The following is a 55007-nucleotide window of genomic DNA, read 5'->3' on the forward strand; positions in this document are numbered from 1 at the left end:
AATACCAGCATCCCGATCTCGCCGCCTGACACACCGCCAAGCGAGCAGCCTAGACCACCGGGATGAGGGGTCCTTTTTCGACGCCGATCACCCCGCTACCGGGGTCCCTTTTCCACGCCGATCCACATCGATATCGTCTTGAGGGCGAACGCGACGGGGCGCGTAGTCCCTCATGAGCGGGGGCTCACGCGGAGATCACCGATGCACGATCATATGAGCGCCGAGATGCAGGCTTGCATGGACGCCTGCCACCACTGCCACGTCACCTGCCTGTCGATGACCACCCAGCACTGCCTTCAGGTGGGCGGCGCACATGCCGCGCCCGACCACATCAAGATCGTGCTCGATTGCGCGCAAATTTGCGCCACCTCGCTCGAGTTCATGGCGCGCGGGTCCGACCAGCATAAGCTCGTATGCGGCAGCTGTGCCCAGATCTGCCGCGCCTGCGCAGAGAGCTGCCGCGGGCTCGACGGCATGGAAGATTGCGTTGCCGCCTGTGAGCAATGTGCCGACGCATGCGAGAAGATGGCCGCCTGATCGGTGATGGGCGGGTGGTGATCGACCGCCCGCTCCTCACATCGCCGTTGCGGGGGGCTCGAGCATCCCCAGCCAGGCAACCAGCGCCAGGATCGTGACCGCACAGCTCGTCTCGATTGCGAGACTGCGTCGCAGAGCAGCGAGCGCGGCCCGATGATCGCCCACAGCAACCGAGCGCTCGAACGCCGGCGTCAGCCGAAAACGGTTGAGGGAGGCCAACCCCAGCATCGTGCCGAACAATGCCAGCTTGGCGAGGAGGAGCTGGCCGTAGAGTGTGGTGAGAAGTCTCGGTAGATTGCCGGCACCGACCAGCAGCCAGCCATTGACCAGGCCCGTCACAACTATCGTGCCGACCGCGACCGTGCCGACCAGACCGAAGCCGTGCAGTGCGCGATGGGTTAGTCTGAGATGCGCGACATCGACGCGAACTGCTGGCCGCATCACGAGCAGCGTCAACCCGAGCAGTGCGCCGACCCAGGCTCCGGCCGCCAACAGGTGCAGAATGTCGGCGACCAGATGGACCCAGCCTGTCGCGCCTTCATCCATCGCGCCATGACCCGTCCAGGCGAGCGTTGCGAGCGCAAGGCCCGCCGCGAGCGCCACTAGGCCGAGCGGCGCAGTGCGTCCCGCCGTGATCAGCGCGGCAATCACGGCAACGATCAGCGCGACCATGCGCGCCTCCCATGCCGTGCCCGTTGCGGACCCGGTAAGCAGCATCCCGATCGCTTCCCGGTCGATCGGCCACGCCGGCGCACCGGCCATCGCCGCGGCGAGCAGGACGAGCGCGATGCTGGAAAGCAGCAGACCGAGCAGGCCACTCCCCACCAGCCAGGGGCGCAAAGCGAGCGCGTCTGCGCGCTCCTCGACCTTGAGCCCGTAGAGGCTGAACGCCGACAGGCCGAACAGTCCGCTCAACGCCATGTAGAGTGCGAAGCGGACCGCGATCAGCGGCCAGTCGGCGTCCACCTCACTTCACCGCGAAGGCGAAGTTGCCGGATACCCGATGGGTATCGGCGGAGACGATATGCCACGCGACGCTATAGCGGCCTGCGCCGAGCGGCGACTTGGGCACGATGACCAGCGTTCGGCCGTCAGGCGCGATTTCTGCGGTAGCTGCGACCTTCATCGGCGGGTGCGTCGTACCGCCATGGCCGGTCATCATCACGTCCGCGCCGGAAAATTTCGGCATGAGCTTCTCGCTGAACTGCAAGGCGATACGCGCAGGTTTGGTGACGGTCGCGTTGGGCGAGGGCGAGGCCGAGACGAGCTTTGGGTGAGCCTGCGCGGCACTGGCGAAGCTCAGGAGAGCCAGGGCAATAGGAAGGGCAACAGAACGCATGAGCTACTCCGACAAGGTTCGTGTCCCTTCTACGCGGCGCAAGGTCCGATCCCTCAGCCTGGCCGGTGAGGGATGATGGGCAGCGATGCGTATCGGATGTTAGAGGGGCGGAGTGGAAAGCATGGACGACTTGGACAGAGCACTGGCTCGACTGGCGGAAGCGCCAGCTCCGGCTGCCCTAGAAGGCATCGAGAACCGGATCCTCGCGCGGATCGGCAGCCGTCCCGCCGTCCGGGGGGCGGGGCTCGGGATTGGTGTCATCACGGCCGTGGCGCTCGGCATCGGGATCGTGGGCGCGGAATTGCCTGCGACGGCAAGCCCCGTTGTCTCGCTCGCACCGCTTGGCGCAGCCTCCCCCCTTGCGCCTTCCGCGCTGCTGATCGGTGAGCCATGACCTCGACCAAACGGGTTGTCCTGTGCGCCTTGCTCGCCTTCCTGGCAGCGATCGGTGGTGTCTTTGTCGGGCGTGCGCTGCTGCCGCAGCCCAAACAGCCCGGCGCGGCGCTCCACGAAGTGCTGCACCACAAGCTCGCGCTCGATAGCGACCAGCAGGCCCGACTGAAGGTGCTCGAAGACCGGTTCGCGGTGCAACGCCGCGCCCTCGAGCTGGAGATGCGCGCCGCCAATGCCCGACTTGCCGAAGCGATCGAGGCCGAGCACGGCAACGGCCCGCGGGTGGCCGCGGCGGTCGACCAGAGCCATGCCGCGATGGGCGAGCTGCAGAAGGCGACACTGGCGCACATCTTCGCAATGCGTCAGCTCCTCCGGCCCGATCAGACATCCCAATTCGACGATGCGGTGGTGAAGGCCCTCACCGACGGCCAGGGGTGAGCCTCGATTGGGCCGCGCTGTCGGATGGTGAACTGGCGACGCTCAGCGTCGCCGGCCGGCAAGCCGCTTTCGCCGAGATCGTGCGACGCTATCGGCAGCCGATGTTCCGGCTTTCGCGCGCCTTCCTCGGCGATGCCGACGACGCGCTGGACGTGACCCAGGAAGCGTTCGTGGCCGCGCATCAGGCCTTGTCGCGCTACGACCCCAACCGATCAATGCAGGCGTGGCTCACGACCATCGCCGTCAACAAATGCCGCGATTGGGCGCGCAAGCGTGCCGTGCGCCGGTTTTTGTCGTTCGCGCTGCCGAACGACGAACAGGTTCAGAGCATCGTCGACGAACAGGTGCCGATCGACGATGCAGCCGGCGATCGGCAGGAACTCGACCGCGTGACCCACGCCATCTCGACCTTGCCGGCAAACCTGAAGGAGCCTCTGGTGCTTCGCACCATAGAAGGTCTCAGCCAGGCTGAGACCGCCGATGTGCTGGGGATCAGCCAAAAGGCGGTCGAAACCCGCCTCTACCGCGCGCGGGCACGGCTGCTTGAAAAACTAGGGAGCCGTTGAGGGGTGGATGGGCCGCCCGCGTAGAAGAAGCGACGGCCCGTCGTGGCCACATCCTAGGAGCTTGCATGTCGCGCGTTCTCGACCGCCGCCAGGTGCTGCGCGGTGCCAGTCTGGCAGGGGGCGGCCTCGCCCTGTCGGCCTATATGCCCGCTTGGGCACAGCCCGTTTCTGCCGGCATCGCTAAGCCGTTGCCCACGGTGTCGGGCGAGGACATCACCCTCAGGGTTGCGTATCAGATGATGATGATCGACGGGCGGCAGAGCCACGCGATCGGCATCAACGGCACCGTGCCCGCTCCGCTCATCCGCTTGCGCGAGGGACAGAATGTCCGCCTCCACGTCGTCAACGAGCTCGACGAGGAAACCTCGATCCACTGGCACGGGCTGTTGCTCCCCTTCCAGATGGACGGCGTGCCCGGAATCGCCTTCCCCGGCATTCCGGCCCGCTCGACCTTTACCTACGAGTTCCCGATCATCCAGAGCGGCACCTATTGGTACCATAGCCATTCGGGGCTTCAGGAGCAGGAAGGGCATTATGGCCCGATCCTGATCGACCCCAAGAACCCCGATCCGGTGAAGTTCGATCGCGAGCATGTGATCGTGCTGTCCGACCACAGCTTCCGGCACCCGCACTATCTGTTCGATCGGCTGAAAAAGGAATCGGGTTACTTCAACCGCCAGCGCCAGACCCTGGCCGGCCTTCTCGCCGGCAAGGACCAATCGCTGAAAGAGCGGTTGATGTGGGGCAAGATGCGGATGGACCCCGCCGACGTCGCCGACGTCACAGGGTCGGTCTACACCTACCTCGTCAACGGCTACGGTCCGAAGGACAACTGGACCGCACTGTTCCGCCCCGGCGAGCGGGTGCGGCTGCGCTTCATCAACGCGTCGTCCATGACGACCTTCAATGTCCGCATTCCCGGGCTGCCGATGACGATCGTCGCGGCTGATGGCCTCAACGTGCGCCCCGTCGAGATCGATGAGTTCCAGTTCGGTCCGGCCGAGACCTATGACGCGATCGTCACCCCCCCTGACCTGCGCGCCTATACGCTGGTCGGTGAGAGCGTCGACCGCTCCGGGATGGCGCGCGCGACGCTTGCACCGCGCGAGGGCATGGCGGCCGAGGTTCCCCCACTCCGCAAGCGCCCACTCACGACCATGAAGGACATGGGCATGGGCGGGATGGATCATGGCACGATGGACCACAGCGCCATGAACCATGGCGCAGCGGGCGCCGCCGCGGGATCGATGGCCGGCATGGACCATGCTGCAATGGGGCATGGTGCAAGCGTCGGCACGATGCCGGGCATGGATCATTCCCAGATGAACCATGGCGCCTCTGGCGCTGCTGCGGGCGGCGGCATGGCGGGCATGAACCACGGCCAGCCCGAGGGCGGCGCCATGGCCGGAATGGATCACGGTTCCGGCACGATGTCGACGACGACCGGCGATCAGATGGGCGGGATGGACATGGGTGGCATGAGCCATTCCATGCGCGACTTCAGCAATGCCCCCGAGGTGAAGAAGGGACCGGGCGTGCAGACCATTTCGCCGATGCCGGTCGATCGCACCGGCGATCCCGGGCAGGGCCTGGAGAACGTCGGGCATCGCGTTCTCACCTATCGCGACCTGATGGCGCTCGACCGCAACCCGGACACACGCGCACCGGAGCGGGAGATCAAGCTTCACCTCACCGGCAACATGGAGCGCTACATGTGGGGCTTCGACGGCGAGAAGCTGTCGGAGAACCCCGACCCGATCACCCTGCTTCACGGCGAGCGGGTACGGGTGACGCTCATCAACGACACGATGATGGGGCATCCGATCCACATCCACGGCCACTTCTTCGACCTGGTGACCGGCAAGGGCGCCTACGCCCCCCGTAAGCATACGGTGCTGGTGCAGCCGGGAGGAACGGTAAGCTGGGACGTGACCGGCGAGGAAGGCGACTGGGCCTTCCACTGCCACATGCTCTACCACATGCACGCGGGGATGATGCGCGTTGTCCAGGTTCGCAAGGCCGGGGAGGCCGCGGCGTGATCCGGGCGCTCCTCCTCGCCGGTATGGCGCCGCTCGCCCTTGCGACACCCGCATTCGGGCAGACCATGGACCATTCCATGCACAACATGCCGGGCATGACGATGCCGGCAAAGCCGGCGGCCAAACCGGCCGCCAAGCCGAAAGCGAAAGCCGCGGCCAAGTCCGCGACTAAGCGTAAGGCCCCCGTCCGACGCACCGCGCCACGCCGCGCGCAACCGGCGAAGGCGCAGGCTGCCGACCCTCATGCCGGGCATGACATGAGCGGAATGCAGGGGATGGATATGGGCGGTCAGCAGCAGGCTGCGCCCACCCAGAACCCGCACGCCGGGCACGATATGTCCGCTATGCCCGGCATGGCAGCATCGACAGATGCGAGCCAGGACCCGCATGCCGGCCATGATATGAGCACAATGTCGGGCATGGCGATGCCCGGCGCTCAGCCCGCTGCCAAGGTCGGAACCGACCTTCCCCCCGGCAACAAGCCCGCTCCCGCCCCGGCCGGCGACCACCTCGCCGATCGCTTCTGGGGCGCTGACGCCATGGCCAGCTCGCGCGAGAACGATCTGCGCCGCGAGCATGGCGGGATGACCGTCTATCAGATCCTCTTCAACCTCGCCGAATATCAGGCACGCAAAGGCGGCGACGGCTATCGCTGGGACGGAGAGGCCTGGATCGGGGGCGACATCAATCGCTTCACGCTGAAATCCGAGGGCGAAGGCACCTTCGGCAAGCCGCTCGAACAGGCCGAGGTGCAGGCGCTCTACAGCCGCGCTCTCGATCCCTACTGGAACCTCCAAGCTGGCGTTCGCTACGACTTCAAGCCCAACCCCTCACGCACCTATGCAACGGTAGGGATCGAGGGGCTGGCCCCCGGTTGGTTCGAGGTGGAGGGCGCAGTGTTTCTCTCCGACAAGGGCGACGTGCTTGGCCGTGCCGAAGGCTATTACGATCAGCGCATCACCAACTGGTTCGTGCTCCAGCCCAGGGTGGAGGCCAACTTTTCCGCGCAGGACGTGCCCGAAACCGGCACCGGCTCCGGTCTCACCGACCTCGAGGCCGGGCTTCGGCTTCGCTACGAGGGCCGGCGCGAGTTCGCCCCGTACATCGGCGTGTCTTGGGAGCGGCAGTTCGGCGACACCGCGCGCTTCACCCGCGCACGCGGCGACAGTACGGGCGGCTTCAGCTTCGTCGCGGGCGTGAGGACCTGGTTCTGAGCCCGCGGCTCCGCCTCCATGTCGGGGCAAGCAAGGTTCACCGCTGGCTTGCGCTCCTGATTGGGGCGCAGGCGATCGTCTGGTTCACCAGCGGGCTCGTCATGAGCCTGCTGCCGATCGATACGGTGCATGGCGATCACCGGATCGACCGGAACGTCGAACCAGCCCTGATCGCCACCCAGGACTTCGCGCCCGTCCCTGCCCTTCTCGCATCGGCAGGAGCGCCGGTGCGTCAGCTTCAGCACCGGATGCTGCTGGGGCGATCGATCGTCGAAGCCCAGCTCGACGACGGCAAGGTGCGTTTGCTGGACGCTCGCACCGCAAAGCCGCTGCCCCCGGTCGACAGCGCAGCCGCAGCGCTGATCGCAAGACAGGCGTATCGCGGCGATCCCGGCTCGGCGCCCATCGTCGAGCGGATCGACCGCCCGAGCACCGAGTACCGCGGTGCCCTCCCCGCCTGGCGGGCCTCTTTCCCCGATGACGACGGGACCCGCATCTACGTGGCGGCTGAGACGGGGCGGCTGACATCGGTGCGAACCGGCACCTGGCGGCTCTACGACTTCTTCTGGGGCCTCCACATCATGGATTGGACCGAGCACGAACGGTTCAACACGCCATGGCTCAACGCTTTCGCAGCGGGCGGACTCGTGTTCGCTGTCGCCGGGGCGATCCTGCTCTTTATGCGCTGGCCCCGTCGACGCCGCAGGAAAGCTCAAGGGGTCCGCTAGAGAGCCGCGTATCCTTCAGTGGGTGGGGCCGCATAGGAGAGCGCATGATGAAGCACGACGACCCCAGCTCCAAACGGGGCGGTCTGGGGATGAGCTACGGGCGCTTCGCCGCAATGATCGCGACGTCGACGGTCGTGATGTTCGGGCTCATGTACCTCAACACCTACGCGCTCGCCCATGTCGAATACAGCCAGACCAGGACATGGATGGCGATCGTCATGGGCGCCGTGATGGCGATCATCATGCTCGGCTTCATGTGGGGCATGTACCCCAACCGGAAGGCCAATCTCGGCATCGTGGCGGCCTCGATCGTGGTGTTCGCCGGCGCCTTGTGGCTTGTCCGCAGCCAGGAGACGGTCGGCGACGTCGCTTACATGAAGGCCATGATCCCGCATCACTCGATCGCGATCATGACCAGCGAGCGCGCGCACATCAAAGACCCCGAGGTGCGGAAACTCGCGGACGGGATCATCGACGCCCAGGTCCGCGAGATCGCGCAGATGAAGCGCTACATCGCTCGGCTCGAGGCGCACCCGATGCCCGATAATGCGCCCGACCTCCCGTCCTATCGCGACAAGCAGGTGCCCCCGCCGCCCCCCGAAACCGACGAGAGCGTCGGCATCAACACGCTTCAGCCGATCCGCTGAGCAACATCGCTTGAGGGCTAATCGTTTGAAGCCCGTATCCCTGTTGAGCGGGGGCTTTGACGCAGGAGCGACACGATGAAGAAGATGATGATTTTGGTCGCCGCGGCCGCCCTCGGCGCGGTTCCCGCGGTCGCCCAGATGCAGGGCATGGACCATTCCGGCATGAACCACGGGCAGATGATGCGGCCGACGCCGGCGAACCCGTATCCGCAGGCCGAGATGGACATGCATCAGAAGATGATGTCGGCGATGGGTGCCGATGCCACCGAGACGTGGGTCCGCAAGATGGTCGAGCACCACCGTGGCGGCATCGCCATGTCGCGTATCGTGCTGCGCGAGACCAAGGACCCCAAGGTTCGTCAGATGGCCACCAAGACGATCGCAGAGCAGACTCGCGAGGTCGGCGAGTTGAACGCCTGGCTGCGGGCGCATGGCAAGCGCGCCCAGTAATTGACTATCGTCCTCCCCCCGTCTCCGTGCGGGGGGATGGCCACCCGGTAACTTAGATATGGATCGCTTTCGCCTCCTCGCCGCTGCGCTGGCGGTCGCAACCCCTGCGGGGGCTCTCGCCGCGAGCTCCGTCCTGATGCACCGCGATCCAGGCTGCCCTTGTTGCGAGAAATGGGCGCAGCAGGTGAAGGCGCAGTTCGGCCGCGCCGTGCGCGTCGTCGACGATGCGAACCGGCCGGCGTTTATGAAGGCACGCGGTGTGCCTCAGGACCTCGCCTCGTGTCACACTGCCATCATCGACGGTATGACCTTCGAGGGCCACGTCCCGATCGCCGACATGAAGCGCGCCCTTGCCACGCATCCGAAGGGCGTCACCGGCCTTGCCGTCGCCGGGATGCCGATGGGTTCACCCGGTATGGAGATGCCGGGCATGAAGCCGCAAGCTTATGACGTCGTGGTGTTCGGGCCCGGCGTACGCCGCGTCTTCGCGCATCACGGAGCCTGACGCGTGCATCACGATCATCGCAGCGAACACGTCCACGACCACGTCTTTCTAGGCGACGCACACGACGCCCACGAAAAGCGCACCCGCTACGTCGTCGCGCTGACGGCCGGCATGATGGTCGTCGAGATCGTTGCCGGGTGGATCACCGGATCGATGGCGCTTCTCGCCGATGGCTTCCACATGGCGACGCACGCCGGCGCACTCGGTGTGGCAGCGCTCGCCTATCGCTATGCTCGCCGACACGCTTCCGACAGGCGTTTCACCTTCGGGACGGGTAAGGTCGGCGAGCTGGCCGGCTTCGCCAGCGCGCTCGTCCTGGCGCTGATCGCGCTAGGGATTGGAGCGGAGTCGGTCGGACGGCTCTTCGCAACGCCCGTTATTGCCTATGGTGAGGCTCTCTGGATCGCCGTGCTGGGCTTGGGCGTGAACCTCGCGAGCGCATGGCTGCTCGGGGGTGATCATCACCACCATGGGCATAGCCACGGCCATCATCATGGGCACGAGCAGGGCCACAGCCATGCTCACCACGACAACAACCTGCGGTCGGCATACTTCCACGTGCTGGCCGATGCGCTTACGTCCGTTCTCACCATCCTCGCCCTTCTGGCCGGGCGCTATCTCGGATGGAGCTGGGCGGACGCCGCGATGGGCGTCGTCGGCGCGATCGTCATCGCACGCTGGTCTTGGGGCCTGCTACGCGACACCGGGCGGGTGTTGGTCGACGCCAGCGCAAACCCCGGTCTCGAGGAGGAAATCCGCGAAGGCATCGAGGACGGCGACGCAGTCATCACCGATCTCCACGTCTGGCAGGTCGGCCCTGGCAAGTTCGCGGCCATTGTGTCGCTGGTGGCCGAGCGCCCGCTCCCGCCCGCGGACTATGCCGCTCGCGTGACCATCCATGAGGAGCTGGTTCACGTCACCGTCGAGACGCACCGCTGCCCAGGTGAGCACCGCCACCTCAGGGCGGCTTGAAGGCGGGGACGCCAGAACGGCGTCCCCCACCCGACGTGTTACTTTTTCTGCATACCCGACATGTCGTGACCGGCGTGCTCGCCGTGCTTCATGTCCTTCATGTCGGCGCAGCAATCCTTCTTCGCGCCGTCCTTGTCCTTGCAGCAGTCGGCGCCGTCCTTGCAGCACTCCTTCCCCGCGCAGCAATCAGCGGCGGCAAAGGCCGTGGCGGGAACGAGCGCAAGCGCGATGGCCGCGCCGATGAACTTGATGGTCTTCATGTGTAATTTTCCTCGAATGCACTGATTGATCGGAATCCACGTCGATCAGGCGGTTCGGGGAGGTGGCGGCGCAGGACCGCCCGAGCGACCAACAAGGGCATGAGGCTCGGGTGCGGGCGGGTCCGTCCGCACAGCGAGCTGCGGCGCGGCAGACGTGTGAAGATCGAGGGCCGTTGCGATGCAGGCTCCTACGCAGTCCACCGGAGGGGCCTTCTTCACAGGAGTGGGCGGCGCGCGATCGCAATCTGCCATGCCGGCATGCGCCTGCGTAAGCGGAGCCGCCTGCGCCATGGCCTCGCACATCGGGCCCATCCGCACGAGCAGCATCGCGCCCAGTAGGACCAGCGCAAACGTGCGGACGAGGCGGCCGAAGCTCATATGGCCCTTCTAGGTTGCGCCGGGCCGCCGCGCTAGATCAGTGCGCGACGCCCAGCATCATCCAGATCGCCATCGCTACCATCATCACGTTCTCGGTCAGCGACAGGAAGCCGAGCGGCACGTTGCTGTCGCCGCCCACGCACGCACATTTCAGTTCGCGCTTGTCGACATACACGGCCTTGATGACCGAGACCGCCCCAATTGTCCCGATCACCAGCGCGATCGGCACCGACAACCAGGTCAACACGCCGGCCGCCATCAGCACGCCCGCCGCACCCTCCGCGTAGGGGTAGATATAGGAGTATGGCACCCAGCGCTTTGCGAGCAGGTCGTAGTTGAGGAACATGGTCGCGAACTTCTCGACGTTCTGGAGCTTCAATAGCGCCAGCACACACATGGAGAAGGCGATGAACCACTCACCCGCGCGTACCGTGAACGGTGTGCCGAGCACGGCATAGCTGGCCGCCAGCGCCATCAATGCCGTCATCGCGAATACAACTGCGACCGGCCGGTAGGTTACCGCATTGGGGTCGGCCACGGTCTTGCCGAAGAACCGGCGCAGATCGTCATAGCCTCCTACCCGCTCGCCGCCGATGAAGGTTTGCGGTGTCGTCTTGACCCCGTGCTCGGCTTTGAATGCGTCTGTCTCCTCGCGCGTCCTCAGCCAATGGTCCTCGACCTCGTAGCCGCGTCGTTGCAGCAGGTCCTTCGCCTTCAAGCCGTAGGGGCAGGTGTGCGTGGGCATCACCATGCGATAGATCGTTGCCTTCTTGGGCGCCGCGGTCGCCATGTTCTTCTCCACCATGTTCGCGACGCCTATATGGGGGCCGTACTATGGTACGGAGTCAAGGCATGGCCGACGTAACAATTGCAGGGCTTGCGCGCGAGGGTGGCGTCGGTGTGGAGACGGTGCGCTATTACCAACGCAGAGGCTTGCTCGAGACGCCGGAGAGGCCTGAAGGATCGGGCACGAGTGGCGGTATCCGCCGCTACACAGCAGAGGATGTTCGGCGGCTCCGGTTCATCCGATCGGCGCAGGCCGCTGGCTTTACGTTGGAGCAGATCGGGGAACTGGTGGCGCTGGACGCGACCGATGATCGCGCTCGGGCACGCCAGCTTGCCAACGAGCGGATCGCGGCGCTGGATTTGAAGATCCAGGAGTTGAAGCGCGTGCGCGCATCCCTCCATCGCCTCGCCAGCGAATGCGGGTCCGCCAATCATGGCCCTTGTCCGATCCTGCAGGCGTTCGAGGCGGCCACCTCTGCGGATCGATAGCTGCGCTCGCCGTCTAAAAATTGAGGTAAATATCAGGTAACTGACGTCCAGCGAAGGCTTTCCTTCGCACAAGAAACAGCAACAGAAAAAGAGAAGGCTGCTTATAGCGCCTATCGTGTAGGATCAGACTGATCGCTACACCTCCGCATCTCGCCGAACGGCGAATTGCCCATTCTCAGGAAGTCATGCATGGGCTCCGGTATTTTGCAATTAGCGTGCGCGGCCGTTCGCCGACGTGAACGAGCCCGCTGCTGTCGCAGCGGATCCGAGGCCGCAAGAGCCGCCACGTCACCGCCTCAGCGGGGGCATCGCTGCGCTGCTTGGGGGGCTCCACGCTGCCCCCGCTGCCACCGCGAGTGTCATTTCTATCTGGCGGAGAATATGTCTTTTCTAACTGGCGGCAACAATTGCATGTGTATCGGAAGTCTCCTCCGATGATCGGGCGGCTGGTCGACATCATGGCGCGCCTGCGTGGCGACGACGGTTGCGAGTGGGATCGCGCGCAGACCTTCTCGACGATCGCGCCCTACACGATCGAGGAAGCCTATGAGGTCGCCGACGCGATCGCGCGCGAGGACGCTGACGACCTGAAGGACGAACTCGGCGACCTGTTGCTGCAAGTGGTGTTCCACAGCCGCATCGCCGAGGAAGCCGGGATGTTCGCACTGCCCGACGTCGTCGACGCCATCAGCGACAAGATGGAGCGCCGCCACCCCCACATCTTCCGTGGCGCGGACGACGGCGGGCATCACCGTTGGGAAGACGTGAAGGCGGCCGAGCGCGCCGGCAAGGGCGCGACCAGCGCGCTCGACGGGGTAGCCATCGGCCTGCCGGCGCTGCTGCGCGCGGAAAAGCTGCAGAAGCGCGCGGCGCGAACCGGCTTCGACTGGCCCGACGCCAGCGGACCGCGCGCGAAGATCCACGAAGAGCTGGCCGAGGTGGAAGCGGCCGCGACGCCGGTCGATCGCGCCGAGGAGATCGGTGACCTGCTCTTCGCCGTCGTCAACTGGGCTCGCCACCAGGGCGTCGATGCCGAGGCCGCGCTGCGCCACGCGAACGCCAAGTTCGAGCGCCGTTTCCGCGCGATGGAGGCACTGGACGACGGCTTCGCCTCACGCTCGCTGGATGAACAGGAGGCGCTGTGGCAGCGGGTGAAGTGACCCGCCGTGCCGCCTGCTCGTGCGGCGACCTGTCGATCGCGGTTGCGGGCGAGCCGCTCGGCATCGGCATCTGCCACTGCCTCGATTGCCAGCGCCGCACCGGCAGCGTCTTCGCCGCACTGGCGACCTTCGCCGCGCCATGGACCGTCGAGGGCGCCGCGTCCGAGTATCGACGGACGGGCGATGCGGGCGCCACCTTCACCTTCCGCTTCTGCCCGCGCTGCGGCACCAACCTGTTCCACACCGAGGACGGCGTGGCCGGCACCGTGTCCGTCGCGGTCGGCGGGTTCGCCGATCCCGGCTTCGCGCCGCCCGAGATCTCCGTGTATCACAGCCGGCGGCACCATTGGGTCACCCTGCCCGACACCGTCATCCGCTGCGATCGCGACCCCGACTGATCCTCACCGCGTTGCGAACCGCTCGTAATCGCGCGGCGCCATGCGCACCTCGTAGTGGACGCGGTCGCTGTCCACGTCCTGCGACAGCACTTCGCCGTTGGCATGGAGCCACGCCGCCCCCGCCCCGTCGCCCGCATCCAGCGTGATCGCGTAGCGCTGATGCCCCGCGGTGAGCAGGTCGGCGACGTCGCGGAACAGCGTGTCGACGCCCTCCCCCGTCAGCGCGGAGATGGCGACCACGTCGTCGCGCCGCGCCGCCTCGGCCAGCAGCTCGTCGCGTGCATCGCCGTGAAGCAGGTCGAGCTTGTTCCACGCCTCCATCCGCGGCGTCGTCTCCGCCACGCCGACCTCCGCCAGCACCGCCTCCACGTCCGCCTTCTGCGCCGCGCTGTCGGGGTGCGCGACGTCGCGCACGTGGATCAGCAGGTCGGCGGAGACCACCTCCTCCAGCGTCGCCTTGAACGCGGCGACCAGCTGCGTCGGCAGCTCGCTGACGAAGCCCACCGTGTCGGAGAGAATAGCCTTGTCGATGCCGGGCAGGCTGATCTGGCGCAGCGTGGGGTCCAGCGTGGCGAACAGCAGGTCCTCCGCCATGACGTCACTTCCCGTCACGCGGTTGAAGAGCGTCGACTTTCCCGCGTTGGTATAGCCCACCAGCGCGATCACCGGCCATGGCGCGCGCTGGCGCCGCTCGCGATGCAGCCCGCGAGTCCGCGTGACCTGCTCCAGTTCGCGGCGCAGGCGCGCCATGCGGTCGCGGATCAGGCGTCGGTCGGCCTCGATCTGCGTCTCGCCGGGACCGCCGAGGAAGCCGAAGCCGCCGCGCTGCCGCTCCAGGTGGGTCCAGCTGCGCACCAGCCGGCCGGACTGATAATCGAGGTGCGCCAGCTCGACCTGCAACCGCCCCTCAGCGGTCGCGGCGCGCTCGCCGAAGATCTCGAGGATCAGGCCCGTCCGGTCGATGACCTTCGCCTCCAGCGCCGTCTCCAAGTTGCGTTGCTGGATCGGCGTCAGGTTGCCGTCGACGACGACCAGCGCGGCCTCCTCCATCCGCGTCCGCGCGGCCAAGTCTTCGATCTGGCCGGAGCCGATCAGCGTCGCCGCGCGCGGCGTGCGCACGCGGAATGAGATGCGGTCGACCACGACGACGCCGATCGCCTCGGCCAGCCCGGCGGTCTCCTCCAGCCGCGCTTCCGCATCGCGCGACGAGCCGCCCAGGTCGGGGTAGACGACGATTGCGCGGGCACCCCGCGCGACGTCGTCGCGATCGCGCTCGAAGCCGGTGCTCATGCCGGCCTCAGTCCTCCGCCTCGCCCTGCTCGCCCGCCTGCTCCTCGGCCAGGTTCAGCGGGCGCGACGGCTGGATCGTCGACACGGCATGCTTGTAGACCAGCTGCACCATGCCGTCGCGCTGGAGCAGCATGCAGAACAGGTCGAACGATGCGATCGCGCCCTGCAGCATGACGCCGTTGACGAGGAACATCGTTACCGGGTCCTCGGACTTGCGCACCGCGGACAGGAAGATGTCCTGCAGCAGCGGCTGCTTCTTCGTTTCGCCGGGCTGCCCGACGATGCCGGCGAGGTCCATCGGCCCGGCGGGCATGATGGTCGAGATCGCGTGCTTGTAGATCAGCTGCGACTGGCCGTCGCGGCGCAGCAGGACGGAGAAATTGTCGAACCAGGTGACGATGCCCTGGAGCTTCACGCCCTTGACGAGGAACATCGTCACCGGCGTCTTCGATTTGCGCAGCGCGTTGAGGAAGAGGTCCTGCAGCGAGGTCTGCTTGTCGGCCATCGTTCTTCGTCCTTATTTTTGGCGGGAGGTTCCCCGCGTGGTGCGCCGTTGCCGGCGTCGGAAGAGAGCCGCTCGAAGCGACCCGGCAAGGTTATTGTTCCGCCGCGCCCGCGTCCAGCGCGCCGTGGTCGCGCTCGATGGCGGCGATGGCGAAGGCGAGCAGCGGGCCGGCATCGACCAGCGTCGCCTGCGCCTGCCCCACCGGGCCACGCCACCCCTCGCCCGTCGCGAGATAGGCATCGACGATCCGCTGGAACAGATCCTCCGGCATGCCGTCCACGCAGGGCTCGCTGGTGTCGAACTCCTCGATCCGCCGCCAGCGCACCCCGCCCGGTTCGGCGAACGGCACCTCGTAGGAGAGGATGCGCTTGCCCGGCACGCGGGCCCGATGCTCGGCCAGATGCAGCAGGGTACAGGTGTCGTGCGGTGCGCCGACCATCAGCACGCGCCCGCCCGCCTCGACCAGCTTCGCCAGCGGCGATCCCTCGCCGCAGCCATAGTCCTGCGGATGATCGGCGGTGAGCCAGGCCGCCTTCGCCCCGATCGCGGCCATCGACATGCCCGGGTTGGCGCTGCGAACGGCGCCGGGCGTCGTCCGCACGAACTCGGCGAAGGCGCCGTTCAGCCGCGTGGCGCGACTGGCGGCGGGATCGAAGCCGGGCACGTGCTCGCGCCACGCCGGCAGCACGCAGCCGTCGCCGTCCAGCAGATCGTCGTGCAGCGTGTCCCAGCCGACATAGGCCATCAGCGTGCCGGCCTCGCCGATCACGTCGCGGATCGCGCCGATCAGTGCGTCCGGCCCGTTCAGCAGCGGGCCGACGCTCCGCATTCCGGCGTGCGCCATCACCGTGTCGCCGGGGTGGAGCCCCAGCTGCGACAGGTCGGCGGCCAGCGCGGCGCGGGTTGTCGGCGTCATTCCTCGCGCGTTTCGGTGATGCCGAGCAGCTTCAGCTTCCGGTGGAGCGCGGAGCGTTCCATGCCGATGAAGCTCGCCGTACGGCTGATGTTGCCGGAGAAGCGGCGGATCTGCACGCGCAGATACTCGCGCTCGAACGTCTCGCGCGCCTCGCGCAGGGGGGCGCCCATGATCGCGCTGGTGCCGGTGCCCGCGTCGGGCGAACCGAGGATCTCGGCCGGCAGCAGGTCGATGTCGATCCGCCCGATGCGGTCGCCCGGCGCCAGGATGATCGTGCGCTCCACCACGTTGCGCAGCTCGCGCACGTTGCCGGGCCAGTCGTAGGATTGCAGCGCCACCAGCGCGTCGGTGGCGATCTCCGGCGTGGGCACCCGGCGCTCCGCGGCGTAATGGGCGACGAAATGCTCCACCACCGCGGGAATGTCCTCGCGCCGCTCGGCCAGGGGCGGGATGGTGACGGGGACGACGTTGAGCCGGTAGAACAGGTCCTCGCGGAACCGCCCCTCGGCGATCTCCAGCGCCAGGTCGCGCGCGGTCGCGGACACGACACGGACGTCGACCTTCACCACCCGGGTGCCGCCGACGCGCGTGAAGCTCTGGTCGGTCAGCACGCGCAGGATGCGCGCCTGGGTCGCGGCGGGCATGTCGGCGATCTCGTCGAGGAACAAGGTGCCGCCGTGCGCCTGTTCCAGCAGCCCGGTGCGGACGAGGTCGCCCCCCTCCTCCACGCCGAACAGGTCCTCCTCCACTCGCTCGGGCGCCATGCCGGCGGTGGAGGCGATGACGAAATTGGCGTGCGCGCGTTGGCTCCAGCCGTGGAGCAGACGCGCCGCCACCTCCTTGCCGACGCCCGCCGGCCCCATGATGAGCACGCGGCTGCCCGTGCCCGCCACGCGCTTCAGCGTCGCGCGCACCGCGTTGATCGCGGTGGAGCTGCCGGTCAGATCGACCGCGCGACCCGCCGCCTTCTGCAGCGAGGCGACTTCGGCGCGCAGCCGCTCGGTCTCCGTCGCGCGCTCCACCATCAGCAGCAGCCGCTCGGCCTGGAACGGCTTCTCGATGAAGTCGGCCGCGCCCTTGCGGATCGCCGCCACCGCGGTGTCGAGCGTGCCGTGACCCGAGATCACCAGCACCGGAATCGACGGATCGCGGCGCTTGATCTCCTCCAGCAGGTCCAGCCCGTCGAGCCGCGACCCCTGCAGCCATACGTCGAGCAGCACCAGGCTCGGCCGGCGCGTGGCGATGGCGTCCAGCGCGGCATCGCTGTCGCCCGCCATGCGGGTCTCATACCCTTCGTCCTCCAGCACGCCGGCCACGAGTTCGCGGATGTCGAGTTCGTCGTCGACGACGAGGATGTCGATCGCCATGTCAGTTCAGATCCGGTTCCTGGTCAGCGCGGCGATCGTGCGATCGTCGCCGTCCGTTGCGGGGTCGCCGCCCTCCGCCATGCCTGCAAGCAGGCCGGCATCGAACGACAGCGTTACGATGGTTCCCCTCCCCGGGCGATCGGCGAACGCGATCGTTCCCATATGTTCTTCGACGATCTTCTTCACGATGGCGAGGCCCAGCCCCGTCCCCCTCGCCCGCGTCGTCATGTACGGCTCGACGATGCGGTCGCGCTCCACCGGCAGGCCGACGCCGGAATCGGCAACGGCGATCACCACTCGGTCATCCTGCTCGATCAGGCTCATCGTGATCGACCCCTCGGATTCGTCTGCCTCCTCCACGGCTTCCACTGCGTTCTTGACGATGTTCGTCAGCGCCTGCCCCAATTGTCGGCGGTCGCAGACCAGCGTCGGGCCGGGTTCCTCGTGCTCGATCGCGAAGCGGATGCCGGGATGGGCCACCTCGTGCAGGAACATCGTCTGCCGGGCGATGTCGACCAGCGACTCCGCACGGAACACCGGTTTGGGCATCCGCGCGAAACTGCTGAACTCGTCGACCATGCGGCGCAGGTCGCCGACCTGGCGCACGATGGTCGACGTCAGCCGCGAGAAGGTGGTGTCGCCCTCCTCGATCTTTCCGCCGTAGCGGCGCTGGAGCCGCTCCGCCGCCAGCTGGATCGGCGTCAGGGGGTTCTTGATCTCGTGGGCGATCCGGCGCGCCACGTCGGCCCACGCGGCGCGGCGCTGGTCGGTCAGCTGCTGCGTGATGTCGTCGAAGGTGAGGATCGGTCCCGCCCCGTCGCGCGTCACGCGCACGGCGAAGGTGCGCGCCTCGCCGCGGATCGTGGCCTGCACCGTGGCGTCGCGCTGCCCGCCCGCCAGGACCTGCGCCAGTTCGGGCGAGACGGCGCCGAGCGGCTGTCCGATCGGCGAGGCTTCGAGCCCCAGCAGCGTCTCCGCCGAGCTGTTGATGAGGCGGACAGAGCCGTCCTCGGCAATCGAGACGACGCCGGCGGACACGCCGGACATCACCGCCTCGATGATCTTGCGACGACTGTCCGCGGCTTCGTTGGCGGTCACCAGCGCCGCGTTCTGCGCCTGCAGCTGCGACGTCATGCTGTTGAAGGCGTTGGACAGGACGCCCAGCTCGTCGCGCTCCGGCGTCTCCTCCACCCGCGCCGACAGGTCGCCGCCCTCCACCCGGCGCGCCGCCTGCACCAGCTCGCCGACCGGTCGCACCAGCCGGTCCGCCACGGCCAGCGCGATCCACACCGCGGCGGCGACGATCAGCAGCGAGACGATCAGCAGCGCGGCGTTGAAACGGAGCTGGAGCGAGCGGGCACGGACCAGCAGCTGGCGGTAGTTGCGCAGCGCTGCCTCCGCCCGCGCGGTCTGCGTCGTCATCTCCTTGGGATCGGTCACGCGCGCGGCGTAGAGATAGACGCGCTCCGCACCGGGCAGGCGCGTGAACACCTGGATGCGATCGCCCGTGACGATCACGGTGCTGCGCTTCGTGTCGTTCAGCTGCGCCAGCGCCTGCGGCGTCACCAGCCGGCCGATGTCCGCCTCGTACGGGTTCACGATCGCGAGGGTCTGCAACCCGCCGCGCGGATTGATCGCGAGCAGCGCGCCCTCGGACAGGCTGCGGAAATAGACCTGGCGGCCAAAGAAATCGGCGAAGCCTGGGCTGTCGATCGGCTGCTCGCGCAGGAAGGCGGACAGGTCGTCCGCCATCGTCACCGTCGCCTCGTCCCAGCGTTGCAGGATCTGATCGTAGGAGGCGCGCGTCAGCGAGGTCGCGTTCTCGAACACGCCGCGCGCGCGGTCGGAATACCAGAACAAGGCGCCGTACTGGAACAGTAGCGAGGCGAAGATGGTGACGATGATCGCCGGCACCGCCGCGACCGAGGAGAACAGCAGCATCAGCCGCACGTGCAGCCGCCCCTCCCCGCCCACCGGGGACCGCGCGGCCCGCTTGTGCGCCACACGGCGACCGTACAGGATCATCAGCACGATGCCGGCGACCAGGTTCGCCACCAGCAGCAGCGCCACCGTTTGCGGCGCCAGCAGCTGCGCGCCCGCCTCGTCCTGCACGACGAAATAGGTGCCCACCACCACCGCGATGGCGATGCCGACCACCGCCAGCTCGATCCACGGCCGCACCACCGTCCGCGGCGGGCGCGGGGAAGTGGCCGGTTCTGTCGCGGTGATCGCGCTCATCCCCCTCCCGCTACAACAAGAGTGTTGCAGCGAGAACACATATTCTCGCCGGTCAGCCCTCGTTCGCGGCGGACGGACGCGCCAGCGGGTCGATCCCCAGCACGTCCAGCCGCTTGCGCAGCGTGTTGCGGTTGAGGCCGATCGCCCGCGCGGCGCGCAGCTGGTTGCCGCCATGGCGCGCCAGCATCGCCTCGATCAGCGGTCGCTCCACCTCGCCGATGACACGGTCGTAGAGCGTGCCGTCATCCAGCGCGCGCGGATCGTGCCGTGCCAGCCGGTCGATCAGCGCGCGGATGGCGGCGTCGATGCCGATGTCGGCGGGCTCCGCCGATGCGGCCCCGCTGCGGCCGATCATCGACTGCACCTCGGCCGCGCCGACGTGTTCGTCGCGACTGAGCGCGGCGAGACGGCGCATCAGGTTCTCCAGTTCACGCACGTTGCCCGGCCAGTCGTGCGCCTCCAGCACCGTCACCGCGGCGGCGTCCAGCGTCTTGCGCGGCAGCCCCGCGTCCGCCGCCTTCTCGAGGAAATGACGCGCGAGTTCCGCGACGTCGTCCCGCCGCTCGCGCAGCGCGGGCAGCACGATCGGTACGACGGCGAGCCGGTAGTAGAGGTCCTCGCGAAACTGACCGGAGGAGACCGCGCCGGCGAGGTCGCGGTTGGTCGCCGCGACGATGCGCACGTCGGCGCGGATCGTGCGCGCGCCGCCCACGGTGGTGAACTCGCCCGATTGCAGCACGCGCAGCAGCCGCGTCTGCGCCTCGATCGGCATGTCGCCGATCTCGTCGAGGAACAGCGTGCCGCCCGCCGCCTGCTCGAAGCGGCCGGCGTTGCGCTGCGCCGCGCCGGTGAAGGCACCGCGCTCGTGCCCGAACAGCTCCGCCTCGATCAGCTCGCGCGGAATGGCGGCCATGTTGATCGGCACGAACGGCGCCGCGCGCCGCCCGCCCAGGTCGTGGATCGCGCGCGCGACCAGCTCCTTGCCCGTGCCGGATTCGCCGGAGACCAGCACGGTCAGGTCGTTGGAGACGACGCGGGCGATCACGCGATACACCTCCTGCATCGCGGGCGAGCGGCCGATCAGCGGCAGGTCCTCGCCGCGCGGCTCGGCCGCCGCACCGCCGCCGCGTCGCGCCAAGGCGGCGGCGACGGTGCGGGTCAGCGTGTCGAGGTCGAAAGGCTTGGGCAGGTAATCATAGGCGCCGGCCTCATTGGCGCGCACCGCGGTGGTCAGCGTGTTGCGCGCCGACAGGACGATCACCGGCATGTCGGGCCGCGCCTGCAACACCTTGCCCACCCGCTCGATGCCATCGCCGTCGGGCAGCACCACGTCGGTGACGAGGACGTCCGGCGGGTGCGCGACCAGCTCCCGCTCCAGCTCGGCCAGGCTGGCCGCGGTGCGCACGCGGTGTCCCGACCGCCGCAGCGCCTGCGCGACGACGACGCGCACCGCATCGTCGTCGTCGACCAGCAGCACGCTGCCCGTGGCATCCGCGCCGGTCACGAACCGGCCCGCGGCAGGAGGATGCGAAAGACGGTCACGTGCGGGCTCCCCTCGCGCGAATATTGGATCATGCCGCCCATGTCGCGGATCAGCTTGTCCACCAGCGCCAGGCCCAGCCCCTTCCCCTCCGGCCGGCTCGACACGAAGGGGTCGAACAGGTGATCGGCGATGTCCGCCGGGGCACCCGGCCCGGTATCGATCACGCAGATCTCGATCGGCAGCGCGACGCGCGGCTGGCCGCTCGCGCGCGCGACGGTGATGCCGTGACGATAGGCAGTGGCGAGCGTGATGCGCCGTTCACCAATTGATCCAAGCGCATGGGCCGCGTTCTTCAGCAGGTTCAACAATACTTGCAGCAGCGCGTCGCCATTGCCGAGTGCGCGAGGCAGCGAGGGATCGTAGCGCTCCTCGATCGCGATGCCGCGCGCGAAGCCGGCCAGCGCCACGTCGCGGGCGTGGGTGAGCAGCGGGTAGATGTTCAGCGGCGCCACGTCGCGGGGACGCGTGTCGGTGAACCCCTCCATGTGGTCGATCAACGAGACGACGCGATCGACCTCGGCGATCATCAGCCGCGTCAGGTCGGCGGCGTCCGCGCCGTCGGCAATCAGCTGCGCCGCGCCGCGGATGCTCGACAGCGGGTTCTTGATCTCGTGCGCCAGCATCGCCGCCGCCCCCACCGCGCTGCGCGCCGCGGCGGCGCGATCGTGGTTCAGGCGGCGGGCGGCGGCATTGTGGAGCGTCACCGTGCGCCAGCCCGGCCGGTCGGGCACCGCCGCCTCGACGATGTCGACCCTGACCGGCCCGCGCGAGGTGGCCACGTCGGCATCGAAGGCGGTGACGGCGTGCCCGTCGTGCCGCGACTCCGGCTCGGGCAGGCGGAGGACGTCGGCGACGGCATGGCCGCGCAGCGAACGCTCGGACCGGTTCAACAGCGTCTCGCACGCCGCGTTGGCCCGGGCGATGCGCCCCTCTGGATCGATCACCAGCAGCGCGACCGGCAGCGCGGCGAGCAGCTCCGCCTCGTCCGGCCCGCCGGCGCCGAACCGCGTCGTCAGCATCACGCCGCGGCCTTCAGCCGATAGGGAGCGTAGAATTCGGCGAGCATCGCCTTCACCCGCGCCGGATCGGGTTCCTGGTTCACCTTGTTGCGGAAATCGGCCGATCCGGTCAGCCCCTTGGTGTACCAGCCGATATGCTTGCGCGCCATGTTGACCCCGGTGACGATGCCATAGTGGCTCAGCATCGCCTCGTAATGCTCGCTGATCGCGCGATATTGTTCGTCGAGCGACGGATCGGCCACGCGCTCCCCGGTGGCGAACCAGCGCATCACCTGATCGAGCAGCCACGGCCGCCCGTACGCCCCGCGCCCGATCATGATCCCGTCCGCGCCGGACTGTTCCAGCGCCGCCGCGGCATCCTCGATCGAGCAGATGTCGCCGTTGGCGATGACCGGGATCGTCACCGCCTCCTTCACCCGCGCGATGAAGCGCCAGTCGGCCTGCCCCTTGTACATCTGGTTGCGGGTGCGGCCGTGGACCGTCACCATCGCGACGCCCAGGTCCTGCGCGATCCTTGCCAGCTCGGGCGCGTTCAGGCTGTCGAGATCCCAGCCCATCCGCATCTTCAGCGTGGTGGGCGCGTCGGTGGCCTTCACCACCGCCTCGATCAGCGACGCGGCGAGCTTCAGGTCGCGCATCAGCGCCGAGCCGGCGTCACCGTTGGTCACCTTGCGGACCGGGCAGCCCATGTTGATGTCGATGATCGCCGCGCCCTTGTCGCGCGCCAGCTTCGCCGCCTCACCCATCTCATAGGGCGTGCAGCCGACCAGCTGCATCGACACCGGCTCCTCGCTCAGGTGCCACATCGCCTTCTGCAACGACTGGCGCGTCTCGCGGATCGCAGCCTGGCTCGCGATCATCTCCGTCACGTTCAGTCCGGAGCCGTAGCGGCGGACGAGCGTGCGAAACGGCTGGTCGGTGACGCCGGTCATGGGCGCTAGCACGACGGGCTGGTCGATCCGGACCGGACCGATATGGATGGGTGAGAGGGTGCGCATCGATACTGCCTGAAAAACGGGCAGATACCCGATGGCGGCTGGACTGGCAAGCGAGCGCCGGACGGGCTAGGCGCGGCGCCATGACCACGGTCGCCCTCATCGTCGCCGCCGGCAAAGGCGAGCGCAGCGGTTCCGCGCTGCCCAAGCAATTCGCGCCCCTGGCCGGCCGCCCCATGGTGGCCTGGAGTCACGCGACGCTTGCCGCGCATTCCGCGGTGGACGAGGTGATCGTCGTGATCGGCGCGGGGCAGGAGGCGATGCTCGCCGCCGCCCTTCCCGGCGCGCGCCACGTCACCGGCGGCGCGCGGCGCCAGGACAGCGTGCGCGCCGGACTGGATGCCGCCGCCGGTGCCGACCGAATCCTGATCCACGACGCCGCCCGCCCCTTCCTCTCGCCGGCGGTGATCGACCGCCTGCTCGCCGCGCTCGACACGCACGACGGCGCGGTGCCGGTGCTGCCCGTACCCGACACCCTGGTGTCCCAGGACGGGACGCCCGTGGACCGCGCCGCGCTTCGCCGCGTTCAGACGCCGCAGGCCTTCCGTGCGCCCGCGCTGGCGCGCGCGCACGGCGGATGGCAGGGTGGCGAGGCGACCGACGACGCGCAGATGGTGCGCGCCGCGGGCGGCTCGGTGGCGCTGGTCGAAGGGGACACGATGCTCGAGAAGGTCACCTACCCCGCCGACTTCGCCGCCGCGGAGGCGCGGGTCGCGATGGAAACCCGCTCCGCCAGCGGCTTCGACGTCCACCGGCTGGAGGACGGCGAGGAATTATGGCTCGGCGGGGTGCGGATCCCGCACCACCGGGGCCTGTCCGGCCACAGCGACGCCGACGTCGCGCTCCACGCCATCACCGACGCGGTGCTCGGCACCATCGCGGCGGGCGACATCGGCACGCATTTTCCGCCCAGCGATCCGCGATGGCGCGGCGCCGAATCGGGTCAATTCCTGTCGCACGCGCGCGGTCTGGTCGAGGCGAAGGGCGGCCGCGTCACCTTCGTGGACCTGACGCTGATGTGCGAGGCACCGAAGATCGGCCCGCACCGCACGGCGATGCAGGCGCGGATCGCGGAACTTCTCGGCCTCACGACCGATCGTGTCAGCGTGAAGGCCACGACGACAGAGAAGCTGGGCTTCACCGGCCGCGGCGAGGGGATCGCGGCGCAGGCAGTGGCGACCGTCAGGCTCCCCGCCGCATGAGGCTGCCCACGCCCCTTCCTGCCCTGTGGGCCGCCGCCGCCGTCATGACGACACCGGCGTCGGCGCAGACCCGCTGCCTCACCAGCATGGAGGCGGAGGCGATCGTGCAGGTCGCCCTGCCCGAGGTGATCCGCAGCGCCGGCCGCGTGTGTGCCGCCCTGCCCGCCGCCAGCCTGCTGCGCCGGCCGTCGAGCGACTTCCTGACCCGTTACGACGCCGAGGCCGATCGCGCCTGGCCATCCGCGCGCACCGCGCTGGGCAAGCTGACCGACCCGCAGCTCGCGCCGCTGTTGCAGAGCAACCTCGCCCGGCCGCTCGTCACCTCGCTGGTCGCGCCGCAGGTCACCGGGCAGATCCAGCCGGCGGACTGCCCCACGCTCGACCGGCTCGTGACGCTGCTGGAGCCGCTGCCGGCGCGCAACACCGCGGGCATCGTCGCCGCGACGCTGCAATATCTGAAGGCGGAGCGGGTGCGCGGCGGACGCAGCGACATTCCCGACCTGCCCGTCTGCCCAGCGGCCAGCCGATGAGCGACGCGGTGCTTCCCGACCGGCTGATCGACGCCGCTCGCCGCGTGGTGGAGGAGAACCGCGCCCGCGGGCGCCGCATCGCCGTGGCGGAGAGCTGCACCGGCGGGCTGGTCAGCGCCGCGCTGACGGAGATCCCCGGCTCCTCCGACGTGCTGGAAGCGAGCCTCGTCACCTACTCGAACGAGGCCAAGGCGCGGCTGCTGTCGGTCAGCAACGACGTGCTCGACACGTTCGGCGCGGTTTCGATCGCGGTGGCCTGGAGCATGGCGCAGGGCGCGCTGAAGGCCACCAGCGCGGACGTGGCGGTGGCGATCACGGGCGTCGCCGGGCCGGGTGGCGGCAGCGAGAAGAAGCCGGTCGGCACCGTCGTCTTCGCCCGCGCCGAGCGCGGCGGCGATCCGTCCGACGTGGTCGCCGACAAGAGGATGTTCGGCGACCTGGGTCGGGGCGGGATCCGGCTTCAGGCCGCGCTGTGCGCGCTGGAACTGCTGCTGCCCGATCCGGATGCGGCGTAGAGCACCGCCGCGCGCTCCTCGAACGCGCCGATCATGCGCCGCAGCGCGAGGCCGAAGACCTGCCCTGCCAGCATCTCGAACATCCGGTTCTTGAACGCGAAATCGACGGTGAAATCGACCAGGCAGCCGCCCTTCCCGTCGGAGCGGAAGCGCCAGTCGTTGTGCAGGTACTTCAGCGGCCCGTCGACGTAATCGACGCGCACGCTGTCCGGCCGCTGCTTCGCCACCTTGCTGGTGAACGTCTCGCGCAGGCCCTTGAAGCCGACGATCATGTCCGCCAGCGCCTCGTCCGGCGTCTCCTTGCGCACCCGCATCGCCGAGACCCAGGGGAGGAACTCGGGATAGCGGCGCACATCGGCGACCAGGTCGAACATCTGTTCGGGCGTGTAGGGCAGCGCCCGCGTTTCCGAATGCTTAGGCACGCGCCAGCTGCGCCTCGCGCGCCGCGCGCATCTTCGCGAAATCGTCGCCGGCGTGATAGCTCGACCGGGTCAGCGGCGAGGACGCCACCAGCAGGAAGCCCTTCGCCCGCGCGATCGCGGCATAGGCGTCGAACGCCGCCGGGGTGACGAAGTCGCGCACCTTGGCGTGCCGCGGCGTGGGTTGCAGATACTGTCCCATCGTCAGGAAATCGATGCCGGCAGAGCGCATGTCGTCCATCACCTGGTGCACCTCCAGCCGCTCCTCGCCCAACCCCAGCATCACGCCGGACTTCGTGAAGATCGACGGGTCCAGCTTCTTCACCGCCTCCAGCAGCCGCAGCGAGGCATAGTAGCGCGCACCCGGCCGGATCGTCGGGTACAGCCGTGGCACCGTCTCGAGATTATGGTTGTAGACGTCGGGGCGCGCCGCCACGATCGCCTCCACGGCGCGCTCGTGCTTGTTGCGGAAGTCGGGCGTCAGGATCTCGATCGTCGTGACCGGGCTCGCGCGACGTACCGCCTCGATCACCTTCACGAACTGGCCGGCGCCGCCATCGGGCAGGTCGTCGCGGTCGACCGATGTGATGACGATATGCTCCAACCCCATCTGCACCGCCGCGTCGGCCACGTTCTGCGGCTCCATCGGGTCGACCGCGCGCGGCATTCCCGTCTTCACGTTGCAGAAGGCGCAGGCGCGGGTGCACGTGTCGCCCAGGATCATGACGGTCGCGTGCTTCTTCGACCAGCACTCACCGATGTTGGGACATGCGGCCTCCTCGCACACCGTGGTCAGGCTCTTCGACCGCATCAGCGCGCGGGTGGCGGCGAAGCCGGCGGAGGTCGGCGCCTTCACGCGGATCCAGTCGGGCTTGCGCTCGCGGCGCGGCAGATCGGGAGCTTTGATCGAGGTCATGTCGTTCATGCCGCGCAGATAGCGTCTGCGGCTGCGCGAAACAACGAAAGGGATCTTCGACCGTGAGCAACTTTTCCGACCTGATCGACGGCTACTACCGCTTTCGCGGCACCGAGTGGCTGGAGGAGCGGGAGCGCTGGGCCGAACTGGCGGAGGGGCAGTCGCCCCGCGTCATGGTGATCGCCTGTTCCGACAGCCGGGTCGAGCCCGCTACCATCTTCGGCAGCCGCCCGGGCGAAATCTTCGTGGTGCGCAACGTCGCCAACCTGGTGCCGCCGTTCGAGACCGGCGGCGGCCTGCACGGCGTCTCCGCGGCGCTGGAGTTCGCCGTCACGGTGCTGAAGGTCAGCGAGATCGTCGTGCTCGGCCACGGCGCGTGCGGCGGCGTGAAGGCGGCGCTCGCCGGCAATCTGAAGGACGCGGCACCCGGCGAGGGCGGGTTCGTCGCGTCGTGGATCAGCCTGCTGGACGAGGCGCGCGAGAAGGTGATCGCCGCGCACGGACAGGGCGAGGAAGGGCAGACCGCACTGGAACAGGAAGGCGTGCGGACCTCGCTGAAGAACCTGATGACCTTCCCCTTCGTGAAGGAGCGGGTCGAGGCCGGCGAGCTGCAGCTGCACGGCGCGGTCTTCGCCATCAAGGACGGCAAGCTGCGCGTGCTGGAGGGTGACGACCGGTTCGAGCCGGCGTGATCTGTCAGGCCTGCGCCGTCCACCCGCGACGGCGCAGGACCAGGAGGTAATAGGCGGCGGCGAGCGCGACCTGCGCTGCCGTCGCCAGCATCGCCGGCCGGCCGTCTTCCGGATCGAGCCACGTCGCGCAGGCGATCCCGGCGAGCGCGATCAGCGTGACCGCCGGCGCCAGCGGATAGAGCGGCATGCGGTAGCGCGCATGCGCCGTCGCCCCGCCCCGCCGCCCGGCGATCGCCGCCATCGCCAGCCCGGCGTAGATCGCGATCAGCCCGGCGCCGCTCCACACCTTTAGCAGGCGCAGCGGCAGGACGCACAGCGCCATCCCCGTACCGCCGACCATCAGCGTGCCGATCCACGGGCTGCCGAGCCGCGGGTGGATGCTGGTCAGCCAGCGGTCGACCGGCCGGCCCCAGGTGCCGTCGCGCCCGGTGGCGTAGAAGAAGCGTGCGCAGGCGAGCACCCAGGCGATGATCGCGTTGACGATCGCGATCGCCACGCCGGCGGCGACCCATCCGCCCGCCTCCGCCCCCACCGCCTGCCGCACCAGCAGGCCGAACGGGTCGCCCGAGGCGAGCAGCGCGGGCAGATCCGCAGCCCCCATCAGGGCGGCCACCAGCGGCACCCCTTCCAGCACCAGCGTGAGCGCCAGCGCCGCCGTGACCGCCTTCGCGATGCGCCGTGGCGCCTCGTGCATCTCCTCGCCGAAATACACCGCCACGCCATAGCCGTTGAAGGCGAAGATCGCGATCGAGGCGGCGACTCCGAGGTCCGTGAGCGACGCCGGCGCGCCGGACGGCGTCATCGGTGCGGCGAGGAACGCGACCGGGTTGCGCGTGCCCTCCATCAGCCCGAGCGTGGCGACGAGCGCGAGCGCGGCCACCTCCACGGCAAGGAAGATGCCGGTGATCCACGCGTTGATGCGGATGTTCAGCAGCGCCACCAGGGTGCAGCCCGCGACCACCGCCATCGCGACGGGCACCTGCGGCAGCCCCGGCCACACGCCGGCCAGCACCTCGCGGATACCGAGACCGGCAACCGGCAGGAAGAGCAGGTTGTTGAAGACGTTGACGCCCAGCATCACGAATCCGGCAAGGGGCCCGAGCGTGCGCGCGACCATCACATACTCGCCGCCCGCCACCGGCCACGCGGAGGACAGCTCGGCATAGAGATAGGCCGTCGCGACGCAGACGAGCGCCGCCGCGATCGTCGCCAGCACCGCGCCCGTCCCCGCCACCTGGAGCATTCCCGGGACGATGACGAAGACGGACGAAGCCGGGGTCGTGACGGAGAGCGTGAGGAACAGGACGCCGGCGACGCCCAGACTGCGGGTCAACGGGGCGGGCGGCGCGATGCTCGACACCATCGTGCCGTGCCACGCGGCGGCGCGTCGCGCCAGAGGGGCGCCGCCCGCGCGACGCCCCCTTTCTTCCGCCCCGTTCCCGCGGCTAAGGACGGATCATGGCGGAGCTGATCTCGTACGAACCCGCGACCGGCGCGGCATTGTGGCGCGCGCCGACGAGCGACGTGTATCTCGAGGTCGCGACCGCGCGGGACGGCTTCGCGCTATGGGCGACGCAGGCGCTGGCCTACCGCGTCGAGACGATGCGGCGCTTCGCCAACGTGGTGCGCCAGCGCGCGGACGCCTTCGCGGACCTGATCGCACGCGAGACGGGCAAGCCGTTGTGGGAGGCGAAGACCGAGGTCGAGAGCGTCGTCGCCAAGGTGGACATCTCGATCGCCGCCTATGCCGAGCGGACGCCGCAGCGGCGCGTGGAGGCGCCGATGAACAGCCGCATGGCGCTGCGTCACAAGCCGCACGGCGTGCTGGCGGTGCTCGGCCCCTACAATTTCCCGGCGCACCTGCCCAACGGCCACATCGTGCCCGCGCTGATCGCGGGCAATGCGGTGGTGTTCAAGCCGTCGGAGAAGACGCCGGCGACGGGCGCCTTCCTCGTCGACTGCCTCCAAGCCGCGGGCGTGCCGGAGGAGACGGTGCGGCTGGTGGTCGGCGGCCCCGCGGAAGGCAAGGCGCTGGCCGCGCACGAGGATATCGACGGGCTGCTCTTCACCGGATCGGCGCGCACCGGTATCGCTTTGAACCGCGCCTTCGCCGATCGGCCGGAGAAGATCCTGGCGCTGGAGATGGGAGGCAACAACCCGATCGTCGTGTGGGATACGCCGGACCTGCACGCCGCGGCCACGCTGGTGATCCAGTCCGCGTTCACCACCGCGGGCCAGCGCTGTACCGCGGCGCGGCGGCTGATCGTGGAGGACCGGATCGCGCCCGCGCTGCTGGACGAGCTGTGCCGCATCGCCGGGCGGCTGATCGTCGGCGCGCCGCACGACAAGCCGGCACCGTTCATGGGGCCGGTGATCGACAACGAGACCGCGGACGGGCTGACGGAGAGCTTCCTCGCGCTGATGATGAAGGGCGGCCGCCCGCTGCGCCACATGGCGCGGCCCGACCCCTCCCGCCCCTTCCTCACCCCCGGCATCATCGACGTGACCGACGCGACCGATCGTCCCGATATCGAGCTGTTCGGCCCGCTGCTGCAGGTGATCCGCACCGACGATTTCGACGCGGCCATCGCGCACGCCAACGACACGCGCTACGGCCTGTCCGCCTCGCTCGTCTCGCAGACCCCCGCGCTGTACGACCGGTTCTGGGCGAACGTGCGCGCGGGTATCGTGAATTGGAACAAGCCCACCAACGGCGCGTCCTCGTCGCTGCCGTTCGGCGGCATCGGCTGGTCCGGCAACCACCGGCCCAGTGCCTATTACGCCGCCGACTACTGCGCCTATCCGGTCGCCAGCAACGAGGCGGAGGCGGCGCGCGCGTCGATCGGCATCGGGCTGGCGGACGGCTAGACCGGAACACAGGGGGATCGCAGGAACATGGCAAGCGGATTGGTCGCGCTGCTGGACGACATCGCGGGGCTGACGCGGCTGGCTGCGGCGAGCCTGGACGACGTCGGCGCCGCCGCGGCGAAGGCGGGAACGAAGGCCGCGGGCGTGGTGGTCGACGATACCGCGGTGACGCCGCGCTATGTCGTCGGCCTGTCGCCGCAGCGCGAACTGCCGATCATCGGCAAGATCGCGCTCGGCTCGATCCGCAACAAGTTGCTGTTCCTCCTGCCCGCCGCGCTGATCCTCAGCGCCTTCGCGCCGTGGGCGATCACGCCGCTGCTGATGGTGGGCGGCGCCTTTCTCTGCTTCGAGGGGGCGGAGAAGGTGATCGAGGCGCTGTCCGGCCACGGCCACGCCGCGGAGGAGACCGCCACCACCGATCCGGTAGCGCTGGAGCAGGAGAAGGTGTCGGGCGCGATCCGTACCGACTTCATCCTGTCGGCGGAGATCATGGCGATCGCGCTGAACGAGGTGGCGGACCAGACGCTGCTGGCGCAGGCGGTGACGCTGGTGCTGGTCGCGGTCGCGATCACCGCGGGAGTCTACGGCGTGGTGGCGCTGATCGTGAAGGCCGACGACGTCGGCCTGTACCTGGCGCAGCGCGGGTCGGCGGTGGCGCAGGCGATCGGTCGCGGGCTGGTGAAGGGCGTGCCGGTGCTGATGTCCGCGCTCGCCATCATCGGCACCGCGGCGATGGTGTGGGTGGGCGGCGGGATCATCACCCACGGCGCGGAGGTGCTCGGCTTCGCCGCGCCCGCCCACGCCATCCACCACGCGTCCGAGGCGGTGGAGCACGCGGTGCCGGGGGTCGGCGGCGCGCTCGGCTGGCTGGTCGCGGCGGCGCTGAACGGCGTGGTCGGCCTGGTACTCGGCGCGATCATCGCATTCGTCGTGCACCGCGTCGCCCAGGCGCGCGGGGCGCACTGAGCGGGCGGATCAGAACCGCAGCAGCGGCAGGATCGTGGCATAATCGTCCGTCCAGGCGCCGAGCCGCGGGTTCGCGCGCAGCCGCCGCCAGCGGGCGCCGTCCATCTGTATCGTCGCGTAGGTCTCGGGATCGCGCGACAGCACGACCCAGGCGGAGGCGGACGCCTGCGGATCGAGCACGGAGGGGCGATGGTTCAGCACCATCGCCTGCCACCCTCCCGCCGTCGCCGCCGCCGCCACGACCGGTGCCAGGTTAATGAAGCGGTTCGAGATATGCACCGCCAGCACGCCGCGTGGCTGGAGCACCCGGGCATAGACCGCGAAGGCCTCGCGCGTCAGCAGGTGCATCGGCACCGCGTCGGAGGAAAAGGCGTCGAGCGCCAGCACGTCGAGGCTGCCGGCGGGCTCCCGTTCCAGCGACAGCCGGGCGTCGCCCAGGATCACCGCCGCGTCGGGGGCGCAGCGGCGCAGGAAGGTGAAGCGGCCGCGGCGCGCGATGTCGACCATGGTCGGGTCGATCTCGTAGAACCGCCAGCGCTGCCGCTGCTCGCGATAGCAGGCGAGCGTGCCCGTCCCCAGCCCGACCACGCCGATCCGCGCGGACGGGCCGTATAGAACGGTGGCCGCCTGCATGACGCGACCGACCCCCGACTCGGGCGTGTAATAGGTCGTGGGCGTGCGCTCGCGCCCGGGCGAGCCGGTCAGTTGCAGGCCGTGCACGGTGCTGCCGTGGATCAGCACGCGCTGCCGCGCCTCCGCACGAACGGTGTAGATGCCGAAATAGCTGCGTGTCCGAGCGCCGGACTCCAGCGTCAGCATCAGCGAGCCGAGCCCGCCGAACAGCAGCAGCGAGGCCGTCAGCACCAGCATGTACGGGAGCCGCGCGCCGATCGTCACCATGCCGACCCCGGCGATGAGGATGAACGACGTGAGCGTGTACTGCGACCCGTTAAGCCCGCCGGGCGAGATCGCGGCCATCACGCCGGCGACGAGCAGCAGCACCCCCGCCACCGCCAGCGCGGCGATGCGCGATCCCGCCCGGCTCCACAATTCGCGCAGACCGTGGGTGAGGTAGAGCTGCGGCACCAGCAGACCGGCGGCGAGGATCAGGATGGGATATTCCCACGTCCAGTCGAACGTCACCGGCGCGACCAGCCCGGCGAACACGCCACCCAGCGCTCCGCCGATCGACATGGCGAGATAGAAGCCGGTCAGCCGCGCCGGTTCCGGCCGCAGCCGGTAGAGGCGGGTGTGCAGCGCCACCGACAGCATGAACAGCAGGATCAGCGCCAGCATGACGCTGAGCCACGGTGTGGGCGTGAAGCCGCCCATCATGATCCCGCCGAACATCAGGATCGTCACCGGCGCGATCCGCGTCAGCGTGTCGGCGAGGAGGCGGTTGGCGGCGAAGGCGACGGAGAAGCTGAGAAGGTAGAGCGCGAGCGGAAGCACCCAGATCAGCGGCATCGCCAGCAGGTCGGTGCTGATGAAGGTGGACGTCGCCAGCATCATGCCCGACGGCACGAAGCCCATCACGATCCACAGCGCCACGCGCGACCGGGCCGGCGCCGGATCGGACGGGGCCTCCGCCGCGGCGACGTGGCGACCCGGCAGACGCGCCGCGCACAGCAGCACCAGCAGGATGAGGAACAGATAGCCCCCGCTCCACAGCCAGCGCTGCTGCGTGACGCTCAGCTGCGGCTCGACCAGCAGCGGAAAGGCGAGCAGCCCGGCGAAGCTGCCCAGGTTCGACGCGGCGTAGAGCGGATAGGGATCGGCGCCCGGACGCGCGATCGCGAACCAGCGCTGCACCAGCGGCGCCTGCGCGGAGACGGCGAAGAACAGCGGGCCGATCGACAGCGCGAACAGGTACGGCACCCACAACGCCGGCTCTGCGCCCGGCGGGAGCACCCGGTCGCTGAGGCCGATCGGCAGGAACAGGCAGGCGAGCGCCAGGACGGCCAGATGCACCTGCCCCTGCCGGCGCGGCGCCAGCCGGGTCAGCCAGTGGGCGTAACCGTAGCCGCCGAGCAGCAGCGCCTGGTAGACCAGCATCGCCGAGTTCCACACCGCCGGCGCGCCGCCCAGCCGCGGCAGTGCGATGCGCGCGATCATCGGCTGGACGAGGAACAGCAGGAACGACCCCGTCAGGATGGTGAGGGCGAACAGGGCGCGACCGCCCCGGGCAGGAGCGTCGGTCAAGCGGGTCTTTCGATGCGATAGAGGACGTGGCGGCGCAGCGGGTCGCCGGGCGCCAGCGCGGGGTGATCGAAGTCGCCAGCGGGCTCGTGCGTCATGCCCAGCCGCTCCATGACCGCGCGGCTGCGCGCGTTGGCGGGGACGGTGATGGCAAGAACCTGCGTCGTGCCGCGCCCCCATTCCGCGTCCAGCGCAGCGCGTGCCGCCTCCGTGGCGTAGCCGCGTCCCCAGGCCGCGCGGGCGAGGCGCCAGCCTATCTCCGCCTCGCCCTCAACCGGCGTGCCGGCGGGCCCCGGCTTGACGCCGCAGAAGCCGAGGAAGGCGCCGTCCCCGCGCCGCTCCAGTGCGAAGAAGCAGCGGCCGAACTCCCCGGCGATGGTGTTCTGCCGCACGACGACGGCGCGGCAGTCGTCCGTCGTCATCGGCGGGCCGAGGAAGCGCATCACCTCCGCGTCCTGCCCCATGGCGTGAAACGGCGCCACGTCCTCCTCGCGCCAGCGACGCAGGATCAGGCGCGGGGTCTCGATCGCGGGCAGGCTCACGGGCGGTCGATCGCGTAGACGATCATCGCGCCGTCGGGATCGCCGGCGGCATGCGCGGGGTGGCGAAAGTCGAGTTCGGCGCGCCGCGACATGCCCAGCCGCTCCATCAACCCCCACGAACGCGTGTTGCGCAGCGACGTCCAGGCGGCGATCCGCGGGCGGTCGGTGTGTGCGAAGCCCCAGGCGAGGCTTGCCTCCGCAGCCTCGCGCGCGATGCCCTGCCCCCACCATCGCTCGCCGATGCGCCAGCCGATCTCCAGCTCCTCGGGCACCGGCGTGCCGGCATGCCCGCCGATACGCACGCCGCAGATGCCGGCGAGCTCCCCTCCGTCGCGCATCTCCACCGCCCACATCGAATGGCCGTCGCGCGCCTGGTTCGCCATCTGCGCGTCGATCAGCGCGGCGACCTTCTCCGCCGGGGCGACGCCGCCGAAATGCGCCATCATCGCGGGCGTGTTGACCAAGGCGACGAAGGCGGGCTTGTCCGCCTCCCGCCAGGGACGCAGGATCAGGCGCCCCGTCCCGATCACGCGCCCAGCAACCGCGCCGCGTGGACCGCGTGGTAGGTCAGCACGCCGGAGCAGCCCGCACGCTTGAAGGCGAGCAGCGTTTCCAGCACCATGGCGTCGCGGTCCGCGGCGCCCGCCGCCACCGCGGCCTCGATCATCGCGTACTCGCCCGACACCTGATAGGCGAAGACGGGCACGTCGAACGCCTCCTTCACGCGGCGAACGATGTCGAGGTACGGCAGCCCCGGCTTCACCATCACGCTGTCCGCACCCTCTGCAAGGTCCAGCGCCACCTCGCGCAGCGCCTCCTCCGCGTTCGCCGGATCCATCTGGTAGGTGGTCTTGTCGCCCTTCAGCAGCCCGCGGCTGCCCACCGCGTCGCGGAACGGGCCGTAGAAGGCGGACGCATATTTGGCGGCATAGGCCATGATCTGCACGTTCTGGTACCCCTCCGCCTCCAGCGCGTCGCGGATGATGCCGACGCGGCCGTCCATCATGTCGCTCGGCGCGATCACGTCCGCGCCGGCGCGTGCCTGGTTGAGCGCCTGGCCGACCAGCACCTCCACCGTGGCGTCGTTCATCACGTAGCCGCGCGCGTCCACCAGCCCGTCGTGGCCGTGCGCCGTATAGGGGTCGAGCGCGACGTCGGTGAGGATGCCAACGTCGGGCACCGCGTCCTTGATCGCGCGCACCGCGCGGCACATCAGATTGTCCGGGTTCAGCGCCTCCGCGCCGTCGTCGCTGCGCCGCTCGCGCGGGGTGTTGGGGAACAGCGCCAGGCATGGGATGCCGAGCGCCGCGGCCTCACGCGCGCGGGCGACGAGCAGGTCCACCGACCAGCGCGAGACGTGGGGAAGCGTGGCGATCGGCTCCTCCACCCGCTCCCCCTCCGTCACGAACAGCGGCCAGATGAGGTCCGCGGGGGTCAGGACCGTTTCGGCGTGGAGGCGGCGGCTCCACGCGGCGGCGCGGGTGCGGCGCAGGCGAAGCGCGGGATAAGCGGCGTGCATCGCGCGGCTTTCGGCCAATCGGCGGGGTCGTGCAAGCGTTACGGGGGCGAAACCGTGGCTCGCGCGTTGCGCCCCCATGGACCGGATCAAGACCGCCGCGCTGATCGTCAACGCCAAGTCGCGCAAGGGCCGCAAGCTGTTCAAGCGGGCGTGCGAGCGACTGGCGACGCTGCCCTACGAGGTGGAGCCGCATGCGGTGGACGATCCCAAGCACCTCGACCGCATCGTCCGCCAGGCGCTGGCGAAGAAGCCGGACCTCGTCATCCTGGGCGGCGGCGACGGCACGGTCAGCGGGCTGGTCGACCTGCTGGTCGGGCAGGACGTGATGCTGGGCGTGCTGCCGCTGGGCACCGCCAACAGCTTCTGCCGGACGCTGGGCATCCCGATGGACATCGATGGCGCGTTCGAGGTGCTGCGCACCGGCCAGCCGCGACGCATCGACCTGGGCATGATCGACGACGACTATTTCGCCAATTGCGCCGCCATGGGCCTCAGCCCGCAGATCGCCGAGACGGTGCCGCACAACCTGAAGAAGGTGCTGGGCCGCGTCGGCTATCTCGGCTGGGCGTCGTACCAGTTCGCCAGCTTCCGCCCGTTCATCCTGACCGTCGACGACGGCAAGGAGGAGCACCGTATGCGCGTGGTGGAGGTGCGCATCTCCAACGGGCCCTACCATGGCGGGCAGTGGCTGGTGGACGAGGCCAAGGTCGATTCGGGCCGGATCGTCGTCCAGGCGGTGTGCGCGCGGTACAAAAGGGGGCTGGTGAAGAACTGGGCGGCGAGCTTCCTCGGGCTCGAGGCGCGGCACCACGACACGGTCAGCTTCTCCGGCACGTCGCTGAAGGTATCCACCGTGCCGCCGCTGCCGATCTCGATCGACGGCGAGGTGCTGGCGCACACGCCGGTCACGGCGCACATCGCGGCCGGGGTGATCGAGGTGATCGCGCCGCGGCAGGCGGGCGCTACCCCACCGGCCTGAGGCTGCCGGCCGGCTCCACGTCGGCGTGGCTGCGCTCCTCGCAATGCGCCTCCGGCACCAGCAGCGCTCCCTTCCGCCAGCTGCCGCGCCCATAATAGAGCGCGGCCAGCGCGACCGTGGTGGCCGAGCCCATGGGGAAGCTCCACCACAAGGCGTCGACGCCCAGCGTTGGCCGCAGCAGCAGCGCGATGCCGAGCCGCACCGGGAACATCGCGACGAACAGGATGGCCAGCGGGCCCCACACCGCGCCGTTCGCCCGCACCACGCCGAACAGCACCATGGTACCGCCGAAGAGGACGAAGCCCCAGGTCGCGATCAGGTTGATGTGCGTGGCGATCGGCAGCACGGGGCTGTCCGCGGGCACGAACAGCGCGAGCAGCGCGCGGTCGAACAGCAGCGCCACGACCACGGCCACCCCGGTGATCGCGACGTTCAGCACCAGCCCCGCGCGCGTGATCCGGCCGACGCGATCCCATCGCCCGGCGCCGATGTTCTGCGCCGCCATCGCGCTGACGGCGGCGCCGATCGCCATCGCGGGCATCTGGATGTACGTCCACACCTGCTGCGTGATGCCGTAGGCGGCGGTGGTGTCCACGCCGTTGCGGTTGACGAGCCCCACCATCGCCAGCCCCGCGCCGGAAATGACCAGCATCTGCGCGCCGATCGGCACTCCCTTCGCCAGGATCGTGCGCGCCACCGCGGGATCGGGCAGGACCAGCCGCAGGTCGCGCCCCTTCAGCGCGATCGGCACGTCCTTCCACGCGATCCACGCGGCCAGCGCGGCGCAGGAGACGAGGTTGGCGATCAGCGTGGCGGTCGCCGATCCGGCGATGCCGAGTTCGGGCGCGGGGCCGAGGCCGAGGATGAAGACCGGGTTCAGCGTCGAATCGAGCAGGACGGAAAGGCCCATGAACCAGAGCGGCGTCATCGAATCGCCGATGCCGCGCAGCCCCATGAACATCAGCACCAGCAGCATCGACGCCGGCAGGCCGAGGAAGATGACGCGCAGGTACGCCAGCGCGTCGTCGTAGGCGCGACCGGGCGTCGCGAGCGCGCGCAGGATCTGCGGTGCGAATGTCCAGCCGAGGAGCGCGGTGACGACCGACCCCGCCAGCACGATGCCGGTCGCCGAGCCGAAGGCGCGCCGCGCCGCGTCGACATCGTGCCGGCCCCAAGCCTGGCCGACGAGGATCGTCGCCGCCATGCCGAAGCCGAAGACGAGGCCGAACATCAGGAACATGATGATGTTCGCGTTGCTGGTCGCCGCGAGCGCGTCCTCGCCCAGGAAACGGCCCACCCAGATCGTGTTGATCGATCCGTTGAGCGACTGGAGGACGTTCGAGCCGAGCGTCGGCAGCGCGAAGGCGACGAGCGTGGAGAAGATCGGTCCGCGGGTGAGATCGCGCTGGCCGTCGGCGGCGGGCGCGTCCGCCAATGTTGAGGACGTTGGGGCGCCGGCGGTGTTTTCGCTCATATCGCGCCGCCGATGCGACGGCGAGGCGACCGAGACGTGACAGCGGCGCGACGCGCGCGCGACGGGTGCGCGACGGCGGGGATTCGAAGGAGCGACGCGGCAGGCATCGGGAGATAACGCCGGAGCGGGCGTGCGGATGCGGCGGCCATGGCCATCCGTTCTCCCCTGCTGCGATGATTGCGATGCCATAGCCGGCGACGGGTGCGTAGGACAGGGTCGGATCAGGCGCGAATGGATCGGCATTCCGGCGTGCTCCTGCGCTGGCAGGAGCCCAGGGCCACGATCGACTCTGCACAGAAACTCCAGGCTCCTGCCGACGCAGGAGCACCGCTCCGCCAAGAAGCGACCTCCCGAGCGACCGAGCGCATTACAGCCAGCGCGCCATCACCGTGACATCGGCAGCTTCGTAGCCCAGCGCCGCATAGAATCCGGCGGCGTCGTTGCCGTCGCGGACCATCAGCTGGACCTTCGGCACGCCCCGCTCACGGAGCCATCCCTCCGCGGCGGCGACCAGAATTGGCGCCAGACCGCTGCCGCGGTGGGACGGTGCCACCGCGAGGTAATAGAGCCAGCCGCGGTGGCCGTCGTCGCCGACCATCACCGTGCCGACGAGCGCCGCCCCGGCATCGACGCCAAGAATGGCGCTGCCCTGCCCCGCCACCGCCCGGTCGAAGTCGACCGCGGGATCGTTCCACGGCCGCGTCAGCCCGCACGCCTGCCACAACGCCACCGCGGCGGTGCGATCGCCCGACGCCAGCCGGCGGGGCGTCACCCCAGCCGCGACAGTGCCGCGGCGAAGCGGTCCGCGTCGGCTGCCTTCTCCGCGTGATCGGCGCGCGCCTTCTCCACCGCTTCCGGCTTGGCGCGCTCGACGAAGCTGGCGTTGCCGAGACGGCCGGCGAGCGCGTCGCGCTCCTTCTGTGCCGCCGCCAGCGCCTTGGTGAGGCGCGCGCGCTCGGCGTCGAGGTCGATGACGCCTTCCAGCGCGAGCGCAAAGGTCTGCGCCTTCCACAGGATCGGCGCGCGCGCGCCTTCCGCCTCGTCGGGAACCAGCGTGACGCGGGCGAGCCGCTCGACATAGGGAGCGATCGTCGCGGGGACGCTGCCGGTACCGGTGTGGAGCGCGATCCGCGCGCCGGGCGGCACGTTCAGCTCGGCGCGCGCGGCGCGGACGTTCTCGATGAGGTCGATGAGGCCGGCGACCTCCTGCTGCGCCGCCGGATCGAGCGCGCGCGCGTCGGGCTGTGGCCAGTGCGCGACGATCAGGTCGTGCTCGCGGGCCGCGAGCGCGTGCCACAATTCCTCCGTGATGAAGGGCATGAAGGGGTGGAGCAGGACAAGGATCTGGTCGAGCACCCAGCCCGCCACCGCCTTCGTCTCGGAGTCGATCGACCCTCTCTCGTCGCCGCTCAGGACGGGCTTTATCAGTTCGAGATACCAGTCGCAGAAGCGCGACCAGACGAACTGGTAGATGGCGTTGGCCGCCGCATCGAAGCGATAGTCGGCAAGCGCGAGGTCGACCGCCTGCACTGTCGCGACGGTCTCCGCGACGATCCACTTGTTGACCGCGGACGTGGCGGCGGGCGGCTCCAGCGTCTCCGATCCGCCGATCCCGTTGGCCTGCGCGAAGCGGCTGGCGTTCCACAGCTTCGTCGCGAAGTTGCGGTATCCCTCGACGCGCCGCTCATCCATCTTGATGTCGCGGCCCTGGCTCTCCATCGCCGCCATGAAGAAGCGCAGCGCGTCCGCGCCGTAGCGGTCGATCAGGCCGAGCGGGTCGACGGTGTTGCCCTTGGACTTGGACATCTTCGCCCCGTCCGCCGCGCGCACCAGCCCGTGGAGGTAGAGCGTGCGGAACGGCACGTCCTTCATGAAGTGCAGGCCCTGCATCATCATGCGGGCATCCCAGAAGAAGAGGATGTCGAAGCCGGAGACGAGGACGTCGTTGGGGTAGCGGCCGGCGAGCTGCGGCGCGCGCGTGCCCTCGCCGCCGTTCGTGCTGAGCGAAGTCGAAGCACGTGCGTCGGGCGCTGCGCCATTGGCATGTCCTTCGACTTCGCTCAGGACGAACGGATCGTTTTGGGCATCCGGCCAGCCCAGCGTCGCGAAGGGCCACAACGCGCTGGAGAACCAGGTGTCCAGCACGTCCTCGTCCTGCCGCAAGGCGACGCCTTCGCCCGCCTGCGCCTGGGCCTCTTCCTGCGTCAGCGCGACGAAGATGCGGCCGTCCTCGGCGAACCACGCGGGGATGCGGTGGCCCCACCACAGCTGCCGCGACACGCACCACGGCTGGATGTTCTTCATCCAGTTGAAGAAGGTCTTCTCCCACGTCTTCGGCACGATCCGGATCGCGCCCGATCGCACCGCCTCGATCGCGGGCTTCGCCAGCGTGGCGGCGTCGACGTACCATTGGTCGGTCAGCCACGGCTCGATCACCACGCCGGAGCGGTCGCCGAACGGCGTCTGGATGGTGCGCGGCTCGCTGTCGTGTTCGGCACCGTCCTTGTCGACGTGGGGCACCAGCACGCCCTCCGCCTTCAACCGCGTCACGACCGCGGCACGCGCGTCGGCGGTGGACAGGCCGAGGAACTCGGGCGGGATCAGCCCGTCGGCGGTTTGCACCACGCGCGCCTTCGCATCGAGCATGTTGAGCATCTCGCCCGCCTTCATGCCGGCGCGCCTGCCCACCTCGAAATCGTTGAAGTCGTGGCCCGGCGTGATCTTCACCGCGCCGGAGCCGAGCGCCGGATCGGCGTGCTCGTCCGCCACGATCGGGATCAGGCGGCCGGTGATCGGCAGCCGCACGTCCCGCCCGACCAGGGCGGCGTAGCGCGCGTCGTCGGGATGCACCGCGACCGCCATGTCGGCCAGCATCGTCTCCGGCCGCGTCGTCGCCACTTCGATATGGCCGGAGCCGTCGGCCAGCGGGTAGCGCAGCTTCCAGAAATGGCCGCGCACCTCGCGCGTCTCGACCTCCAGGTCGCTGATCGCGGTGCCGAGGCCCGGGTCCCAGTTGACCAGCCGCTTGTCGCGGTAGAGCAGGCCCTCCTTGTGAAGATCGACGAAGACCTTCAGCACCGCGGCGCTGAAGCCCTCGTCCATCGTGAAGCGCTCGTTCGCCCAGTCCATCGAGCAGCCCAGCCGCCGGAGCTGGCCGGTGATCTGCCCGCCGCTCTCCGCCTTCCACGTCCACACCTTGTCGACGAATTCGTCGCGGGTGAAGTCGGTGCGCTTCTGCTGCGACAGCGCCATCTGCCGTTCCACCACCATCTGGGTCGCGATGCCGGCATGGTCGGTGCCGACGACCCACAGCGCATCCTTGCCCTTCAGCCGGGCGTGGCGCGTCAGGATGTCCTGCAGCGTGTTGTCGAGCGCGTGGCCGATATGGAGGCTGCCGGTCACGTTGGGCGGCGGGTTGACGATCGTCCACGGCTCCGCCCCCGGCCGGTCGGGACGGAACAGGCCGTTCTCCTCCCAATGCGCGTACCAGCGCGATTCGATGGCGGCGGGATTGAAGGTTTTCGGCAGCTCGGTCATGCGCGGGTCCTTAGCCAGAACGACGGGGCACGCACCACCCCCGTTCAGCCTGAGCGAAGTCGAAGGCCAAGCACCGGCGCATGTGCTTCGACTTCGCTCAGCACGAACGGATCAATTTGCCCCCTTGGTCCAGCGGTCCATCCAGCCGATCACCTCGGCGTACCATTGCCGCGAGTTCCTGGGCTTCAGCACCCAATGGTTCTCGTTGGGGAAGACGAGCAGGCGCGAGGGCACGTCGCGGCGCTGGAGCGCGGTGAAGGCGGCGAGGCCCTGCGTGTAGGGGATGCGGAAGTCCTTCTCGCCGGTGATGACCAGCTGCGGCGTTTTCCATTTCGCGACGTGGTTGACGGGGTTCCACTTCTCGAAGGCGGCGGGATCCTCGTGATAGGCCTTGCCGCCGTGTTCCCACTCGTCGAACCACAATTCCTCGGTCTCGTACGCCATGGCGCGGGCGTCGAAGACGCCGTCGTGCTGGACGATGCACCGGAAGCGGTCGGGCCATTTCCCCTCGATCCAGTTCATCATGTAGCCGCCGTAGCTGGCGCCGAGCGCGCAGGCGTTGTCGCCGTCGAGCCACGTGAACTTCGCCGTCGCGGCGGCCAGGCCCTTCTGCAGGTCCTCCAGCGGCCAGCCGCCCCAATTGTCGCGGATCGCGTCGGTGAAGCGCTGGCCGTAGCCGGTGGACCCGTGGAAATCGACCGCGACCAGGCCGTAGCCCGCGCCCGCGAACACCGCCGGATTCCAGCGATACGACCAGCTGTTGTTGCTCGACCCCTGCGGGCCGCCGTGGACCATGAAGGCGATCGGCACCTTGCCGGTCGATCCGTAGGGCTTCACCGCATAGCCGTGCACGGTGTCATTGTTGGCGCCGGTGAAGGCGAAGCGCTCCACCGCCGGCATGTCGATCCCGGCGAGCTTCGCGGCGTTGACGCTGGTGAGGCGCTGCGGCGCGCCGGCCGCGATGCGGTAGAAGTCGGCCGGGGCGGTCAGGCTGTCGATCGCGACGACCGGACCGCGCGCGCCCACGGCGACCGCACCGACATGGCCTTCCTGCGTCAGCCGCGTCACCGCGCCGCTCTGCGCGTCGACGCGCCACAGCGGCACTTCCTGCGTATCTTCCGCCGTGACGTACAGGCTCTTCGAATCGGGTGCCCAGGCGATCGAGCCGACCGAGCGGTCCCACCGCTCGGTCAGCGACACCGCGCGGCCCGTGGCGAGGTCGCGGATCGTCAGCACGTAGCGGTCCGCCTCGTAGCCGGGGCGGCGCATGGCGAGATAGGCGAGGCGGCGCCCGTCGGGCGAGACGCTGGGCTGCGTGTCGGTGGCGTCGTTGGCGTCGGTGAGATTCACCGGCGGCGCGGAGCCGTCCGCGGGCGCGGAGAAGATGTCGAGGTTGGTCGAGAGCGGCTCGATCCGCCCCGCCTCGCGCAGCGCGAAATAGACGGTGCGGCCGTCCGCGCTCCAGCTCACTTCCTCCGCGCCGCCGAACGGCTTGGACGGCGTATCGCCCACCAGCCCGCCGGTGATCGCGACGCCGTTGCCGCGCGCGCCGCCGGCGCCGAGCGGCAGCACGAACAGCTGCGAGCGGTTGCCGTCCGCCCAGCTATCCCAATGGCGCACGAACAGCCGGTCGTAGGTGCGGCCCGATCCCGCGTCCGCCGCCTTCTTCTCCATCGGCGGCTCCAGACTGGGCGCGCCGGGGCGGCGATCCGCCCACACGACCAGCCGGTCCCCCGTGGGCGCGACCTTGAAGCCGTTGAAGCCGCCCTTGAAATCGGTCAGCCGCCGCGGCGTGCCGCCGGTGACCGGCACGGACCAGATCGCGTCCTCCGCGCTGAAATAGACGGTGGTGCCGACGATCTGCGGGTCGTTCTCGTCGACCTGCGGATCGGCCGCGAGCTTCGCGGGCGGCGCGCCGGGCTTCGTCAGATCGAGCCGCCACAGATCGAAGCGGCCGCGATCCGCGGCAAGATCGGTCTCGCGCTGCGCCCACACCAGCCAGCGCCCGTCCGCCGACAGGGCGGGCGCGCCGATGCGGCTCAGCATCGTCACGTCCTCAATGGTCAGCTGGCGGGCGGCGGCAGGAGCCGAGGCGGCGGCGATCGCGAGGAGACTCGCGGCGAGAAGGGTCTTCATCGCCGGAACAAAGCAGATCGTCGCGCGCGAAACAATCGACGCGACGGCGCAAAACCGCGCGGGGCGGCGATCAGCCGCGGTTGGTGATCCGCGCGATCTCCCGCGCGACCATGTCCTCGACCAGGCCGGGCAGGTGCGCGTCGAGCCAGTCGCTCAGCATTGGGCGGAGCATGTCGCGCACCAGCCCCTCCAGCGTGCCGTCGGTGCCCGGTTCCGGCCGGACGACCAGCCGCGACAGCGCGCCGAGCGCGTCGCGGGTCGCCTCCGCCGTGGCGGACGAGACGCCGGCGGCGAGCGGGGCCGCGGGAGCGGCGGCAGCCGAAGGAGGGGGAGACGGAGCGGGCGAAGCCGGAGCGGGGGGCGCGTGGTCGAAGGGCGGCGCAGCGACCGGAGCTGCGCGCTCGGCGGCCGGGGACGGCGCCTCGGCGGGAGCGAGCGGCTGGCGCAGCTCGAGGATCTCCTCGCGGTCGGTCCGCAGACCGGCGTCATCGTCGACCGGCGCAGCGGGCGCGGGGCGCGGCGACATGCGGCGCGGCGGCCCCTGCGTCTCGCCCTCCTTGATGACCCGCTTGATCGAGGCGAGGATGTCTTCCATCGACGGTTCGGCGCTCATATCGCCCATGTGCGACCTTCCTCCAACGCCCGCTTCCCCAACGGCTTGGCCAACGATGTGCCGGGCGCGACCGAAGAACGGCATCACGGACGCGGCCGGTCAATTCCTGTCGTCAAGGCGGGGCTTCTGTCAACATCGCTCTCCAACGCGGGGTCGAGCGGACGGGTGACGGTGGCGTCCTGCGCGGGCAAAGCGGCGGTCGTCGGCGCGATCGGCTGCGGCGCGGGGTTGCTGTTGTAATCCGACCAGCTGCGGCGCACGCGACGGTAGTTGACCGCGGGATCGTACAGCGGACCGCCGTCGAGCCCCAGGTCCTCCGCCTCCGCCTTGCCCATCGCGGCAAGGAGCGAGAAGCCCGCGACATAGGCGTCGCGCCGCGCCGTCACCAGCGTCACCTGGCTGTTCAGCAGTTCCTGCTCCGCGTTGAGGATGTCGAGCACGGTGCGGGTGCCGACGCTGTTCTCCGCGCGGACGCCCTCCAGGCTCAGCTTGTTCGCCGCCACGGCGGCCTCCGCCGAGGCGATCACCTCCTGCGAGGAGCGCCAGATGGCGAAGGCGGAGCGCGCGTTCGCCACCACCTGACGCTCGGTCGCGGTGGCCTGCTCGATCGCCTGGCCGCGCAGCTCCTGCGCCTGGCGGATCTGCGCGCCGGGGCGTCCGCCCTGGAACAGCGGCAGGCTGAGCTGCACGCCCGCGGCAGTGGTATTGCCGCTCTGCCCGATGCCGAGGCCGGCGCCCGAACCCTGGCCCAGGCTACCGAGATAGTTGAAGTAATTCTGCGTTAGTCCGACGCCGACCTGGGGATTGCGCGTGGCGCGGGCGGCGCGCACATCGTATTCGGTCGCGTCGCGTTGCCGCCGGGCGGCGATCAGCGCGGGATTGTCGTCCAGCGCGACCTCCACCGCCAGATCGGGTGCGGAGGGCAGGTTGGGCAGCGGCGGCGGCGGTTCCAGCGTGCCCGGCGGCGTGCCGACCAGGCGGACGTAATTCTCCCGGCTGGCGATCAGCGTCGCCTGCGCGCTCTGCAACTGCGCCTGGGCCAGCCGCAGCCGCGCTTCGGACTGGGCGACGTCGGTGCGCGTCACGTCGCCCACCTCGAACCGGTCGCGGCTGGCGCGCAGGTTGGTGTCCAGCACGCGCACGTTCTGCGTGTTGAGCGCCACGATCGCCTCGTCGCGCAGCACGTTGTTGTAGGCGGCGACCACGTCGGTGAACACCACCGCCTCCGTGTTGCGCAGGCCCGCCTGGCCGGCGAAGGCGCGCGTTTCCGCGGCGCGCACCGCGTTGCCGACGCGGCCGCCGGTCCACACCGGGACGGTCACGCCGCCCTGGGCCTGGAACACCCGCTCCGCGGTGGTGAACGAATTGCCGCCGCGCACGAAATTGTCGTTCAGCGACCCGCTGACCTGCGCCGAGGGCAGGCCGTTGGCCCGCGCGATTGGCACGTTCTCGTCCTGCGCGCGCTGCGCCGCGCGCTGGCCAGTGAGCGTCGGATTGCCGTTATAGGCGCGCGCCAGCGCCTCGCGCAGCGTCTCCGCCGTCGCCGGCGCCGCCTGCAACGCCGCCGCCCCCGCCAGCAGCGCCGCCACCCCTCCCCCGATCCTGCGCATCAGAAGGTGAAGGCCTTCGGTTTGGCGAAGCCGGGCAGGCGGACCGCGTCGATGTCGGCGAATGGTGCCAGCGCGGTCGCGCTGCCCGCGCGGCTGCCCGCGGCGAGGCGGCTGACGCCGCGCTCGACCAGCCCGCTGACGATGCGGCCATGCTCCGCCACCTGCGTCAGCAGCGCCTGCGGCAGTTCCTCGACCGCGCCGTCGACGATCAGCACGTCATAGGGCGCGCCCGCGGGATGGCCGTGCTCCAGCGCGCCTTCCACCACGGTCACGTTCGGCTCACCCGCCAGGGCGCCGCGCGCCTGTTCCGCCAGCGCCGGAAGCGATTCCACCGCCACCACCTCGCGCACGATCCGCGCCAACACGGCCGCGGTATAGCCGCCCGCCGCGCCGATCAGCAGCACGCGGTCGTCGGCGCGCAACCGCGCCTCCACCAGCAGCCGCGCGGTGGCCAGCGGCACGTTGGCGGCGCGCCCCTGCCCCAGCGGAACCGCGGTGTCGCGGTACGCCATCGCCGCGGCCTCGGCCGGCACGAACCGCTCGCGCGGGACTTCCGCCATGGCCGCGATCACGCGCGTGTCGGTGACGGCGGTGGTGCGCAGCTGGCTGGCGACCATCGCCTGGCGCATGGCGGCGTAATCCACCGGGGCGGCCTGAGCGGAGGGAGAGCTCGCGGGCATGGGAGCGGTCATCGAATTTCCTGCATCGTCAAGGCTTGGCACGAGTGTCTTGCTTATGCAACACACTTTCCGCATCGTCGCGTTCTATCGCGTCGGCGCGGCTTCGCCAACGGGGTGACGGTGCGGAAGCGGCGGGAGGACGATGGAGGCCCGACCGGGAATCGAACCCGGGTGCAAGGATTTGCAGTCCTCTGCGTCACCACTCCGCCATCGGGCCTCGATGCGGTGTGGCAGGCCCTTGGCGGGCGGCGCGGCCAGCGTCAACCCCATGCGTCCCGCGCGAGCATCGCGACGAGCGGCCGGTCGACCGGCGGCATGGCGCGGCGGGCGAGGTCCGCGGGCGTCTCCCACGCCAGCGCGGATGCCGCCAGCGGGCGCGGTTCGCCCCGCCAGCGCGCCACGCGATAGAGCAGCATCAGCAGCGGACGCCCGGTCGCCGTCGCGTCCGTGGCGAAGCCCAGCGGCGTGCAGTCGACCGGATCGACGGCGATGTCGAGCTCCTCGGCGAGTTCGCGCGCCAGCGCCGCGGCGGGCCACTCGCCGGGATCGACCTTGCCGCCGGGAAACTCCCAGAGGCCCGCGTGCGCCTTCCCCTCGGGCCGCCGCTGCATCAGCCAGCGGTCGTCCCGCGGCAACGCGCCGGCGACCACCAGCAGCGGCGTCGACCAATCGTTAAGCGTCATCGCGTATCCCCGCTCCCATGCGTCCCCGCCGCCCCCGTCTCGTTCCGCTCCGTCGCCTGCTGCGCGATTCGCGCGGCGCCAGCGCGGTGGAATACGGACTGATCCTGGCGCTGGTGGTGCTGGTCAGCTTCGTCGCGCTGCTGGCGGTGGCACGCACCACCAACCGCATCTGGACGGACATGGACGAGAAGGTGCGCACCGCGTCCAATCAGTGACGATCCGTTCACCTTCGCGTTTAAACCTTTGTCAATCCGGCCGACGTAACACGGTTCTCGCTGGATCCGGTCACACCGGCTTCGGCCGGGTAACTGAAGTTTCGAGTGCACTGGAGATCGATATGCAGAAGATTCGCGCTTTCCTGAAGAACAGCAAGGGTGCCACCGCGATCGAGTACGGCCTGATCGCCGCGCTGATCGCCGTCGCCGCCATCGCCGCGATGCAGGGCCTGGGCAACCAGCTCAAGAGCACCTTCAACAAGACCAACAGCAGCATGAAGGCCGGCGTGGACGCCAGCGCGAACACCTGATCGCGCGGGTCCGCACGGACACGGCAGGGGCGGCGGACCGAGGGTCCGCCGCCCCTTTCCTTTTGCCGTCAGCCGAGGCGGCCCATCCGCAGGAACTTCTCGCGCCGGTCGCGGCGCAGCGCCGCGGCGTCGAGCGACGACAGTTCGGCCAGTGCCCCCTCGATCGCCGAACCGAGCGCGGCCACCGCGGCGTCGGGCAGGCGGTGCGCGCCGCCGACCGGCTCGGGCACGATGGCGTCGATCACGCCCAGCCCCTTCAGGTCCTGCGCGGTCACCTTCATCGCCTCCGCCGCCTCGGGCGCCTTGTCCGCGGTGCGCCACAGGATCGAGGCGCAGCCCTCGGGCGAGATGACGGAATAGACCGCGTGCTCCATCATCAGCACGCGATTGCCGCTGGCGAGCGCGATGGCGCCGCCCGATCCGCCCTCGCCCACCACGCTCGCCACCATCGGCACGCCGAGCGCGAGGCACGCCTCGGTCGAGCGCGCGATCGCCTCCGCCTGGCCGCGTTCCTCCGCCTGGACGCCGGGGAACGCGCCGGACGTGTCGACCAGGGTGACGACGGGCAGCGCGAAGCGGTCCGCCAGCTCCATCAGCCGGATCGCCTTGCGATAGCCCTCGGGCTTGCCCATGCCGAAATTGTGGCGAAGGCGGCTGGCGGTGTCGTCGCCCTTCTCGTGCCCCAGCACCATCACGCGGCGCCCGCGGAAGGTGGCGAAGCCGCCGAGGATCGCCTGATCGTCGGCGAAGGCGCGGTCGCCCGCCAGCGGCACGAACTCGCTGAACAGGCCGGCGACGTAATCCTTGAAGTGCGGACGCTCGGGATGGCGCGCGACCTGCGTCTTCTGCCACGGCGTCAGCTTCGCGAAGGTGTCCTTCAGCAGCTTGTCCGACTTCGCCTGCAGCTTGGCGATCTCCGCCGAGATGTCGACGGTGCCGTCGGCGCCGGTGTCGCGCAGTTCGTCGATGCGCGCCTGGAGCTCGGCGATGGGTTTTTCGAAGTCGAGGAAGCTTGGCATCGCGCGCGACTAGGCCGGGTGCGCGGGGGCGTCAACGCGCGCGTCCGTCCGCTCCGCCGCCAGCGCCTCGTCGAGCGGGTGCCGCTCGTTCACCAGCGCGACCAGCCGGGCGGCGTCGACGTGGGTGTAGATCTGCGTGGTGGCGATGTCGGCGTGGCCCAGCATCGTCTGCAGCGCGCGCAGATCCGCCCCGCCCTCCAGCAGGTGGGTGGCGAAGGCGTGGCGCAGGACGTGCGGGCTGATCCGGTCGGGTGCGATCCCCGCGTCGGCGGCGAGCGCGCGCACGATCTGGAACAGGCGGACGCGCGACAGGTGCCCGGTGCCCGACGGGAACAGGAAGGCGCGGTCGGCGGCGACGTGCGCGCGCCACGCGGCCACCGCGGCGCGCGCGCGGTCGGAGACGGGCACCAGCCGCTCGCGCCCGCCCTTCCCCTTCAGGATCACGAACGGCCGGTCCGGATGGATGGCGTTGCGCGGCAGCGACACCAGCTCGCTGGCGCGCAGCCCCGAGCCGTAGAGCAGCTCCACCAGCGCGGCGTTGCGCCAGTCGGCGGGGAGCGGGTGCTCCAGCCGCACCGCGATGGCGGCGAACAGGCGGTCGACGTCGGCGTGGCCCAGCGTCCGCGGCAGCGGGCGCGCCGCTGCAGGGCGCGGCAGGGCGGACGAGGGATCGTCGGCACGGTCGCCCTCGTCGACGAGGAAGCCGAAGAAGCGGCGAAGCGCCGCGGCCTTGCGCGCCACGGTGGCGCGGGCGAGATCGCGCCACTCCTCCGCCAGGCGTTGCAGCGCCGCGTCGTCGGCGCGCGCGAGCCCGCCGCCCAGCGCGGCGGAGGCCAGCGACAGGTCGCGGCGATAGGCCGCGATCGTGTTGGCCGCCGCCCCCGCCTCCGCCGCCATCATCTCGAGGAAGCGGTCCATCGCGGCGGCGTCGCTCACGATCGCGCGATCGCCTCGGCGGCGATCATTCGCGCCTCGCCCTCCAGCCCCACGGCACGCAGCGCGGCGACGATGCGATAGAGGTGCTCGGCCGGCACGCCGCTCCAGTCGCCGGTCTGCATGCCCACCGCGGCCAGCAGGATCACCATGCCCCCCTGCCGGTCGCGCGCGGCGCGATCGATCGCGCGGGTCCACGGCGTTTCCGCGCCGATCCGCACGTCCAGCGCGGCCGCGGCCTGCTCGACCTGCCCGGTGGACAGGCGGCCGAGCCCGGCGAGACCGGCGAGGAACAGCCGCCGCCTGCGATCCGCCGTGGGCCCCTGCGGCGCGTAATCGTCGAACGCGGCGGCGCGCCCGCCGGCGTCGGGATCGGCCAGCGTCAGCATCGCCCACGCGTCGCCGCCCGCCGGCACCACGCCGCGCCAGCGCTGCGCCGACCGGTCCAGCCCCGCGGCGAGCATCGAGGCGACCAGCCGGTCCGCCTCCGCCGTCTCCGCCGCGGGGGTCAGCCGTGCGGCGGCGCGCGCGGTGAGCACCAGGCGGGCGTAGCGCGCCGCCGGCGTCGCCGCGGCGCTCCACAACTGACGCATCGCGGCGAGCCGCGCGGCGCGATCGCCGGCGACATAGGCGTCGCGCAGCGTCTCCGCGTCGGCCGTCACCGTGCGCGGCGCGGCGTCGTCGTCGGCCACCGCGGCGTAGAGATCGACCAACGCCACGTTGGAGAGGACGCCCATCGCTGCGGCGCGCTCGGCCGGGGCGGCGCGTTCGGCCAGCGGGATCGCCGCCGCCAGTGCGCGCCAGCCCGCCACCTGCGGGCCGACGGTGGCGTACAATTCGTCGGGCACCGCCACGCCCGTGGCCGTGGCCAGCCCGAAGCGCCACGCCGTCAGCTGCGTGACCGGACCCCATTCGATCGTGATCGCCTGCCGGCTGTTCAGCCCCGCGCCCATCACCTTCTGCGCCAGCTGCAGGTCGATGCCGCTGGCGATGCGGCGACGGCGGATGGCGGCGACCAGCGGCTGGCTGCGCGCGCCCGTGCCCAGCGTGGCGCACATCGCGCGCGCGACCACCCAGCCGCGCTCGCTGTCGCCCGCCCCCTCCGCCAGCGGGCAGAGGCCCGCGGGATCGGCGGTGGCGAGCGAGGCCTGCATCCACACCTGGCGCAGCTTGGGCGTCATTCGGTCCGTGTCCACGCCCTGCACCACCGCGCGCGCGGCGACCGATTCGCCCATGCGCAGCAGCAGCCACGCGCGCTCCGCCGCGAAATCGGCGCCGTTGACGCCCGCGGGCGTCTCCACCTGTGCGACCAGCAGCCGGCGCAGCAGGATCGACGTCCAGCGCGAGGGCAGCGGAGCCGACAGCCGCCGCATCAGCAGCTCGATCGAGCGTCCGTCCGCCGCGCCGAAGGCATCCACGGGCAGCGCGGTCTGCGCCACGCCCACGCGCGTCAGCGAGCGGCGGGCGAAGGCGGGCAGCTGATACGGACTGGCGGTGGAGGTGGGCGACGGCGACGGCGACGGGCTGGCGGAAACGGCCGGCGACGGCGACGGCACCGGCAGCGGCTGCACGAAGCCGCCGCCGGGCACCGGCGCGGGCACGGCCGCACCCGTCGGCGACGGCGCGGGCGCCGGCGCGGGATCGCCGAACCCGGGCGGCAGCAGCGATTCGGGCCGGTCCTGCGCGACCGCGGCGGCACCGACGGCCAGCGCCGCGGCGCCCAGGATACCGGCGCGGTAGCGCGACGCCCTAGCTCGCGAGGTTGCCAAGCTCGACCGCCTTCTCGACCCGCGTCGTCGGCTGCTCGGACGCGCGGCCCGACAGGAAGAAGAGCAGGCCGGCGACCAGCGCCAGCACCACCACCACCGCGACGATCAAGCGAGTCATTCCAGCACCTCGGCCACGCATCACCAAACGGGGCCGTGTTGCCGACGCCCGAGCGGGCTGTATAGCCGCAGACGCGATGTTGCAAAGCCCGCCGATCCCGCTGGACCCGCCACCCGTCTATCGCGGGCAGCCGATCGTGCTGGTCGGCCTGATGGGCGCGGGCAAGTCCACCGTGGGCCGACGGCTGGCGGGGCGGCTGGGCCTCCCCTTCGTCGATGCCGACATCGAGATCGAGCGCGCGGCGGGGATGACCATCGCCGACATCTTCTCGCGCTTCGGCGAACCCTATTTCCGCGATGGAGAGCGCCGCGTGATCCAGCGGCTGATCGACGGCCGGCCCAAGGTGATCGCGACCGGGGGCGGCGCCTTCGTGAACGACGCCACCCGCGCGCTGATCCTGTCCGAGGCGCTGGCGATCTGGCTGGACGCGCCCGTCGAGGTGCTGGCCGAGCGGGTGCGGCGACGCGACACGCGCCCGCTGCTGCGCGGCAAGGACCCGCTGGCCGTGCTGCGCGAACTGGCCGCGGTGCGCAACCCGCTCTACGCGCTGGCGCCGATCCGCGTCCCCAGCGCGAACGCCCCGCACGACACGACGGTGCGCGCGATCATGGAGGTCCTGAAGAGATGACGACCGTCAGCGTGGCGCTGGGCGAGCGCAGCTACGACGTGCGGATCGAGCCGGGGCTGCTCGCGCGCGCGGGCGAGGCGATCGCGCCGCTGGCGGGCACGCGCCCCGTGGTGATCGTCGCCGACGCCAACGTCGCCGCGCATCGCGCCACGCTGGAGGCGTCGCTTCGCGCGGTGGGTATCGCCACCCACGCGATCGAGGTGGCGCCGGGCGAGGCGTCGAAGAGCTGGGCGACGCTGGAGCGCGTGGTCGACGCGCTGCTGGCGCTGGGGGTGGAGCGCGGCGACCATGTGGTGGCGCTGGGCGGCGGAGTGGTCGGCGACCTGGTCGGCTTCGCCACCGCCATCATGAAGCGCGGCTGCGGCTTCGTGCAGGTTCCGACGACATTGCTGGCGCAGGTCGATTCGTCGGTGGGCGGCAAGACCGGGATCAACGCGCGCGCGGGCAAGAACCTGGTCGGCGCGTTCCACCAGCCGCGACTGGTGCTGATCGATCCCGACGTGCTGGACACCCTGCCGCTGCGGCAGGTGCGCGCCGGCTATGCCGAGGTGGTGAAATACGGGCTGATCGACGATCCGGCCTTCTTCGCCTGGTGCGAGGCGAACGGTGCGGCGCTGCTGGCAGGCGACGGCGCGGCGCGGACCCACGCCATCGCGCACGCGGTCGCGGCGAAGGCGCGGATCGTGGCGGCGGACGAGTTCGAGACGAACGGCACCCGCGCGCTGCTGAACCTGGGCCACACCTTCGGCCACGCGCTGGAGGCGGAGGCGGGCTTCTCCGACCGGCTGCTGCACGGCGAGGCGGTGGCGGCGGGCTGCGGCCTGGCCTTCGCCTATTCGGCCGCGACCGGACGATGCGCGCCCGAGGAGGCCGCGCGCGTGGCGGCGTTATGGCGGGCGAGCGGGCTGCCCGACGGACTGGCGGCGAGCGGGGTGCAGGCGACGCCGGCGCGGCTGGTCGAGCACATGCGCCACGACAAGAAGGGCAGCGGGGGGCGGATCCCGTTCCTGCTGGCGCACGGAATCGGGCGGACGTACCTCGACCGTACCGTGCCGCTGGAGGATGTGGAGCGGTTCCTGGCGACGGCGCGGTAGCGGCGGCGGGCGGGTAGCCCTGATGTGCGTCCGGATCGGCGAACGCTTGCCGGTCGATGACCTGCCTTCCCGGCGAAAGCAGATCGCCGACCGGGGCCTTCCTCGTCATGCCGGGCTTGTCCCCGCATCCACCGCCCCGCCAACCCACAGGCGTTTGCGCGCGTAGCCTGGCGGACCCCGGCGCAGGGCCGGGGTGACGAGCGACCGATCGCGTAGCCTCCGACGATCGCGGAGGTCGCGCGAGAGCCGGGCGCCAGAAAAGGAAAGGGCGGCCCCTTTCGGAACCGCCCCGTCGATCTTCAACCGGAAGCGCCGGCTCAGTGCGGGCGGCCGATCCCCGCGATCGCCTTGTCCACCAGCGCGCGGTCGGCGGTCACGTCGTGGCGCTGGGCGATCAGCGACGCGGCGGCGGCGGCGGCGGCCTGGGCGGTCTTCGTGCGGACCTCGGCGAGCGCCGAGCGCTCCGCGGCGGCGATCTTGTCCTCCGCCATCTTCGCGCGGCGCGCGACCAGCGCGTCGGCGTCGGCCGTGGCCTGCGCCACGATCGCGTCCGCCTCGACAGAGGCGTGGCGCGTCATCTCCGCCGCGTCGGCCTCCGCCGCGGCGATCTTGCGCGCATATTCGTCGCGCAACGCCTCGGCCTCGGCACGGAGCGACCGGGCGTCGTCCAGCTGCTTGCGGATGTCGGCGATCTGGCGGTCGAGCCCGGCGGTGATCGCCTTGATGCCACCCTTCGCCACGACGATGGCGAGGAAGACGATCATCGCGATCGACACCCACACGGTGCCGTTCAGCCCGAGCACGGACGGGTCGGCGTGATGCTCCCCGCCCTCCGCCGCGGTGGTGGCGAGCGCCTCGCCCCCCTCGTGCGGCATGCCCTCGAGATGGTCGGCCTCGGCCAGGTTCGCCGCCACGGTGCCCGCAGTGGTCAGGATCAGGAGATCAGCCATGGGTCACCGCCGCCTTCACCGCGCCGCACGCGTCGTCGATCGAAACCTCGACCCCGGCCACGCGCTGCACGATCGCCTGCGCCGCCTCTGCGGCGACGGCCTCGATCTCGGTGCCGGCGCGGGTCGCGGCGTCGCGGATGCGCGCCTCGCCCTCCGCCACCTGCGCCGATTGCGCGGCATTGGCGGCGGCGAGCTTCTCCTCCGTCGCCCGGGCGGCACGCTGGCGGGCGTCGGCGACCACGGCCTGCGCCTTCTCGCGCGCGGCGAGATCGCGCTGGCGCCACTGCTCCTCCGCCTGGTCGGCGGCGTCGCGCGCGGCGCTGGCGGCGGCGAGATCGCCGGCGATGGAGCGGTCGCGACCGTCGATCGTGGCCTGCACCTTGGGCAGCATGCCGCGCCCGACGATGAGGAACACCGCACCGAAGGTGACGACCAGCCAGAAGATCTGCGACGCCCAGGTGGCGGCGAGCTGGGAAATCTGAGGCATGTCTATCCTCGTCGGGCGGGCCGCCGAGCGGCCCGCCCGTCAGGTCGGTGTGTTACGCGACGAAGATCAGGATCATCGCGACGACGAACGCCAGCAGGCCGAGAAGCTCGGCAGCGGCGAAGCCGATGAACAGGCGGCCCTGCTGGCCGTCGGCCGCGCCGGGATTGCGCAGCGCGCCTTCGAGGAACGAGCCGAAGACGTTGCCCACGCCGATGGCGGCCATGCCGGCAC

Annotated in this window: 59 protein-coding genes and 1 tRNA gene (1 of these 60 running past the window's edge); 25 read left to right on the forward strand and 35 right to left on the reverse strand. The window is 70.2% G+C overall.

What is annotated here, in order from left to right; all coding sequences use genetic code 11:
- Positions 1-201: 201 nt before the first annotated feature.
- Entirely contained in the window at positions 202-537 is a 336-nt protein-coding gene (locus HBH26_RS00005; RefSeq protein WP_168132524.1) for a four-helix bundle copper-binding protein, read from the forward strand.
- Positions 538-573: 36 nt separating this feature from the next.
- Here the strand turns inward: HBH26_RS00005 and copD are convergent, their stop codons facing one another.
- Positions 574-1503 carry a copper homeostasis membrane protein CopD gene (gene copD / locus HBH26_RS00010; protein ID WP_168132525.1) on the reverse strand — a complete coding sequence of 310 codons (930 nt, stop codon included), beginning with the start codon at positions 1501-1503 and terminating at the stop codon, positions 574-576.
- Between the two features lies 1 nt (position 1504).
- Positions 1505-1876, reverse strand: a complete 372-nt coding sequence (gene copC / locus HBH26_RS00015) for a copper homeostasis periplasmic binding protein CopC (RefSeq protein ID WP_168132526.1) — start codon at positions 1874-1876, stop codon at positions 1505-1507.
- Positions 1877-1997: 121 nt separating this feature from the next.
- Between copC and HBH26_RS00020 the strand changes: the two genes are divergently transcribed.
- The 10 genes from HBH26_RS00020 (at position 1998) to dmeF (ending at position 9828) form a co-directional block, all read left to right on the forward strand.
- On the forward strand, positions 1998-2270 hold the full coding sequence (locus tag HBH26_RS00020; RefSeq protein ID WP_168132527.1) for a hypothetical protein: 273 nt from the start codon (positions 1998-2000) through the stop codon (positions 2268-2270).
- Positions 2267-2707: a periplasmic heavy metal sensor gene (locus HBH26_RS00025; RefSeq protein ID WP_168132528.1), complete on the forward strand. Its 441-nt coding sequence runs from the start codon at positions 2267-2269 to the stop codon at positions 2705-2707. Before HBH26_RS00020 ends, HBH26_RS00025 begins: the two co-directional genes overlap by 4 nt.
- A complete protein-coding gene (locus HBH26_RS00030) occupies positions 2704-3273 on the forward strand; it encodes a sigma-70 family RNA polymerase sigma factor (protein WP_168132529.1) in 570 nt (189 codons plus the stop codon). Before HBH26_RS00025 ends, HBH26_RS00030 begins: the two co-directional genes overlap by 4 nt.
- A gap of 65 nt (positions 3274-3338) precedes the next feature.
- Positions 3339-5312, forward strand: a complete 1974-nt coding sequence (locus tag HBH26_RS00035) for a copper resistance system multicopper oxidase (protein ID WP_168133014.1) — start codon at positions 3339-3341, stop codon at positions 5310-5312.
- Between the two features lie 23 nt (positions 5313-5335).
- Complete coding sequence (locus HBH26_RS00040) at positions 5336-6526, forward strand: copper resistance protein B (protein ID WP_209308266.1); 1191 nt, start codon at positions 5336-5338, stop codon at positions 6524-6526.
- A complete protein-coding gene (locus HBH26_RS00045) occupies positions 6523-7254 on the forward strand; it encodes a PepSY domain-containing protein (RefSeq protein ID WP_275402927.1) in 732 nt (243 codons plus the stop codon). The genes HBH26_RS00040 and HBH26_RS00045 overlap by 4 nt, the downstream gene beginning before the upstream one ends.
- 47 nt (positions 7255-7301) lie before the next feature.
- Positions 7302-7901 carry a DUF305 domain-containing protein gene (locus HBH26_RS00050; RefSeq protein WP_420824969.1) on the forward strand — a complete coding sequence of 200 codons (600 nt, stop codon included), beginning with the start codon at positions 7302-7304 and terminating at the stop codon, positions 7899-7901.
- A 75-nt stretch (positions 7902-7976) separates the two neighbouring features.
- A complete protein-coding gene (locus HBH26_RS00055; protein WP_168132531.1) occupies positions 7977-8351 on the forward strand; it encodes a DUF305 domain-containing protein in 375 nt (124 codons plus the stop codon).
- A gap of 58 nt (positions 8352-8409) precedes the next feature.
- Positions 8410-8856 carry a DUF411 domain-containing protein gene (locus HBH26_RS00060; RefSeq protein WP_239024484.1) on the forward strand — a complete coding sequence of 149 codons (447 nt, stop codon included), beginning with the start codon at positions 8410-8412 and terminating at the stop codon, positions 8854-8856.
- A gap of 3 nt (positions 8857-8859) precedes the next feature.
- Positions 8860-9828 carry a CDF family Co(II)/Ni(II) efflux transporter DmeF gene (gene dmeF / locus HBH26_RS00065; protein ID WP_168132532.1) on the forward strand — a complete coding sequence of 323 codons (969 nt, stop codon included), beginning with the start codon at positions 8860-8862 and terminating at the stop codon, positions 9826-9828.
- A gap of 38 nt (positions 9829-9866) precedes the next feature.
- Here dmeF and HBH26_RS00070 read toward each other — a convergent pair whose 3' ends face one another.
- Entirely contained in the window at positions 9867-10088 is a 222-nt protein-coding gene (locus HBH26_RS00070) for a hypothetical protein (RefSeq protein WP_058733717.1), read from the reverse strand.
- Positions 10089-10503: 415 nt separating this feature from the next.
- Positions 10504-11256 (reverse strand): MauE/DoxX family redox-associated membrane protein, encoded by a 753-nt coding sequence (locus HBH26_RS00075; protein WP_168133018.1) that lies wholly within the window; start codon positions 11254-11256, stop codon positions 10504-10506.
- A 62-nt stretch (positions 11257-11318) separates the two neighbouring features.
- Here HBH26_RS00075 and HBH26_RS00080 point away from each other — a divergent pair, with 62 nt between their 5' ends.
- From HBH26_RS00080 to HBH26_RS00090, 3 genes are all read left to right on the forward strand, one after another.
- Complete coding sequence (locus HBH26_RS00080) at positions 11319-11741, forward strand: MerR family transcriptional regulator (protein WP_168132533.1); 423 nt, start codon at positions 11319-11321, stop codon at positions 11739-11741.
- Positions 11742-12175: 434 nt separating this feature from the next.
- Entirely contained in the window at positions 12176-12901 is a 726-nt protein-coding gene (gene mazG / locus HBH26_RS00085) for a nucleoside triphosphate pyrophosphohydrolase (protein ID WP_168132534.1), read from the forward strand.
- Positions 12883-13299: a GFA family protein gene (locus tag HBH26_RS00090; RefSeq protein ID WP_338057190.1), complete on the forward strand. Its 417-nt coding sequence runs from the start codon at positions 12883-12885 to the stop codon at positions 13297-13299. Before mazG ends, HBH26_RS00090 begins: the two co-directional genes overlap by 19 nt.
- 3 nt (positions 13300-13302) lie before the next feature.
- Here HBH26_RS00090 and hflX read toward each other — a convergent pair whose 3' ends face one another.
- The 8 genes from hflX to dusB form a co-directional block, all read right to left on the reverse strand.
- Positions 13303-14589 carry a GTPase HflX gene (gene hflX, locus HBH26_RS00095; protein ID WP_168132535.1) on the reverse strand — a complete coding sequence of 429 codons (1287 nt, stop codon included), beginning with the start codon at positions 14587-14589 and terminating at the stop codon, positions 13303-13305.
- A 7-nt stretch (positions 14590-14596) separates the two neighbouring features.
- Complete coding sequence (gene hfq / locus HBH26_RS00100; protein ID WP_168132536.1) at positions 14597-15094, reverse strand: RNA chaperone Hfq; 498 nt, start codon at positions 15092-15094, stop codon at positions 14597-14599.
- Between the two features lie 91 nt (positions 15095-15185).
- Positions 15186-16010, reverse strand: coding sequence for an aminoglycoside 3-N-acetyltransferase (aac(3), locus tag HBH26_RS00105; protein ID WP_168132537.1), 825 nt, complete (start codon positions 16008-16010; stop codon positions 15186-15188).
- Positions 16007-17377: a nitrogen assimilation response regulator NtrX gene (gene ntrX / locus HBH26_RS00110; RefSeq protein WP_168132538.1), complete on the reverse strand. Its 1371-nt coding sequence runs from the start codon at positions 17375-17377 to the stop codon at positions 16007-16009. The genes aac(3) and ntrX overlap by 4 nt, the downstream gene beginning before the upstream one ends.
- 6 nt (positions 17378-17383) lie before the next feature.
- Complete coding sequence (locus tag HBH26_RS00115) at positions 17384-19615, reverse strand: sensor histidine kinase (RefSeq protein WP_168132539.1); 2232 nt, start codon at positions 19613-19615, stop codon at positions 17384-17386.
- A 52-nt stretch (positions 19616-19667) separates the two neighbouring features.
- Positions 19668-21119, reverse strand: a complete 1452-nt coding sequence (gene ntrC / locus HBH26_RS00120) for a nitrogen regulation protein NR(I) (protein WP_168132540.1) — start codon at positions 21117-21119, stop codon at positions 19668-19670.
- The gene (locus HBH26_RS00125; protein WP_168133020.1) at positions 21116-22177 is read right to left on the reverse strand and encodes a two-component system sensor histidine kinase NtrB; all 1062 of its coding nucleotides are present in this window, start codon (positions 22175-22177) and stop codon (positions 21116-21118) included. Before HBH26_RS00125 ends, ntrC begins: the two co-directional genes overlap by 4 nt.
- Entirely contained in the window at positions 22177-23175 is a 999-nt protein-coding gene (gene dusB, locus HBH26_RS00130; protein WP_168132541.1) for a tRNA dihydrouridine synthase DusB, read from the reverse strand. Before dusB ends, HBH26_RS00125 begins: the two co-directional genes overlap by 1 nt.
- 80 nt (positions 23176-23255) lie before the next feature.
- On the opposite strand from dusB, the gene HBH26_RS00135 reads away from it, so the two are divergent.
- From HBH26_RS00135 to HBH26_RS00145, 3 genes are read left to right on the forward strand one after another with little or no spacing between them, the layout of a single operon-like run.
- Positions 23256-24374: a bifunctional 2-C-methyl-D-erythritol 4-phosphate cytidylyltransferase/2-C-methyl-D-erythritol 2,4-cyclodiphosphate synthase gene (locus HBH26_RS00135; protein WP_168132542.1), complete on the forward strand. Its 1119-nt coding sequence runs from the start codon at positions 23256-23258 to the stop codon at positions 24372-24374.
- Positions 24371-24904 carry a hypothetical protein gene (locus HBH26_RS00140; protein WP_209308244.1) on the forward strand — a complete coding sequence of 178 codons (534 nt, stop codon included), beginning with the start codon at positions 24371-24373 and terminating at the stop codon, positions 24902-24904. Before HBH26_RS00135 ends, HBH26_RS00140 begins: the two co-directional genes overlap by 4 nt.
- On the forward strand, positions 24901-25419 hold the full coding sequence (locus HBH26_RS00145) for a CinA family protein (RefSeq protein WP_168132543.1): 519 nt from the start codon (positions 24901-24903) through the stop codon (positions 25417-25419). Before HBH26_RS00140 ends, HBH26_RS00145 begins: the two co-directional genes overlap by 4 nt.
- Here HBH26_RS00145 and HBH26_RS00150 read toward each other — a convergent pair.
- Positions 25365-25841 (reverse strand): SRPBCC family protein, encoded by a 477-nt coding sequence (locus HBH26_RS00150; RefSeq protein WP_168132544.1) that lies wholly within the window; start codon positions 25839-25841, stop codon positions 25365-25367. The two genes, HBH26_RS00145 and HBH26_RS00150, sit on opposite strands and share 55 nt — an antisense overlap.
- Complete coding sequence (gene lipA, locus HBH26_RS00155) at positions 25834-26763, reverse strand: lipoyl synthase (protein ID WP_168132545.1); 930 nt, start codon at positions 26761-26763, stop codon at positions 25834-25836. The genes HBH26_RS00150 and lipA overlap by 8 nt, the downstream gene beginning before the upstream one ends.
- A 53-nt stretch (positions 26764-26816) precedes the next feature.
- Here lipA and HBH26_RS00160 point away from each other — a divergent pair, with 53 nt between their 5' ends.
- Entirely contained in the window at positions 26817-27446 is a 630-nt protein-coding gene (locus HBH26_RS00160; protein ID WP_168132546.1) for a carbonic anhydrase, read from the forward strand.
- 4 nt (positions 27447-27450) lie between these two features.
- On the opposite strand, the gene HBH26_RS00165 is transcribed toward HBH26_RS00160, so the two are convergent.
- Positions 27451-28779 carry an APC family permease gene (locus HBH26_RS00165; protein WP_239024485.1) on the reverse strand — a complete coding sequence of 443 codons (1329 nt, stop codon included), beginning with the start codon at positions 28777-28779 and terminating at the stop codon, positions 27451-27453.
- A gap of 122 nt (positions 28780-28901) precedes the next feature.
- On the opposite strand from HBH26_RS00165, the gene astD reads away from it, so the two are divergent.
- Both astD and HBH26_RS00175 read left to right on the forward strand, forming a co-directional pair.
- A complete protein-coding gene (gene astD, locus HBH26_RS00170; protein ID WP_168133022.1) occupies positions 28902-30314 on the forward strand; it encodes a succinylglutamate-semialdehyde dehydrogenase in 1413 nt (470 codons plus the stop codon).
- A gap of 27 nt (positions 30315-30341) precedes the next feature.
- Entirely contained in the window at positions 30342-31280 is a 939-nt protein-coding gene (locus HBH26_RS00175; RefSeq protein WP_168132548.1) for a DUF808 domain-containing protein, read from the forward strand.
- A 9-nt stretch (positions 31281-31289) separates the two neighbouring features.
- Here HBH26_RS00175 and HBH26_RS00180 read toward each other — a convergent pair whose 3' ends face one another.
- Genes HBH26_RS00180 through hemB form a run of 4 tightly spaced genes read right to left on the reverse strand, consistent with a single transcriptional unit; the run spans position 31290 to position 35540 of the window.
- The gene (locus tag HBH26_RS00180; protein WP_239024486.1) at positions 31290-33482 is read right to left on the reverse strand and encodes a fused MFS/spermidine synthase; all 2193 of its coding nucleotides are present in this window, start codon (positions 33480-33482) and stop codon (positions 31290-31292) included.
- Complete coding sequence (locus HBH26_RS00185; protein ID WP_338057191.1) at positions 33479-34021, reverse strand: GNAT family N-acetyltransferase; 543 nt, start codon at positions 34019-34021, stop codon at positions 33479-33481. The genes HBH26_RS00180 and HBH26_RS00185 overlap by 4 nt, the downstream gene beginning before the upstream one ends.
- On the reverse strand, positions 34018-34551 hold the full coding sequence (locus HBH26_RS00190; protein WP_168132549.1) for a GNAT family N-acetyltransferase: 534 nt from the start codon (positions 34549-34551) through the stop codon (positions 34018-34020). The genes HBH26_RS00185 and HBH26_RS00190 overlap by 4 nt, the downstream gene beginning before the upstream one ends.
- A complete protein-coding gene (gene hemB, locus HBH26_RS00195) occupies positions 34548-35540 on the reverse strand; it encodes a porphobilinogen synthase (protein WP_168132550.1) in 993 nt (330 codons plus the stop codon). The genes HBH26_RS00190 and hemB overlap by 4 nt, the downstream gene beginning before the upstream one ends.
- Before the next feature lie 76 nt (positions 35541-35616).
- Here hemB and HBH26_RS00200 point away from each other — a divergent pair, with 76 nt between their 5' ends.
- Positions 35617-36519, forward strand: a complete 903-nt coding sequence (locus HBH26_RS00200; RefSeq protein WP_168132551.1) for a diacylglycerol/lipid kinase family protein — start codon at positions 35617-35619, stop codon at positions 36517-36519.
- On the opposite strand, the gene HBH26_RS00205 is transcribed toward HBH26_RS00200, so the two are convergent.
- The 9 genes from HBH26_RS00205 to HBH26_RS00245 form a co-directional block, all read right to left on the reverse strand.
- Entirely contained in the window at positions 36503-37993 is a 1491-nt protein-coding gene (locus tag HBH26_RS00205; RefSeq protein WP_168132552.1) for an MATE family efflux transporter, read from the reverse strand. The genes HBH26_RS00200 and HBH26_RS00205 overlap by 17 nt on opposite strands.
- 367 nt (positions 37994-38360) lie before the next feature.
- A complete protein-coding gene (locus tag HBH26_RS00210) occupies positions 38361-38765 on the reverse strand; it encodes a GNAT family acetyltransferase (protein WP_168132553.1) in 405 nt (134 codons plus the stop codon).
- Positions 38762-41530 (reverse strand): valine--tRNA ligase, encoded by a 2769-nt coding sequence (locus HBH26_RS00215; protein WP_168132554.1) that lies wholly within the window; start codon positions 41528-41530, stop codon positions 38762-38764. The genes HBH26_RS00210 and HBH26_RS00215 overlap by 4 nt, the downstream gene beginning before the upstream one ends.
- A gap of 111 nt (positions 41531-41641) precedes the next feature.
- Positions 41642-43666 carry a S9 family peptidase gene (locus HBH26_RS00220; protein WP_168132555.1) on the reverse strand — a complete coding sequence of 675 codons (2025 nt, stop codon included), beginning with the start codon at positions 43664-43666 and terminating at the stop codon, positions 41642-41644.
- Between the two features lie 70 nt (positions 43667-43736).
- Entirely contained in the window at positions 43737-44288 is a 552-nt protein-coding gene (locus tag HBH26_RS00225; protein ID WP_168132556.1) for a DUF2497 domain-containing protein, read from the reverse strand.
- Between the two features lie 74 nt (positions 44289-44362).
- Positions 44363-45889, reverse strand: a complete 1527-nt coding sequence (locus HBH26_RS00230) for a TolC family outer membrane protein (RefSeq protein ID WP_168132557.1) — start codon at positions 45887-45889, stop codon at positions 44363-44365.
- Positions 45889-46581 carry a protein-L-isoaspartate O-methyltransferase family protein gene (locus HBH26_RS00235; RefSeq protein ID WP_239024487.1) on the reverse strand — a complete coding sequence of 231 codons (693 nt, stop codon included), beginning with the start codon at positions 46579-46581 and terminating at the stop codon, positions 45889-45891. The genes HBH26_RS00230 and HBH26_RS00235 overlap by 1 nt, the downstream gene beginning before the upstream one ends.
- Before the next feature lie 131 nt (positions 46582-46712).
- Positions 46713-46786, reverse strand: a tRNA-Cys gene (locus HBH26_RS00240).
- 43 nt (positions 46787-46829) lie between these two features.
- Entirely contained in the window at positions 46830-47252 is a 423-nt protein-coding gene (locus HBH26_RS00245; protein WP_168132558.1) for an NUDIX domain-containing protein, read from the reverse strand.
- 17 nt (positions 47253-47269) lie between these two features.
- Here HBH26_RS00245 and HBH26_RS00250 point away from each other — a divergent pair, with 17 nt between their 5' ends.
- Both HBH26_RS00250 and HBH26_RS00255 read left to right on the forward strand, forming a co-directional pair.
- The gene (locus HBH26_RS00250) at positions 47270-47467 is read left to right on the forward strand and encodes a Flp family type IVb pilin (RefSeq protein ID WP_168132559.1); all 198 of its coding nucleotides are present in this window, start codon (positions 47270-47272) and stop codon (positions 47465-47467) included.
- Positions 47468-47589: 122 nt separating this feature from the next.
- Positions 47590-47778 (forward strand): Flp family type IVb pilin, encoded by a 189-nt coding sequence (locus HBH26_RS00255; RefSeq protein ID WP_168132560.1) that lies wholly within the window; start codon positions 47590-47592, stop codon positions 47776-47778.
- Positions 47779-47846: 68 nt separating this feature from the next.
- Here HBH26_RS00255 and HBH26_RS00260 read toward each other — a convergent pair whose 3' ends face one another.
- The 4 genes from HBH26_RS00260 to HBH26_RS00275 are packed head-to-tail and all read right to left on the reverse strand — an operon-like array spanning position 47847 to position 51617.
- Entirely contained in the window at positions 47847-48797 is a 951-nt protein-coding gene (locus HBH26_RS00260) for an acetyl-CoA carboxylase carboxyltransferase subunit alpha (RefSeq protein WP_168132561.1), read from the reverse strand.
- Positions 48798-48806: 9 nt separating this feature from the next.
- Positions 48807-49715, reverse strand: a complete 909-nt coding sequence (locus HBH26_RS00265) for a tyrosine recombinase (protein ID WP_168133026.1) — start codon at positions 49713-49715, stop codon at positions 48807-48809.
- A 14-nt stretch (positions 49716-49729) separates the two neighbouring features.
- On the reverse strand, positions 49730-51499 hold the full coding sequence (locus HBH26_RS00270) for a hypothetical protein (RefSeq protein WP_168132562.1): 1770 nt from the start codon (positions 51497-51499) through the stop codon (positions 49730-49732).
- Positions 51480-51617: a hypothetical protein gene (locus HBH26_RS00275; RefSeq protein WP_168132563.1), complete on the reverse strand. Its 138-nt coding sequence runs from the start codon at positions 51615-51617 to the stop codon at positions 51480-51482. Before HBH26_RS00275 ends, HBH26_RS00270 begins: the two co-directional genes overlap by 20 nt.
- A 76-nt stretch (positions 51618-51693) precedes the next feature.
- Here HBH26_RS00275 and HBH26_RS00280 point away from each other — a divergent pair, with 76 nt between their 5' ends.
- Together HBH26_RS00280 and aroB are read left to right on the forward strand one after the other, a co-directional pair.
- Positions 51694-52245: a shikimate kinase gene (locus HBH26_RS00280; RefSeq protein WP_168132564.1), complete on the forward strand. Its 552-nt coding sequence runs from the start codon at positions 51694-51696 to the stop codon at positions 52243-52245.
- On the forward strand, positions 52242-53339 hold the full coding sequence (gene aroB, locus HBH26_RS00285) for a 3-dehydroquinate synthase (RefSeq protein ID WP_168132565.1): 1098 nt from the start codon (positions 52242-52244) through the stop codon (positions 53337-53339). Before HBH26_RS00280 ends, aroB begins: the two co-directional genes overlap by 4 nt.
- Positions 53340-53656: 317 nt before the next feature.
- On the opposite strand, the gene HBH26_RS00290 is transcribed toward aroB, so the two are convergent.
- The 3 genes in view from HBH26_RS00290 to HBH26_RS00300 are tightly spaced (at most 52 nt apart) and all read right to left on the reverse strand, a layout consistent with a single transcriptional unit that may run on beyond the window.
- A complete protein-coding gene (locus tag HBH26_RS00290; protein WP_420824971.1) occupies positions 53657-54277 on the reverse strand; it encodes a F0F1 ATP synthase subunit B family protein in 621 nt (206 codons plus the stop codon).
- 4 nt (positions 54278-54281) lie between these two features.
- Positions 54282-54776, reverse strand: a complete 495-nt coding sequence (locus tag HBH26_RS00295) for a F0F1 ATP synthase subunit B family protein (RefSeq protein ID WP_168132567.1) — start codon at positions 54774-54776, stop codon at positions 54282-54284.
- Positions 54777-54828: 52 nt separating this feature from the next.
- Positions 54829-55007, reverse strand: the 3' portion of a protein-coding gene (locus tag HBH26_RS00300; protein ID WP_168132568.1) for a F0F1 ATP synthase subunit C. It continues 49 nt past the right edge of the window; only the last 179 of its 228 coding nucleotides appear in the window; its start codon lies off the right edge, out of view; the stop codon is at positions 54829-54831.

The sequence above is a fragment of the Sphingomonas corticis genome, from assembly GCF_012035195.1.
GTDB classification, from domain to species: Bacteria; Pseudomonadota; Alphaproteobacteria; order Sphingomonadales; family Sphingomonadaceae; genus Sphingomonas; species Sphingomonas corticis.

Coding starts and splice junctions, on each gene's coding strand:
- HBH26_RS00005 (WP_168132524.1), top strand. CDS start 202: ATGCACGATCATATGAGCGCCGAGATGCAGGCTTGCATGGACGCCTGC.
- copC (WP_168132526.1), bottom strand. CDS start 1,876: ATGCGTTCTGTTGCCCTTCCTATTGCCCTGGCTCTCCTGAGCTTCGCC.
- HBH26_RS00020 (WP_168132527.1), top strand. CDS start 1,998: ATGGACGACTTGGACAGAGCACTGGCTCGACTGGCGGAAGCGCCAGCT.
- HBH26_RS00025 (WP_168132528.1), top strand. CDS start 2,267: ATGACCTCGACCAAACGGGTTGTCCTGTGCGCCTTGCTCGCCTTCCTG.
- HBH26_RS00035 (WP_168133014.1), top strand. CDS start 3,339: ATGTCGCGCGTTCTCGACCGCCGCCAGGTGCTGCGCGGTGCCAGTCTG.
- HBH26_RS00040 (WP_209308266.1), top strand. CDS start 5,336: ATGGCGCCGCTCGCCCTTGCGACACCCGCATTCGGGCAGACCATGGAC.
- HBH26_RS00050 (WP_420824969.1), top strand. CDS start 7,302: ATGAAGCACGACGACCCCAGCTCCAAACGGGGCGGTCTGGGGATGAGC.
- HBH26_RS00055 (WP_168132531.1), top strand. CDS start 7,977: ATGAAGAAGATGATGATTTTGGTCGCCGCGGCCGCCCTCGGCGCGGTT.
- HBH26_RS00060 (WP_239024484.1), top strand. CDS start 8,410: ATGGATCGCTTTCGCCTCCTCGCCGCTGCGCTGGCGGTCGCAACCCCT.
- HBH26_RS00070 (WP_058733717.1), bottom strand. CDS start 10,088: ATGAAGACCATCAAGTTCATCGGCGCGGCCATCGCGCTTGCGCTCGTT.
- HBH26_RS00075 (WP_168133018.1), bottom strand. CDS start 11,256: ATGGCGACCGCGGCGCCCAAGAAGGCAACGATCTATCGCATGGTGATG.
- HBH26_RS00080 (WP_168132533.1), top strand. CDS start 11,319: ATGGCCGACGTAACAATTGCAGGGCTTGCGCGCGAGGGTGGCGTCGGT.
- mazG (WP_168132534.1), top strand. CDS start 12,176: ATGATCGGGCGGCTGGTCGACATCATGGCGCGCCTGCGTGGCGACGAC.
- hflX (WP_168132535.1), bottom strand. CDS start 14,589: ATGAGCACCGGCTTCGAGCGCGATCGCGACGACGTCGCGCGGGGTGCC.
- hfq (WP_168132536.1), bottom strand. CDS start 15,094: ATGGCCGACAAGCAGACCTCGCTGCAGGACCTCTTCCTCAACGCGCTG.
- ntrX (WP_168132538.1), bottom strand. CDS start 17,377: ATGGCGATCGACATCCTCGTCGTCGACGACGAACTCGACATCCGCGAA.
- HBH26_RS00115 (WP_168132539.1), bottom strand. CDS start 19,615: ATGAGCGCGATCACCGCGACAGAACCGGCCACTTCCCCGCGCCCGCCG.
- HBH26_RS00125 (WP_168133020.1), bottom strand. CDS start 22,177: ATGCTGACGACGCGGTTCGGCGCCGGCGGGCCGGACGAGGCGGAGCTG.
- dusB (WP_168132541.1), bottom strand. CDS start 23,175: ATGCGCACCCTCTCACCCATCCATATCGGTCCGGTCCGGATCGACCAG.
- HBH26_RS00135 (WP_168132542.1), top strand. CDS start 23,256: ATGACCACGGTCGCCCTCATCGTCGCCGCCGGCAAAGGCGAGCGCAGC.
- HBH26_RS00140 (WP_209308244.1), top strand. CDS start 24,371: ATGAGGCTGCCCACGCCCCTTCCTGCCCTGTGGGCCGCCGCCGCCGTC.
- HBH26_RS00145 (WP_168132543.1), top strand. CDS start 24,901: ATGAGCGACGCGGTGCTTCCCGACCGGCTGATCGACGCCGCTCGCCGC.
- lipA (WP_168132545.1), bottom strand. CDS start 26,763: ATGAACGACATGACCTCGATCAAAGCTCCCGATCTGCCGCGCCGCGAG.
- HBH26_RS00175 (WP_168132548.1), top strand. CDS start 30,342: ATGGCAAGCGGATTGGTCGCGCTGCTGGACGACATCGCGGGGCTGACG.
- hemB (WP_168132550.1), bottom strand. CDS start 35,540: ATGCACGCCGCTTATCCCGCGCTTCGCCTGCGCCGCACCCGCGCCGCC.
- HBH26_RS00200 (WP_168132551.1), top strand. CDS start 35,617: ATGGACCGGATCAAGACCGCCGCGCTGATCGTCAACGCCAAGTCGCGC.
- HBH26_RS00205 (WP_168132552.1), bottom strand. CDS start 37,993: ATGAGCGAAAACACCGCCGGCGCCCCAACGTCCTCAACATTGGCGGAC.
- HBH26_RS00215 (WP_168132554.1), bottom strand. CDS start 41,530: ATGACCGAGCTGCCGAAAACCTTCAATCCCGCCGCCATCGAATCGCGC.
- HBH26_RS00220 (WP_168132555.1), bottom strand. CDS start 43,666: ATGAAGACCCTTCTCGCCGCGAGTCTCCTCGCGATCGCCGCCGCCTCG.
- HBH26_RS00225 (WP_168132556.1), bottom strand. CDS start 44,288: ATGGGCGATATGAGCGCCGAACCGTCGATGGAAGACATCCTCGCCTCG.
- HBH26_RS00230 (WP_168132557.1), bottom strand. CDS start 45,889: ATGCGCAGGATCGGGGGAGGGGTGGCGGCGCTGCTGGCGGGGGCGGCG.
- HBH26_RS00235 (WP_239024487.1), bottom strand. CDS start 46,581: ATGACCGCTCCCATGCCCGCGAGCTCTCCCTCCGCTCAGGCCGCCCCG.
- HBH26_RS00245 (WP_168132558.1), bottom strand. CDS start 47,252: ATGACGCTTAACGATTGGTCGACGCCGCTGCTGGTGGTCGCCGGCGCG.
- HBH26_RS00250 (WP_168132559.1), top strand. CDS start 47,270: ATGCGTCCCCGCCGCCCCCGTCTCGTTCCGCTCCGTCGCCTGCTGCGC.
- HBH26_RS00255 (WP_168132560.1), top strand. CDS start 47,590: ATGCAGAAGATTCGCGCTTTCCTGAAGAACAGCAAGGGTGCCACCGCG.
- HBH26_RS00260 (WP_168132561.1), bottom strand. CDS start 48,797: ATGCCAAGCTTCCTCGACTTCGAAAAACCCATCGCCGAGCTCCAGGCG.
- HBH26_RS00265 (WP_168133026.1), bottom strand. CDS start 49,715: ATGGACCGCTTCCTCGAGATGATGGCGGCGGAGGCGGGGGCGGCGGCC.
- HBH26_RS00275 (WP_168132563.1), bottom strand. CDS start 51,617: ATGACTCGCTTGATCGTCGCGGTGGTGGTGGTGCTGGCGCTGGTCGCC.
- HBH26_RS00280 (WP_168132564.1), top strand. CDS start 51,694: ATGTTGCAAAGCCCGCCGATCCCGCTGGACCCGCCACCCGTCTATCGC.
- aroB (WP_168132565.1), top strand. CDS start 52,242: ATGACGACCGTCAGCGTGGCGCTGGGCGAGCGCAGCTACGACGTGCGG.
- HBH26_RS00295 (WP_168132567.1), bottom strand. CDS start 54,776: ATGCCTCAGATTTCCCAGCTCGCCGCCACCTGGGCGTCGCAGATCTTC.